The organism is Pseudomonas sp. RW409, assembly GCF_003184125.1.
Classification (GTDB): domain Bacteria; phylum Pseudomonadota; class Gammaproteobacteria; order Pseudomonadales; family Pseudomonadaceae; genus Aquipseudomonas; species Aquipseudomonas chlororaphis_I.
Map to the genome: position 1 here is coordinate 55,927 of NZ_QHHP01000002.1, position 41,739 is coordinate 97,665.

A 41,739-nucleotide genomic window follows, 5' to 3' on the forward strand; every position below is an offset into this window, starting at 1 on the left:
GACCAGCTGGCGCAGGCGCTCGGGGGTGATCCGGGCGTGCAGCTCGCCGTCCAGTTCCAGGGCCGGCGAACAGGCGCAGGCCCCCAGGCAATAGACGGGACGCAGGTTGATACTGCCGTCGGCGGTGGTGCCATGGTCGTCCAGCAGCAGTTGTTCGCGCAGCTGCGCAGCCAGGTGTTCGGCGCCCCGGCTCTGACAGGACTCGGCCCGGCACAGGCGCAGGGTATGGCGCGCGGGCGGCGTGGTACGGAAATCGTGGTAGAAGCTGATCACGCCGTGCACTTCAGCCAGGCTGAGGTTGAGGGCATGGGCGATCTCGGGGATGGCGGTGTCGGGGATGTACCCACAACCGTCCTGAATGGCGTGGAGAATGGGCAGCAAGGCACCGGGAGTGTCCTTTTCGCGCTCCAATACGCTGTGAATCAAAGGCAGGTGAAGCGTGTCATCAGACATAAACGTACCTCGGCATCTCGAACGCCACCGCCGCATAGCGGCAGCCGTCCGGAGTCTTCGGCTGCAGCGCCCGAGCACGTCACGGAGGCGTGGATCCTCGGTCGCCATTCTTGCTCTCCGGCCAAGTGTCTTGGCGCACCGGGTCCGGGGCATCCTGGAAGCTTGCCCATCACCATAGCCCGGCGATTGCACCCAGGCGACCCATCGTGTCCTGAAAGCGACCTGCTGGTCAGGAGCGCTGACCCGCATCCGCTCAAGACACTCAAGCAAGCTCAGCGTAGCCCACGGGGCCCTTCGATTACCCGCCCGCCCGGCTCGCTGATGCAGCGCTGCAAAAAGCGGCACCAGGCCTTCGGCGCCTTCGCCCGACGGCTGAAAACCGCCAATGCCCGGACACTCAAACCAGCATCCCCTCGGATTGACAGCGCGCGAACCTCGGCCCCATGATCGGCGCCATGAATCTTTTCCCGCGCCACCTCACCCGTACTACCACCACGACCGCTTCCGGCGGGTCGTGTGGTCGCTGCATGAGCTGACAACAGCGCAGTCGAACCCAAGGCCCCGCCAGCAATGGACGGGGCCTTTTGTTTCTCCGTCCAGCTGGCTCACAAGGAGAAACACCATGCCGTCACCCCAGGCCCAGCGCCCCGCCCTGCTGATCGTCGACATGCAGGTCGGCCTGTTTCACGGACCAGAGCAGCCCTTCGAGGGGCAGCGCGTGCTCGACAACATCAACCAGTTGATCCACCGCGCCCGGCAGGCCGGCGCGCCGGTGATCGCCGTGCGCCATACCGGCCCGCAAGGTTCCCCCATCGCCGCCGGCAGCGCGCCGTGGCAACTGCTGCCGCAATTGCAGCTCGAAGCCAGCGACCTGCGGCTGGACAAAACCCGCCCCAATTGTTTTGTCGGCACCGGGCTGGCCGAACAGCTGCGGGCGGCGCAGGTCGATGAGCTGGTGATCGTCGGCATGAAGACCCAGTACTGCATCGACGCCACCTGCCGCGCCGTCCTGGACCTGGGGTTCGCCGCCGTGCTGGTGGAGGATGCCCATACCTGCATGGACACCCCGGCGCTGCCGGCCCGGGCGATCATCGAGCACCACAACGCGACCCTGGACGGCGCCTTTGTCCGGCGAGTGAAAACTGCTGATATTCGCTTCTGAGCATTCACCCTGAAGGAGTGGTGCCCTCCAGTCCGTTATCGCGGGCAAGCCTCGCTCCTACAGAAGCCATGTCAGGCGCGAGACCGTGATCGCCGCTGCTTCTGTAGGAGCCAGGCTTGCCGGCGATCAGGCCCTTGAGGACGGCGATGCATTCCAGGCCGCAGCCGCGGGAAAAACCCGCGACTGCGCCTTGCCAAAGTGCCCTGCAATCCGCAATCTTGAGCGCTTGAGTGGTTTATCACGGTACAGCAGCTCCAGGAGCTGTACGCCGGTTGTCGTCGATGTGCCGTACGCCGTCCGTCCCTCTTCAGTCCTTCAGGAGACACGCATGCCCGCCACCGTTCTGGTCCTCGTCGAAACCATCAATGACTACCTGTGGATCCTGGAAAACCAGGGCTTCCACCTGATCCTCGCGCCGACGCCCAGCGAACGGGCGGCCGCCATCAAGGCCCATGCCGGGCAGATCAACGCCGTGCTCACCCGCGGCCCGCTGGGCCTGACCGCCGAAGAAATCGCCGCCCTGCCGCACCTGGAAATCATCTGCGTGATCGGCGCCGGCTACGAGCAGGTCGACCTGCAAGCGGCGAGCAACCGCGGGATCGCGGTGAGCAACGGCGCCGGGGTCAACGCCTCGTCGGTGGCCGACCACGCCATGGCCCTGTTGCTGTCCCTGGTGCGTGACATTCCCCGCGCCGATGCCGCCGTGCGGCGCGGCGAATGGCCGAAAGTCATGCGCCCTTCCCTGGCCGGCAAGCGCCTGGGCATCCTGGGCCTTGGCGCCGTCGGCCTGGCCATCGCCAAACGCTGCGCCAACGGCTTCGACATGAGCGTCAGCTACCACAACCGGCAGATCCGCAGCGACGTGCCCTACAGTTTCTGCCCGACCCCGACCGAACTGGCGCGGCATTCGGACTTCCTGGTGGTCGCCACACCCGGCGGCCTGGGCACTCGCCAACTGATCGACAAAGCCGTGCTCCAGGCCTTGGGCCCGGAGGGGTTCCTGGTGAACATCGCCCGCGCCAGCGTGGTCAATACCGCCGACCTGCTGCAGGCCCTGGAGCAACGCAGCATCGCCGGCGCGGCCCTGGACGTGTTCGACGACGAGCCGCGGGTGCCGGATGCCTTGAAGACCCTGAACAATGTGGTGCTGACGCCGCACGTCGCCGGGCTGTCGCCGGAAGCGACCCAGGCCACGGTGGAGCTGGTGGGCAAGAACCTCGTCGCCCATTTCAGCGGCCAGCCGCTGTTGACCCCCATCGCCCTGCCTGCCCCGAACTGAACCAGGCTCGGTACGAAAGGCGCCCGCCGCGCTGTGCAGGTCATGCCGCAGCGCAGCAACCGGCTGCCGATGCACGAGCCCGGTCGGAATGCTCATTCAGGCCCCGCGATCTGGACTAGAGTGAAGCCGGGCACATTCAAACGCTTGTATCAAAAGCAATGATTGTCCGGCAACACGCTCACCTATAAAGCCCTTCGGCGATTGTGGCGCTCAGGTGGGCGCATTAGATTAGTCAATAATCTCTGGCCTCCAGAATAAGCAGAAGGGATAAGCATGGCGCTTACTGACCAGTCCACCCGTACTCGCTCCGGCGAGGAACTCGATGCCAACCTGATCGATCCGTACCTCAAGGCACATATTCCGGGCCTGACCGGCACCCCGCAGATCAGCCAGTTTCCGGGCGGCGCTTCGAACCTGACCTACCTGCTGGAATACCCGGAGCAGGAATTCGTCCTGCGCCGCCCGCCCTTTGGCCACAAGGCCAAGTCGGCCCACGACATGGGCCGCGAATACCGCATCCTCAACCAGCTCAAGGACGGCTTTCCGTATTGCCCGAAAGCCTATGTGCACTGCACCGACGAATCGGTGATCGGCGCCGAGTTCTATGTGATGGAGCGGGTCAAGGGCATCATCCTGCGCTCCGACCTGCCGCCGGAGCTGGGTTTCGACGCGGCCAGGACCGAAGCCCTGTGCAAGAGCTTCATCGACAAGTTCGTCGAGCTGCACCGCGTCGACTACAAGGCTTGCGGCCTGAGCGACCTGGGCAAGCCCGAAGGTTATGTGCAACGCCAGATCAAGGGCTGGAGCGACCGCTACGAGAAAGCCCTGACCCCCGACGCGCCCAAGTGGGAAGCGGTCAAGGCCTGGCTCAACGACAAGATGCCGGCCGATCACCCGACCTCCAGCATCGTGCACAACGACTACCGCTTCGACAACGTGATCCTCGACCCGGCCAACCCGATGCAGATCATCGGCGTGCTGGACTGGGAGCTGACCACCCTGGGCGACCCGCTGATGGACCTGGGCAACACCCTGGCCTACTGGATCGAAGCCAGCGACCCGGCGCCGGTGCAACTGATGCGCCGCCAGCCGAGCAACGCCCCGGGCATGCTGACCCGCCAGCAGTTCGTCGACTATTACGCCGAGCGCGCCGGCATCCAGATCGGCAATTTCGACTTCTACTACACCTACGGCCTGTTCCGCCTGGCCGGCATCGTGCAGCAGATCTACTACCGCTTCTTCCATGGCCAGACCCAGGACAAACGCTTCGCGCAGTTCATCCACATGAACAAGCTGCTGGAGCAGATGAGCCTGCAGGTCATCCAAAAATCCAGCCTCTGATCGTCCCGGCGCCAGGCACACAATAAGGAAAAACCATGTCCAAGACTCAGTTGTTCGACCTCGACGGCAAGATCGCTTTCGTCTCCGGCGCCAGCCGCGGCATCGGTGAAGCCATCGCCAAGCTGCTGGCCCAGCAAGGCGCCCATGTGATCGTCTCGAGCCGCAAGCTCGAAGGCTGCCAGCATGTGGCCGACGCCATCATCGCCGCTGGCGGCAAGGCCACCGCCATCGCCTGCCATATCGGCGAGATGGAGCAGATCAGCCAGGTGTTCGCCGGCATCCGCGAACAGTTCGGGCGCCTGGACATCCTGGTCAACAACGCCGCCACCAACCCGCAGTTCTGCAACGTGCTGGACACCGACCTCGGCGCCTTCCAGAAGACCGTCGACGTCAACATCCGCGGCTACTTCTTCATGTCGGTGGAAGCCGGCAAGCTGATGCGCGACAACGGCGGCGGCAGCATCATCAACGTGGCCTCGATCAACGGCGTATCCCCCGGCATCTTCCAGGGCATCTACTCGGTGACCAAGGCGGCGGTGATCAACATGACCAAGGTCTTCGCCAAGGAATGCGCGCAGTTCGGCATCCGCTGCAATGCCCTGCTGCCGGGCCTGACCGACACCAAGTTCGCCTCGGCGCTGGTGAAGAACGACGCCATCCTCAAGACCGCCCTGGCGCAGATCCCCCTCAAGCGCGTGGCCGACCCGAGCGAAATGGCCGGCGCCGTGCTCTACCTGGCCAGCGATGCCTCGAGCTACACCACGGGCGTATCGCTGAATGTGGACGGCGGTTTCCTGTCCTGAGCGATCCTCGCCGTACAACTAAAGGCAGCCTGCGGGCTGCCTTTTTAGTGCCCGGCACCCACACCTCGCCCCAACCTTTCTCAAACAGAAAACCAAACCTGTCACAGTTCTGGTATCAAGTTCGTAGCACTCTATAAATATTTTGTTACAAGCTCATTTGTCATGCTATAACCCTCTCGCAGTTAGTTTTCTGCAACACCACTCATGTGAAAGACCATTGTTTGAAAACAGCGGAGGCCGATGTGCGCCTTAAAGAAAAACAACTTGAGGATCAACAACTGACAACTCGTTGATTGTCGACTTCTTAATATGTACCACCTAGTGAGTATCAAGCGAACAGTAACGATAACCGCGACTGAATTCCCTATTGCTCAGTAAAAACAATAAACACACCACGTGCTTCCAAGCAGCACCTTTGTTTCAGCCCATCATTTAAACCCTGCCTATTACAAGAGATCGAAACATCAGTTTCGACCAAGGACATATCTCAAGGAAAAGGAACATGGACGTAGCAGGTATCGATTCAGGCAAACGCAGCAACCGTTTAAAACCGGCTTCCCTGAGCCCTGTCGCAATGGCCATCGCCTTGTGGCTGGGTCAGGGCCAGATGGCTCTGGCAGATAATCCGCCCACCGGCTCGCCCTATACACCCCAGGTATTGGAGGCTGCGTTCAGGAACGCCGCTGCGTCATTCGCGCCGGGCAGCGCCGTGTATACCAACTTGCGTTTTGGTGTAGGCAATACCCTGGACCAGGCAGCCAAAGAGTTTGCCGCGCAATCGACAAAGTTCGACTCGTTGCTCCAGCAGAACTACGAGTTGCAGGCGGAAAACCTGTCGATCAGTGCAATGCTCGGCGATACGAGCAAGCCACTTGATTACAACAACAATCTGGATCGCTATAAAAGCCGCCTGTTCAGCAACTCTGGCCGTTATACCCAGAACATATTCGACTTCGCCCAAGCGATTATTACCAACCTGCCGGCTGCCCAACCTTATACCTATATAGAGCCGGGTGTGGCCACGGACCTGCATAAACAACTCAATACCGGACAGTCATGGTCCGCCGCGACCGGCAACTGGAGCAATAACGCGCAAACCTGGAAGACTCCGGAAGCCCAGGTCAACTCCGGCCTGGACCGGACCAACGCCTATTACGCCTATGCCCTGGGTATCACCGGGAAAGGGGTAAACGTCGGCGTGCTGGACTCGGGCATCCTCAGTGAACATTCGGAATTCCAGGGCAAGAACGCCGCAGGCGAAAACCGTGTGCAGGCGGTCACCTCGACCGGCGAATACTACGCAACCCATCCGCGCTATCGGCTGGAGGTGCCTGCCGGCGAGTTCCACAAAGGTGAGCACTTCAGTATCCCGGGTGAGTACGACCCGAGCTTCAACGACGGCCACGGCACGGAAATGTCCGGAGTACTGGCGGCCAGTCGCAATGGTACCGGCATGCACGGTATCGCCTTCGACGCCAATCTGTTCGTGGCCAACACCGGCGGCAGCGATAACGACCGTTATCAAGGCTCCAACGACCTCGACTACAACGCCTTCATGGCCAGCTACGACGCGCTGGCGGCGAAAAAAGTGTCGATCGTCAACCAGAGCTGGGGGCAGAACTCGCGTAATGACGTAGAGAACCACTTCGGCACGGTCGGCGACAGCCCGCAGGCTATCCTCAGGGACATGACCGCCGCCTACCGGCCGTTCTGGGACAAGGCCCACGCGGGCCAGAAGACCTGGATGGATGCCATGGCCGACGCCGGCCGGCAGTACTCGTTCATCCAGATCATATCCGCCGGCAACGACAGCCATGGCGCCAACCCGGACACCAACGCCAACCTCCCCTACTTCAAGCCGGACCTGGAATCCAAGTGGCTGTCCATCACCGGTTATGACGAGAGCGGCGCCCAGGTCTACAACCGCTGCGGCACCTCCAAGTGGTGGTGCGTCATGGGGGTTTCCGGCATTCCGTCCGCAGGACCGGAAGGCGAGATCATCCCCAACGCCAACGGCACCTCGGCGGCCGCCCCCAGCGTTTCCGGCGCCCTGGCCCTGGTGATCCAGCGCTTTCCCTACATGACCGCGAGCCAGGCCCGCGATGTCTTGCTGACCACCTCCACCCTGCAAACCCCGGACGGCCCGGACACCCCGGTCGGCGACCGGACGGGCGGACGCACCTACGACAACCTGCAACCGGTGCACGACGCCGCTCCCGGCACCCCGCAGGTGCCAGGCGTGGTCAACGGCTGGGGCCTGCCCAACCTGAAAAAGGCCATGCAGGGCCCGGGACAGTTCGTCGGTGCACTGGCCGTGGCGCTGCCCGCCGGCACCCGCGATATCTGGGCCAACGACATCTCCGACGAAGCGATCCGTGCCCGACGCAGCGAAGACGCTGCCGAACAGGCCACCTGGAGCGCGATCAAGCAGCAAAAAGGTTGGGTCAACGGTCTGCCGGCCGGGGCCTCGGCGGACGATCAATTCCAGTACGAGATCGGCATGGCCCGGGAACAGGCAACGCTGACCCGCGGCCTGGACCCGCTGACCGGCCAGACCTATGTCGGCAGCCTGACAAAGTCCGGGGATGGGGAACTGGTACTCGACGGTCAGAGCCGCTATTCGGGCAGTACCTGGGTCCGTGGCGGCAAGCTCTCGGTGGACGGCAGCTTGACCTCCAGCGTGACGGTCGATGGCAGCGCCGTGGGCAGCGTCGATGCCAATAACCAGGTGGTCACCCGTATCGGCGGCACCCTGGCGGGTAACGGCAGCATCGGCACCCTGCTGGTGAACAACGGCGGTACCGTGGCCCCCGGCCATTCGGTCGGCACCCTGCACACCGGCGACGTCACGTTCAACCCGGGTTCGGTGTACGCGGTGGAAATCGCCGCCAACGGGCAGACCGACACCCTCCAGAGCACAGGCGTGGCGACTCTCAACGGCGGACAGGTCACCCTCTCGATGGAAAACAGCCCCAACCTGCTGTCTGCGGCCCAGGCCAGCAGCTACCTGGGCCAGCAGTTCAACATCCTCAGCGCCAGCCAGGGTATCAACGGCCAGTTCGCTGCCGTCGCCCCCGGCTTCTTGTTCCTCGACACCCGCCTGGACTACCAGCCGAACCAGTTGAACCTGGGCATCTACCGCAACCAGACCGCGTTCGCCAGCGTAGCCTTGACCCGTAACGAGCGTGCCGTCGCCAGCGCCATCGACACATTGAGCGCAGGTAATCCGGTGTACGAGAGCATCCTGGCCTCCGACTCGGCGGAACTGGCGCGACAAGCCTTCAACCAGCTCGATGGCCAGGTGCACGCCGACATCGCCGCTGCGCAGATCGCTGACAGCCGTTACCTGCGTGACGCAGTCAACGGCCGCCTGCAACAGGCTCAGGCCCTGGATATCGATAGGGATATCCAGGCCAGCAGCAATGGTGGCTGGGTGCAATTGCTCGGCGGCCACAGGCAAGTCGACGCCGATCACAACGCCACGCGCTACAGCACTTCCACCACCGGCGTCCTGCTCGGCCTGGACACCGACGTCGGCGATGGCTGGCGCGTCGGGGCGGCAACCGGCTACACCCGAACCGATCTGAACGGAGCCTCCAGGACTTCCGCCGACAGCGACAACTATCACCTGTCGATCTATGGCGGCAAACGTTTCGACAGCATCGCCCTGCGCCTCGGCGGAGCCACCACCTGGCACCGCTTCGACACTTCCCGTGACGTGACGTACGGCAACCAGTCGAGCCATGAAAAAGCCAACTACAACGCGCGTACCGATCAGGTGTTCGGCGAAATCGGCTACACCCGGTGGGCGGCTTTCGAACCCTTCGCCAACCTCAGCTACATCAACTTCCAGAACGACTCGTTCAAGGAACGCGGCGGTGCAGCAGCCTTGCATGGCAGCAAGCAAAGCCAGGACGCCACGCTCTCGACCCTTGGCCTGCGAGGTCATACGCAATTGCCGGTGAGCGCCACCCGCTCGGTGACCTTGCGTGGCGAGCTGGGCTGGGAACACCAGTACGGCGACCTGGATCGTGAAACCTCATTGAAATTTGCCGGCAGTGCGGCGGCCTTTGCGGTGAACGGCGTGCCGGTGTCTCGCGATGGCGCGGTGGTCAAGGCCGCTGCGGAAATGGCCATGAGCAAAGACACCCTGGTGTCGCTGAACTACACCGGGCTGGTGTCCGGCCATGGCGGTGGCAGCGCGGTCAACCTGGGGTTCACCTTCCAGTTCTGACCCTGCTCGGGTGATCGGCCCATGGGTGCAATGACTGTTCATTGCACCCTTTTTATTGGCGATGTCTCAATAGCCTGTTGCAAGAACCAGTTTGAAAGGTAGGCATCCACCCAGGAGGTCTACCGATCATGGATACGCAGCCTTTCACCACTGGCTGGCTCAATTGAGCCAACTCAACACCCGGCAGAGAACCACTCAACCAAGCCCTGCAGAGTTCGCGGCCGTCAGCAGCGCTGGATGGCTTGCCGGCCTTGCAGCTCTGCCCGCATTGCCAAGCCAAAGCTGAGCGTCTTGGGGATGGTCGCGGGGCCTGCTCGACCAGCGCGTGCCGCGCCAGGACGAAGCCGGCAAGCTCAGCCAGCACCCGCAGCTCGGCGAGCTGGCCGAAGGCGCCGCCAAGCGCGTGCTGTCGGCGCAGATCCGCCTGCCGATCCGCCAGGTGGCCATGGACAGGCGCGAGGAGCCGGCATAAGCCGGCGCGCTCACAGCCCGCTGCGGAGCAGTTCCAGGAACCGCGGGCTCGCGTCTATCGAATTATGCCCCGCGTCCGGGACGACCTCGAGCCTGGCCACGCCGGGGGCGAAATGCGCATAGAGCGTCTCGGTGCTCGAACGCGGGATGACTTCGTCGTGTTCGGCGGCGATCAGCAACGTCGGCACGGCGATGCGCGGTGCGTATTTCCAGGATTCGAACTTGTCCCGCAGCAGCCACCTCACCGGAAGAAAGGGAAACTGGCCGGCGGCGAACTCCTGCAGGCTGTGGAACGGCGTGATCAGCACCAGGCGCGATGCCGGGCGCTGGCTGGCCAGGCGCACGGCGACAGCCGCGCCGAGGCTGCGCCCGACCACCACGATACGCGGGTGGGCGGCTTGCACCTTGTCGAACAAGGCCATGGCATCGCCCGCGATGGCCGCCTCGGAGGGCGATCCGGAACTGCCGCCATAGCCTCGGTAGTGCAGCAGGTAGAGTGCATGCTCGGGAAAGGCCCGGGCAAACTCCGGCAGGTTGAGGGACACGTCCTCGGCGTTGCCGCCGAAGTAGAGCAACGCCTTCGGACCGTCGTGGGGCCTCACGGAAACCAGCACCTCGGCGTCGGCGACCGGCAGCCTGAGCAGCGTGGCGGGGCTGGAGATGGCGCGGGGCTGGGGGAAGTAGATGAGCGAACGCTGCAACCCCCACGCCGCGACACAGAGCGCCAGGTACAAGGCGCCGAGCAACGCCAGGAGCGAAACCATTCGTGACATGTGGCTCACCTCCGTGGGCTACGAAGCGCCGCTGAACGACCGCCGGCGGTCGCTTGCAGCGCCCCAGGATAGGCTCATATGCCGGCATTGCGCACTCGACCCGGCGCCCGGGGGCTTGCCCAGCCAGGCGCAGCGCGAAACGCCAGGACGGCGGCAGACGGCGAGCCGGGAACTATCGGAAAAGTTCCCCGCTCTTATCAATTAGAGCCCCGACGGGTGACATTCGGCCCGACAGGCCGGGGTTCTGCCCAGCCAGGCGCAGCGCGAAACGCCAGGACGGCAGCAGACGGCGAGCCAGGAACTACCGGAAAAGTTCCCCGCTCTTAATTCATAGAGACCTGATCCGACGGGTGACATCCGGCCCGACAGTATCGGTGATACCTCAATCAGCGGCTGCGCACGGATTCTTTCATGGACGAACGATTACCCGAAATACCCGGCTACTGCGTGCATAGCCGGCTTGGCCAAGGCGGGATGGCCGAAGTCTACCTGGCAACCCAGGAGTCGCTGCACCGCAAGGTGGCGGTGAAGGTACTGCTCAACGCCAATGACGAGGCGTTCAGCAAGCGCTTCATCCGCGAGGGGCATATCGTCGCCTCGTTGCACCACCCCTCGATCATCACCATCCACGACATCAACAGACTGGCCGATGGCCGCTACTACCTGGCCATGGAATTCGTCGGCGGCGGCGACCTGGCCCGGCACAAGGGCGAGGTGTTCGAGCCGACGCGCGCCCTGGATATCGTCCGGCAGATCGCCACCGGCCTCGCCGTGGTGCATGAGCAGGGCCTGATCCACCGCGATATCAAGCCGGCGAACATCCTCTTTCGCAGCGACGGCACGGTGGTGATCACCGATTTCGGCATCGCCAAGGCGCTGGAGATGGACAGCGAGCTCACCGGGCTCGGGATCGCGGTCGGCAGCCCGGCCTACAGCAGCCCGGAACAGACGCAGTGCCAGCCGCTGGATATCCGCACCGACATCTACAGCCTGGGCGTGATCTTCCTGGAGATGCTCATCGGCACCAATCCGTTCCGCGGCGCCAGCTATACCCAGACCGTGATGAACCACGTGCAGATGCCGGCGCCGAGCTTGCCGGCGCACATCAGCCCGTACAAGGCGGTGCTCGAGCGGATGCTGGCGAAGGACCCCAACCAGCGCTTCGCCGACTGCCGGGCGCTGCTGCAGGCACTCGATGAGCTGGACCAGCCAGAGCAACCGGACGAGCCCAGCGAGGTGGCGCTGGAATCTACCCGCTTCGCGCCGGCCCTGGTCGATCCTGCGCCGCCCCAGGCGGAGCCCGAGCCCGCCCGCCGGCGCAGCCCGAACAGGCGCCTGGCGCTGTGGGCACTCGGCGGCCTGCTGCTGCTCGGCGCTGCCAGCGGCACCGGCCTGTACCTGCAGCAGCGGTTCGAGATCGGCGAGCTGCTGGCACGTGGCGAACAGCGCCTGGCGGCGGGCCAGCTGGTCGAGCCGGCGCAGGACAATGCCGAGTATTTCTTCAACCAGGCCTTGCAGCTCGACGAAGCCAGCGCGCAGGCCCGGCAAGGACTGCAACGGGTAGCCGCGGCGCGGATCGCCGGCTACCGGCAACTGGCCGAGCAGCGCATCGCCGAAGAACACCTGCTGGAACCCGAGGATGACAGCGCGGTGTTCTATTACCGGCAGATGCTCGGCCTGGAGCCGGGGAACGCCCAGGCGCTGGCCGGGTTGAACCAGGTGGCGCTGCTCTACGCCGAGATGAGCGAAAGCGCGTATGCCAAGGGTGATCGCGACCTGGCGCGGGCCTATATCAAGCATGGCCTGGAAGCCCGTCCGGACAGCCCCGAACTACTCGCACTCCGGGACCAGCATGAGCAGCACAAACGCAGTGCCCAGGCGCCGCGCCCGTCCGCTGCGCGGCCTTCACCGCCGCCCTCGGCACCTCAATCGACCGGCGAGCGGGCGGAACAGCCGAATGCGGCCAAACGCCTGTGGAACAGGCTCTTTTGATGTGACCAGGGCATGCGGAGCCGAGGCCGAGACATAAAAAACTATGCCTCAATAGCCTGTTGCCAGAACACGTCTGAAAGGTAGGCATCCACCCAGGAGGTCTACCGATCATGCATACGCAAGCCTTTCACCACTGGCTGGCTCAATTGAGCCCACTCAGCACCCAGCAGAGAACCACACTCAACCAAGCCCCGGCCGTCAGCGGCGCGTCACTGAAAATTTATTCCACAGATTGCAATTACCGAATTTTTATTCCATAAATAACACTCCCTACAATAAGAATTCTGAAAGGTCCGGCTATGGGTGAACTTGGAATAGGCTTGATCGGCACCGGCTTCATGGGGCGGGCCCATGCGCTGGCGTTTCGTAATGTCAGTGCGGTATTCGAATTGCCGGTGCGCCTGCACCTGGCGGCGCTGGCCGATGCCGACAGCCAGCGCGCCGAACACTGCGCCGCGGCCTGGGGATTTGCCCGGGCCCACAGCGACTGGCAACGGCTGATCGACGACCCCAGGGTCGATCTGGTGGCGATCACCACGCCCAATCACCTGCACTTCCCCATGGCCATGGCCGCGCTGAAGGCCGGCAAGGCGGTGTACTGCGAAAAACCCCTGGCGGTCAGCGTCGAGCAGGCGCAGCAGATGCAGCAGGCGGCCCAAGCCGCCGGGGTGGTCACCCGGGTCGGCTACAACTATCAGCACAACCCGATGATCGTGCAGGCCAAGGCGCTGATCGACAGCGGCGAACTGGGGCAGATCGTCAACTTCCAGGGCGAGTTCAGCGAAGACTTCATGGCCGACCCGGCCTCGCCCTTCTCCTGGCGCTGCGAGCCACAACACGCCGGCGGCGCCCTGGCCGACCTGGGCAGCCATCTGCTGGCCATGGCGCGTTATCTGCTGGGTGAGGTCGAGGCGGTCTGCGCCGACAGCCAGACCGTGCACCACCAGCGCCCGGCCAGCGCCGGCAGCCAGGAACAGCGCCCGATCGCCGTGGACGACCAGGCCCACGCCCTGCTGCGTTTCGCCAGCGGCGCCCGCGGGACCTTCAGCAGCAGCTGGCTCAAGCACGGCTACAAGAACCACCTGAGTTTCGAGATCAGCGGCACCCGCGGCACCCTGGCCTTCGACCAGGAGCGCCTCAACGAACTGCGCCTGTACCGTATCGGCGATAGCGGCTTCCAGCGTCTGCTGGCCGGGCCCGCCCTGCCCGGCTACGCCGCCTTCAGCCCGGCCCCGGGGCATCAGCTGGGCTACAACGAGCTGAAGACCCTGGAGGTGCATGAACTGATCATGGCGCTTGGCGGCCAGGGGCAAGGCGGGACGGATTTCGCGGAAGCCTGGCAGGTGGAGCGGCTGGCGGCGGCGATCCGGGTCGCGGCGCGGGAGCAGCGTTGGGTGAGTGTCGAGCCCCTTTAAAACCCCACCGCCATGCCTGTAGGAGCGAGCTTGCTCGCGATAGAAACAACGCGGTGTGTCTGACCCAACGCTTCGCGAGCAAGCTCGCTCCTACAGGGGGTTGGCGTTGTTATGCCAATGCAACCAACCGCGCCGCCAACGCCTTGGCCTGGCTGGCCACATCGGTCACCGCGGTGCTTTCCCACCACATGCCGCGCAACGGCGGGCCCATGGCGAACAGCCGACTGGCCACCTGCCCTTCGGCATCCACCACCGCGCCACCGGCGTCGGCGCGGATCCCCAGGGCCAGCGGTCCCGGCTGGATCAGGCCACGGGCCAGCAGCTGCTGCGGCAACGGTCGGGCCACCCGGCGCCAGTCGTATTCGATGCCGCTGGAGTTGATCAACGCATCCCCCGCGACCCAAGTGGTTTGCGTCTCGCCGCGACGGCGGATGCCAATCGCCAGGCGCCCATCCGCCGAAGGCTCCAAGCCCTTGAACGAGGCGGCATGGATGCGCAGCCGCCCTTCCCCGTGCAAACGCGCCACCAGCTCGGCGCTCAGCGGCGGCGAACGGTGGTGATGGCTTTCCCACCACGGCCGCACATGGCGCACGAACTGCCGGCGCTGCCCATCCGTGGCCTGGCTCCACAAGCGCCCGATATGCGCGCGCACCGTGTCCAGCGGCGCCTGCCAGTCCACGCCGTCCGCCAGCGCCTGGCGGCACTGGCGACGCAGCTCGTGCAACAGCTGGCGCGGCGTGCGGATGCTCGGGTCCTCGGCGAGAAAATCGACCCAGGCCGGTGGCTGGCGCCGCACATGGGGCAGCAGGCCGTGGCGCGAGAACACCTCGATCGGCCCGCGATGCCCAGCCTGCTCCAGGGACACCACGGCGTCGACCATGGTCAGCCCGGAGCCGATGATCAGCACCGTTGCCTGCGGGTCGAGCCGGCTCATGGCCGAGACATCCCAGGGGTCCAGCGCGGCGGCGTTGAGGCCGCTGGATTCGGTCTGCGGCGTGCGCGCCGCCGGGAACATGCCGGTGGCCAGCACGGCAAAGGCGCCGCGTAGTCGCTGGCCGTCGTCGAGGGTCAACCAGGCACCCTCGGCGTCGGCCTGCAAATCCACCGCCTCGGCGCGCACATGCGTCACCGTCGAGCCCTGCAAGGCGCCGATCGCCTGGGCTTCGGCCAGCCGTTGCTGCACATAGAGGCCGAAGATCCCGCGAGGCGGGAACAGCTCGCTGACCGGCACCGGCTGCTGCTCCGACTCGGGCCAGCCGCCGCCGGCGAGGTAGTCGCTCAGCCACTGGGTCAGGTCGTCGGAGTTGTCCGGGTCGACGCTCATGCGCGCGGCGTTGCCGTTCAGGGTGTGGCCCAGCTCGACGGCGCTGTAGGCTTCGCCGCGCCCCAGCTCGCTGCGCGGCTCGATCACCCGCACCTGGCGGCGGCCCGGCAGGCGCAGCAGTTGGGCGGCGAGCAAGGCGCCGCTCAGGCCGCCGCCGACGATCAATACATCGGCATCACGGGTGGCGCCGCTCGCCTGTCCGTTGGGTGTTTGGCTCATGGGGTTCTCACGGGTCAGTGCCTGCCTAGGTAGAAGTCCTGCAGATCGCCCCGGGCCAGCAGTTCATCGGCCGTTCCCGACCAGGCCACGCGCCCGGTGTCGAGTACGTAGGCCCTGGAGGCGTACTTGAGCGCCACATTAATGTTTTGTTCGGCGATCAGGAAGCTCACCCGCGCCTCGCGATTGAGTTGCGCGACGATTTCGAAAATCTCCTGGACGATGATCGGCGCCAGGCCCATGGACGGCTCGTCCAGCAGCACCAGGCGCGGCCGGGTCATCAGCGCGCGGCCGAGGGCGACCATCTGCTGCTCGCCGCCCGAGGTCAGCCCGGCGCGGGTGCCGCGCTTGGTTTTCAGGCGCGGGAACCAGGCGTAGATGCGCTCCAGGTCGGCGGCCAGTTCCCGGCGGCTCAAGCCACGGACAAAACCGCCGCTGCGCAGGTTGTCCTCCACCGTCAACTGCGGGAACACATGGCGCCCCTCCAGCACATGGACCATGCCCTGGCGCACCCGCTGGCTCGGGTCGACACCGGCGCTGTCCTGGCCGAGAAAGGCGATCGAGCCGCGGCTGACCTCGGCCCGCTCGGCGCGCAGCAGCCCGGAGATGGCCTTGAGGGTGGTGCTCTTGCCGGCACCGTTGGCCCCCAGCAAAGTGACGATGCCGCCCTCGGGCACGCCCAGGGAAACCCCGGCCACCGCGAGGATCGCCCCGTCGTAGATCACCTCGATATCGCGCACCTGCAACAGGTCGTCGGCCGTGGCGGCCGGGGCGGTCTGGCTCATGCGTCATTCATCCCCGGTGCAAGTGCGTGGCGTGAGGTTCTTCTCCTTGGCGAAGGCCGCCGACTTCTCGTCGATCAGTGGCCGCAGCAAGGCGCGGTCGGCGGCGATCCAGTCGCTGATCAGGGTCCAGTGGGCGCCGTCCCACTGCTGCACCCGCGCCGAACCGCCGCCCTCGTGATCGCGGCAGGACAGCTTGAGGTTCTGCATCAACCCCAGGTAACCCATGGCCTTGAGCCGGGCGTCGTCGATGTTCAGGTGCTCCAGGCCCCAGCGCCCTTCTTCGCCATTGAGCGGGCGCTTGCCGAACTTGCCCTGGGCGGTGCGGATCGCTTCGACCGCCACCGCAGCGTTCACCAGCCCGGAGTTGTAGTACACGCTGCCGAAGTTCTTCAGGTCCTTGAGGTCGCTCTTGCCCTGGTCGAGGATGTGTTGCTTGAGGCGTCGGTGGATGTCGAAATCGCTTCCCGCCGGATACGGTGTCAGCGCCAGATAGCCCTTGGCCGCGGCGCCGGCCGGCAATACGTCTTCGCTGGAGCTGGCCCAGATGTCGCCGATGATGTGGTCCACCGGGAAGCCGAAGCGCGCGGCGGTCTTCACCGCCACCGGGGTCGAGACGCCCCAGGTGCGCAGGAACACCCAGTCGGGGTTCTGCTGGCGCACCTGGCGCCATTGCGCCGACTGCTCGTTACCCGGATCGGCCACCGGGATCTGGATGTTCTCGAAGCCGTATTTCTCCGCCAGCAGCTTCAGCGGGCCGAGGGTTTCCCGGCCATAGGCCGAGTCGTGGTAGACCGTGGCGATCTTCTTGCCTTTGAGCTTGTCGAAGCCGCCCTCGCGCTCGGCGATGTAGTTCACCAGGGTCGAAGCCTCGCTGTAGAAGGTCAGCATCACCGGAAAGTTATAGGGAAACACCGTGCCGTCGGTGGCCTCGGTACGGCCGTAGCCCAGGGTGATCAGCGGGATCTTGTCGACCTCGGCGCGCTCGCTCAGGGCATAGGCCGCCGGGGCGCCGTTGGGCTGGTAGACCGCCACCGGCGCGCCATCCAGGCCGTTCTTGAAGCGCTCGTAGCACTCGATGCCCTTCTCCGCCGTCCACTCGGTCTCGCACTCCTGCCAGACCAGCTTGACCCCGTTGATCCCGCCTTCCACCTGATTGATGTAGTTCAGGTAGTCGATCATGCCGGCCCACACCTGCACCCCGCTGGAGGCATAGGCACCGACCCGGTAGGTGGCCAGCGGAAAGAACTGCTGGTCCGCCGCGGCCTGCGCCACGGGCGCCGCACCGCCGAGGATCGCCAGCGCCACCACGGCGCCGGCCAGGGAACGTTTCAAGGATGCACGCATATTTTCTCTCTACTCAGCAGTGGAATTCAGAAACGCAGCGGCCAGTGGCCCAGCCGTTGCCGGAGATTGCCCAGCAGGCGGATCAGCCCCTCCGGTTCCTTGATCAGGAACAGGATGATCAGCACGCCGAAGATGATTTTCTGCAGGTTCTGCAACTGCCCGGCATCCACCGCACCGCCCGACAGCGCTTGCCCGACGTGGCTGAGCAGGATCGGCAGCAGGCTGATAAAGGCCGCGCCGACGAAGTTGCCGGCCACGCTGCCCATGCCGCCGATAATGATGATGAACAGGATCTGGAACGAACGATTGATATCGAAGCTGCTGGCGCTGGCCGTGCCCAGGTAGGCGAACGCCCACAGGGCGCCGGCGATGCCCAGGTAGAAGGAGCTGACGGCAAATGCCAGGCGCTTGTAGCGTGCCACCGGAATGCCGATCACCGCCGCCGCGGTGTCCATGTCGCGGATCGCCATCCAGTTGCGCCCGACCTGGCTGCGCACCAGGTTCAACGCGACCCAGGTCAACAGCAGCACGCTGGCCAGGGTCAGCAGGTAACGCCCGACCGGGGTATTGAGGTCGTGGCCGAACAGGCTCAGCCGGGGCGCCGAGATGGTCCCCGAGGAGCCGTAGTTGTAGAACCAGGGAAACTTGACGAACAGCCACTCCAGGAAGAACTGCGCCGCCAGGGTGGTGACCATCAGGTAGAAGCCCTTGATCCGCGAACTGGGCAGGCCGAACAGCCAGCCCACCGCCGCGCTGACCAACCCGCCGCCGAGCAAGGCCAGGGGCAGCCCCAGCTCCGGCAGGCGCAGCAGGAAGCCGTAGGTGGCGAAGGCGCCGACCGCCATGAAGCCGGCGGCGCCGACCGAGGTCTGGCCGGTGTAGCCGGTGAGCAGGTTGAGGCCGAGCCCGGCCAGGGACAGCACCAGGAACGGAATCAAAATGGCGTTGAGCCAATAGTCGTTACCCACCAGCGGCACGCCGACCAAGGCCAGGAGCAACAGGCCGCCCAGGCCCCAGGGCAGGCGGCGCGGGACCAACAGCACAGGCGCGGTGGCCTGGGTCAAGGGAATGGACATGGATTCAGACTCGCTCGATGGCGCGCTCGCCGAACAGGCCGGCGGGACGGATATAAAGGAAGGCCAGGGCCAGCACATAGGCGAACCACGGGGTGATGCCGCCGCCGATCAGCGGGCCGATATAGACCTCGGCCAGGTTCTCGGCGGCGCCGACGATCAGCCCGCCGACAATCGCCCCGCCGATCGAGGTGAAGCCGCCGATGATCAGCACCGGCAAAGCCTTGAGCACCACCAGCGACAGCGAGAACTGCACACCCTGGCGCGCGCCCCAGAGCAGCCCGGCCACCAGCCCGACGATGCCGGCCACGGCCCAGACGATCTGCCAGATGCGGTTGAGGTTGATGCCGATCGACAGCGCGGCCGTGGTGTCGTCGGCCACCGCGCGCAGCGACACGCCGATGCGGGTCTTGTTGAACAGCAGCGCCAGCACTGTCACCAGCACCACGGCGGTGGCCGCGGCGATCAGGTCGAACTGGCTGAGCATCAACGGCCCGAGCAACAGCGGCACGTCGTCGATGCCCAGGTCCAGCGCCCTGACCTGGGAGCCCATCAACCCCTGGGCCAGGCCCTCGATGATGAACGACAGGCCCAGGGTGGCCATGAACAGGGTGATCTGCGAACGATTGACCAGCGGCCGCAGCACCAGCCGCTCGATCAGCCAGGCGCCGGCGATCATCACCAGCACCGTCGCCAGCAGCGCCAGGACAAAGGGCACGCCCTGGTCGTGCAGGCTGACGAAGGTCAGCGCGGCGAACAGCAGCATCGCGCCCTGGGCGAAATTGAACACGCCGCTGGCCTTGTAGATCAGCACGAAGCCGATGGCCACCAGCGAATACATAGTGCCGGCCAACAGGCCGCCGAGCAGGGTTTCGAAGAAAAAGCCCATCAGTGCACCACCCCCAGGTAGGCGGCGATCACCTCGGGGTCGGCCTGCACTTCGGCCGGGGTGCCGTCGCCGACCTTGCGCCCGTAGTCCAGCACCACCACATGGTCGGACAGCTCCATGACCACGCTCATATCGTGCTCGATCAGCACCACCGTGGTGCCGAGGTCGCGGTTGATATCGGCGATGAAGCGCGCCATGTCCTGCTTTTCCTCGGCGTTCATCCCGGCCATGGGCTCGTCCAGCAGCAACAGGCTGGGCCCGGCGATCAAGGCCCGGCCCAGCTCGACGCGCTTTTGCAGGCCGTAGGACAGGTTGCCCACCGGCACGTCGCGCTGGGCCTGCAAGTCGAGGAATTCGAGAACGCCCTGGGCCAGCTGCCGATGGGCCTCGGCCTCGCGCCGTGCCCGGGGCAACCCCAGGGCCTGCTCGATAAAGCTGGCGCGGGTATGCCGCGACAGGCCGCTGAGCAGGTTGTCGATCACGCTCATCTTCTTGAACAGCGCGTTGTTCTGGAAGGTGCGGCCGATGCCCCGGCGCGCGGCCCGCAAGGGGTCGATGCGCTGGAACGCCTCGCGGTCGAAGACAATCGAGCCGGCGTCGAAGCGATAGACGCCATTGAGGATATTGAGCAAGGAACTCTTGCCGGCGCCGTTGGGCCCGATCAGCGCGCAGATCTCGCCGCGCGCAACGGCGAAGGACAGTTGGTTGATCGCCTTCACCCCCTTGAACGACAGGGAGATGGCATTGACTTGCAGGATGGGGTCGGCGGCGCTCATGCGATATTCCGTTTGAATTCGGCCAGCCACACCGGCGCCGAAGGTTTCGAGGGCGTGCCGGGGGCCTGCCAGATGTAATCCAGGCGCTGGAACCCCAGGAGCCGGCGCACCCGGTTCTTCAGCAGCCGTTGCAGGGGGCGGTGCGGCTGGGCAATGGCCCAGTCGCACAGGCGGCGGCGCCAGCTGCCGGGGGGTGCCAGGCGACTTTCGATGTCGTCGGCCAGGCGTTGCAGGCAAGGGCCCGAGAGCAGCAGGCCGCTGGGAGCGACATCGCGGCGGTCGCGGCTGGCCGAACCGCGGCTTTCCGGAAAGGCCAGGCTATGGCCGCTGTGCAGCCACTGGTGCAGCAAGACCCTCAGGCCTTCCGGCCAGTGCGTGCCCTCCTCGCTCCACAGCTGCGCGGCATGGGCCGGATGCCGCCAGTGGTTCTGGCGCTGGGGCTTTTCCCGGCTGCCCAGCAGGTCGCTGAAGGCCAGCACCGGCTGGCGCGAACCCTCTGGCAGGCGCGGAACCGCCTGGTGGGCGATCAATACCTGCGGGGCAACGCTGTTTTCGCCCGCCGCGACCCAGCGCAGCAGTTGCTGGCGCGAATGCACGAAGGCATGGCTGGGGCGCAGGTTCCACAGGGCCTGGCGCAGGGCTTGCGGGTCGAGCTCGTCGCTCAGGGTCAGCACCTGGCCGCCCACCCGTTGCGCGGCCAGGGCCAGAAGCAGCAGGTTGGGCTCGAACAGGCCGCTCAACGCCAGTCGCGAGCCTTCGTCGAAACCCTGTTGCCGCAGGCCGTCGGCCAGGCGCTCGACATCCCGCGCGGCATCGATCCAGCGCCAGTTGTACCAATGGCCGTGGCGCTTGTGGCGCAACGCACTGGCCAGCGGGCTGACCTGCGCCCAGTGCTGCAACAGCTCCAGGGCCGCGGGCAGCAGCACGCTGTTTTCCGGTGTTCGTGCATCCGCCGGGGGCGAACGCTTGAGTTCATGCACGCTCATGGACTGACCTCGTTCCTTGGGCAAAAGCGTGCGGTGGTCCGCTGGCTGGTTTTTTGGTTTGCACTGCACCTGTAGCCGCTGCCGCAGGCTGCGATCGACCGGAACGGTCGCGGCGATTGCACTCACGCCGGAGGTCCTCCGGACCTATCGCAGCCTTCGGCAGCGGCTACAGGGACGGTATCCGGATGGAGGCCACCTGCTGCTCCTGGCGATGCAAGGCCGCCAGGTCGCGATAAGCGCTGCCCGGATGACTCTCCGGCAAGCGCGGCCCGGCGCCGAACAGCTTCTCGCGCAAGGTGCCGGGGGCGTATTCGGTCTTGTACACGCCGCGCTTCTGCAGCTCGGGGACCAGCAGTTCGACGGCGTCGACAAAGGTTTCGTGGGTCAGCGCATAGGCCAGGTTGAAGCCGTCCACATCGGTGTCCTCGACCCACTCCTGGAGCAGGTCGGCCACGGTTTCCGGGCTGCCGACGAACAGCGGGCCGAAGCCGCCGATGCCGACCCAGTCCGCCAGCTCATGGGGCGTCCAGACCTTGTTCGGGTCGGCCGTAGAGAAGGCTTCCACCGCCGACTGGATGGCGTTGGTGTGCACATGCTTGAGCGGCTCATCGGGCTTGAACTGGCTGAAGTCGATGCCGGTCCAGCCGGAAATCAGCGCCATGGCGCCCTCGTAGCTGACCCAGGACTTGTACTCCTCGAACTTGGCCCTGGCCTTGGCGTCGGTCTCGCCGAGGATCACCGTCTGCAGGTTGAAGATCAGGATCTTCGCCGGATCGCGCCCGGCCTCGGCGGCGCGGCGACGGATATCGGCCACGGTCTTTTTCAGCAGCACCTTGGATGGCGCGGCGACAAACACGCACTCGGCCTGCTCGGCAGCGAACTGCTTGCCACGGCTCGACGCGCCGGCCTGGTAAAGCACCGGGGTGCGTTGCGGCGAAGGCTCGCAGAGGTGGATGCCCGGCACCTGGAAGTGTTGGCCGAAGTGCTGGATCTCATGGATCTTGCTCGGGTCGCTGAAGATCCGTCGTTCCCGGTCGCGCAGCACCGCGCCCTCTTCCCAGCTGCCTTCCCAGAGCTTGTAGCAAACCTCCAGATATTCCTCGGCGTAGTCGTAGCGGGCGTCGTGCTCGGTCTGGGCTTTCTGCCCGAGGTTCTTCGCCCCGCTTTCCAGGTAGGAAGTGACGATGTTCCAGCCGGCCCGGCCCTTGGTCAGGTGATCGAGGGTCGATAGGCGCCGGGCGAAGGGATAGGGATGCTCGAACGACAAGGAGGCGGTCAGGCCGAAGCCCAGGTGTTCGGTGACCAGGGCCATGGGCGGGATCAGTTGCAGCGGGTCGTTCACCGGCACCTGGGCCGCCTGGCGGATCGCCGTCTCACCGTTGCCCTGGTAGACGTCATAGATGCCCAGCACATCGGCAATGAACAGGCCGTCGAACTTGCCGCGCTCGAGGATCCGCGCCAGGTCGGTCCAGTATTCGAGGTCCTTGTACTGCCAGGAGCGGTCCCGGGGGTGGGCCCACAGGCCCGGCGACTGGTGGCCGACACAGTTCATGTCGAAGGCGTTGAGACGGATTTCACGGGACATCAAACCGCACTCCTGAAACTGGGCGGCACCACGCCGTTGAGGCGGTAGTTGCCGATCAACGGGTATTTCCAGCGCAACGGCTCATCCAGCGCGGCGGGCAGCGGACTGCGCTGGCCGGTCAACTCGAACTCGGCGTGGCTCACCGCGAGCAAGGCCTCGCGGCTGGCGATGGCCGCCTCGGCCTGGGCCACCCCGACCTCGGCGACATCCTGTTCCCTGGCGAGCAAGGCCTGCGCCCGCTCCTGCAAGGCGGCGGCGACTTCGATCCGGATCAGCAGGTCGCCAAAGCGGCTGATCACATAAGGGTCGTCGCTGGCCCTGGCCAGGCCGCTGCCGGGCCAGGGCCTGGCCTGTTCACGGACAAAGGTGAGGGTCGATTGCAGCAGTTCGCGGGCGCGACTCAGGTCGCCATGGCTTGGCTCATGCTCTGCATCGGAGTGTTTTTGCTGGGTGGTGGCTTGGCTCAATGCGTTCATGGGCGATTCCTCAGTTCCAGGCGTGGCGTGCCGGCTTGACGCCGTTGAGCAGGAAGTTGCCGATCAGGTGGTATTTCCAGCGCGCCGGGTCATGCAGGGTGTGGGTCCGCGCGTTGCGCCAGTAGCGGTCGAGGTTGTACTTGCCGAGCACCGAGCGGGTGCCGGCCAGCTCGAACAGCTTGCTGCTGGCGAGCAAGGCGCTTTCCGTCGACAGCACCTTGGCTTGCGCCACCACCACCGAGGCCTGGGCCACGGTGTCTTCGTTGGGCTCGCGCAAGGCCTGGTCGATGGCCAGGCCGGCTTTTTCCAGGATCGCTTCGCTGCCGTGGACCCGCCATTCCAGGTCGCCAATGGCGGCGATAGTGAACGGGTCCTGCCAGCCATGGTCCTGGCCGCTGTCGATCCAGGGCCGCGACTGGCGGGCGTGGCGCTTGGCCTCTTCCAGGGCGCCGACTGCCAGGCCGGTGTCCACCGCCGCCTGGATGATCTGCGAGATCGGCCCGTCGGCGGTGGGCTGGTCGAACGCGCGATGGGCCGGGATCACCGCGCTCAGCGGCACCTGCACCGCCTCGAGGGTGACGCCGCCGCTGGCGGTGGTGCGCTGGCCGAAACCGTCCCAGCTGTCGATCACCGTCAGGCCGGGGTTATCCCGTTCGATAAAAGCGATGAACGCCTTGTTCTCTTCGTCGACCGCCACCGCCGGCACGATATGGGCGAACAAGGCACCGGTGCAGTAGAACTTCTCGCCGTCGATCCGCGCGCCGTCGGCGTTGAAGCGGATGCGGGTCTCGAAGGCGCCTGCGTGCTTGCTGCCGGCTTCGGAGAACGCGTTGCCGAAGCGATACCCCTGCAGCACCTTGGCGAAGTAGTAGCGCTTCTGCGCTTCGCTGGCGGTCTGCAGCAGGATGTCGAGCACGCCCAGGTGGTTCTGCGGCAGCTGGCCGAGGGACGAGTCGGCGGCGGAAATGATCTTGATCACCTCCGCCACCGTCACGTAGGACACCCCGGCGCCGCCGTAGGCCTTGGGAATGGTGATGCCCCACAGGCCGCTGGCGGAGAACTCGTCGAGCTCGGCGAACGGCAGGCGCCGCTCGCGATCGCGCACGCTGGCCTCGACGGCGAAACGTTCGGCCAGGGTCCGGGCGACGGCGATTGCCTCGGCATCGGAGCGGATGATGTGGGCGGTTCGGGTGGGTTGAGCGGTGGCTGTCATGGCCGACTCCAGGTCCTGTCGAATGCGGAAGATCCGTTCTGACCGGGAGATTGCAGGAGTCGTGCCGAAGCCTATAAAGCTTATGAATCAGTAAGTTGAATCGAACTCATAAGAAATAGAATCAACTTAAAACAGGCAAAATGTTCAAGCACTGTTGCCCAGGCAACAGTGCTCAGATCACCACGTTGCGCACGAAACGCACCGCCACCGTCCCATCGTTGCGATAGGCATGTGGCAGGTTGCTGGCGAACATGAAGAACTCGCCGCTGTCCAGGCGCCGCTCCTGCTCGCCCAGGACCAGGGTCAGGCAGCCCTCGCAGACATACAGCTGCTCGCTCCAGCCTTCGGCGTCCGGCTCCGACAGGTATTGCTCACCCGGTTCCAGGCGCCACTCCCACAGCTCCACTTCGCGGCAGGCGTTGGCCTTGGCCAGCAGCACCGCCTTGCTCCCGGGAAGCAGCCCGGCCCAGGCCAGCTCGTTGATGCGGCTCGGGTCGCGGGCATCGGGGGCCTGGATCAGGTCGCTGAAGGCCACGTCCAGGGCCTCGGCCACCCGGTCCAGGGTGCTGAGGCTGACATTCTTCTCACCGGCCTCGATGGCCACCAGCATCCGTCGGCTGACCCCGGACCTTTCCGCCAGGGCGCTCTGGCTCAGCTCGGCGGCGTGGCGCAGGCGCCGGACGTTGTGACTGACATGCTGCAGCACGGATGCGCGCTGCCCAGGATCTTTGTGCACTATATTGCTCACTGTATGGATTTGCGCAGTATACTGCCCAACTTCGCGGCGCATTGTGCGGCCGCCCCGGGTAGCGCGCAAGGGCATGACGTCGGTGAACTCCTCCAAACCTTCCTCCTTCTTCCTCAAACTGAGCAAAGCCGAGTGCGTGCTGGTGCTGATCACCATGGTCTGGGGCGGGACCTTTCTCACCGTGCAGCACGCCATGACCGTCAGCGGCCCGATGTTCTTCGTCGGCCTGCGGTTCGCCGCGGCGGCCTGCATCGTCGGGCTGTTCTCCCTGCGCAGCCTGCGCGGGCTGACCCTGTTCGAACTCAAGGCCGGGGTCTTCATCGGCACCGCCATCATGCTCGGCTACGGCCTGCAGACCGTGGGCCTGCAAAGCATTCCCAGCAGCCAGTCGGCCTTTATCACCGCGCTGTACGTGCCCTTCGTGCCGCTGCTGCAATGGCTGTTCATGGGCAAGCGCCCGGGGCTGATGCCGAGCATCGGCATCATGCTGGCCTTCACCGGCCTGATGCTGCTCTCAGGGCCGAGCGGCGCCGCGCTGGACTTCAGCCCGGGCGAAATCGCCACCCTGATCAGCACCGTGGCCATCGCCGCGGAAATCATCCTGATCAGCACCTACGCCGGCCAGGTCGATGTGCGCCGGGTCACCGTAGTACAACTGGCTGCCACCTCGGTGCTGTCGTTCCTGATGGTGGTGCCGACCCAGGAAGCCATCCCGGACTTTTCCTGGCTGCTGCTGGCCAGTGCCCTGGGCCTGGGCGCCGCCAGCGCGGCGATCCAGGTGGCGATGAACTGGGCGCAGAAAAGCGTCTCGCCGACCCGCGCCACCCTGATCTACGCCGGCGAACCGGTGTGGGCCGGGCTGGTCGGGCGCATCGCCGGCGAGCGCCTGCCGGCCCTGGCCCTGCTGGGCGGCGCGCTGATCGTCGCGGCGGTGATCGTCAGCGAGTTGAAGACCAAGGGTAAGAGTAGCGAGGTGGTCGAGGCGGATCGGCTGGATGAGACGGCGGATTCGCAACGCTGAGTCAGCGCGGCAACGACTCGACAATGGCCGCCAGTTCCTGCCGGGACAGCTGGCCAGCCTTTACGGCAGCAACAATGTCTTCTCGCGTCATGGTTTGAGCCGGGGCCTGCTCGGCATCGACATTCCATAACCACAGGGGGCTGATCCGCTCCTGCCCCGGCCAGAAGGCCTTGGGCAAGGCTTCCTGAGCGATGACGCCCTTGTGATAGAAGTACGCCAGGTAGCGGCTATGGCCCTCGGCAAAGCCGGTGTCGTAATAGAGCACCGTGCCGGCGGGCAAGGCCGCCGCCGCTGGCCCTTCGATCGACAAGGGCTCCAGGGTCTTGAAGCGGCTCATGCCGGCAGTGGGCCCGGCCAGGGTCAGCCACAGCCAGACAATCCAGCCGCCGAAGGCCATCAGCAGCAGGCTGGCGAGGGTTTTGCGGGTAAAGGTTCCGAGGGTCATAAAGGGCCTGTCTGCTTCCGTTCAAGCGGGTCCGTTGCCAAGGGGCGCGACCATAGCACCGCGCGCAGCGCTTTGTTGTCATTCATGCTGGGCAAACTGCCATGACTTTGGTGCCGGCTGGCTTTTCGTTCCCTGTCTTGAACGCCGTTCGAAGGGGTTTTGTAGGATCCTGCCACAGCTTCAAGGTTGGTGATCACAGAGTCGGCACGTATGATGCATCACAATTTCCCGCAGATTAGAAGCCTATGTCCCTGATAGTTCTACTGCTTCTGCCTTTTATCGGCAGCTGTCTGGCGGCCCTGCTGCCGCACAACGCGCGTAACACCGAGTCCCTGCTGGCCGGCCTGGTCGCCTTGGCCGGTACCGTGGCGGTGGCCTCGATGTACCCGCAGATCGCCCATGGCGGCGTGATCCGTGAAGAATTCAACTGGCTGCCCAGCCTCGGCCTGAACTTCGTCCTGCGCATGGACGGCTTCGCCTGGCTATTCTCCATGCTGGTGCTGGCCATCGGCACCCTGGTGTCGCTCTACGCGCGCTACTACATGTCGCCGGAAGACCCGGTGCCGCGCTTCTTCGCGTTTTTCCTGGCCTTCATGGGCGCCATGCTCGGCCTGGTGATTTCCGGCAACCTGATCCAGATCGTGTTCTTCTGGGAACTGACCAGCCTGTTCTCCTTCCTGTTGATCGGCTACTGGCACCACCGCTCCGATGCCCGGCGCGGCGCCTACATGGCGCTGATGGTCACCGGCGCGGGGGGCTTGTGCCTGCTGGCGGGGGTCATGCTGCTCGGCCATGTGGTCGGCAGCTACGACCTGGACCAGGTCCTGGCTGCCGGAGATCTCATCCGAGCCCACGCCCTCTACCCCATCCTCCTGCCCCTGATCCTGATCGGCGCCCTCAGCAAAAGCGCGCAGTTCCCCTTCCACTTCTGGCTACCCCACGCCATGGCCGCGCCGACACCGGTCTCGGCCTACCTGCACTCGGCGACCATGGTCAAGGCCGGGGTCTTCCTCCTTGCCCGCCTCTGGCCGTCGCTGTCCGGCAGCGAAGAATGGTTCTGGATCGTCGGCGGCGCCGGTGCCGCGACCCTGGTGCTGGGCGCCTACTGCGCGATGTTCCAGAACGACCTCAAGGGCCTGCTGGCCTACTCGACCATCAGCCACCTGGGCCTGATCACCCTGCTGCTGGGCCTGAACAGCCCGCTGGCCGCGGTGGCCGCGGTGTTCCATATCCTCAACCACGCCACCTTCAAGGCCTCGCTGTTCATGGCCGCCGGCATCATCGACCACGAAAGCGGCACCCGCGACATCCGCAAGCTCAACGGCCTGATCAAGCTGATGCCGTTCACCGCGACCCTGGCCATGGTCGCCAGCGCCTCCATGGCCGGCGTGCCGCTGCTCAACGGTTTCCTGTCAAAAGAGATGTTCTTCGCCGAGACGGTGTTCATCAATTCCACCGCCTGGGTCGAGGCCGCCCTGCCGGTGATCGCCACCATCGCCGGGACCTTCAGCGTCGCCTACTCCCTGCGCTTCACCGTGGATGTGTTCTTCGGTAAACCGGCCGAAGACCTGCCGCATACGCCCCACGAGCCACCGCGCTGGATGCGCGCGCCGGTGGAGCTGCTGGTGTTCACCTGCCTGCTGGTGGGGATCTTCCCGGCGCAGATGGTCGGCCCGCTGCTGGCCGCGGCCGCCCAGCCAGTGGTCGGCGGCACCCTGCCGGAGTACAGCCTGGCGATCTGGCACGGCCTGAATGCGCCGATCATCATGAGCCTGATCGCCATGTCCGCTGGCATCGTGCTCTACCTGCTGCTGCGCGCCCCGCTGGTGCGCGGCCACTTCGCCTACCCACCGCTCATTGGCCGCTTCAACGGCAAGCGCCTGTTCGAGCGCAGCCTGGTGAGCATGATGCGCCTGGCCCGGCGCCTGGAGCGGCACATCAGCACCAAGCGCCTGCAGACCCAGCTGTTCCTGCTGGTGCTGGTGGCGGTGCTGGCCGGCCTGATCCCGATGCTCTACAGCAGCCTGAGCTGGGGCGACCGGCCGAAGATCCCGGGCTCCATCGTCTTCGTCACCCTCTGGCTGCTGGCCATCGCCTGCGCCCTGGGCGCCGCCTGGCAAGCCAAGTACCACCGCCTGGCGGCCCTGACCATGGTCAGCGTCTGCGGCCTGATGACCTGCGTGACCTTCGTCTGGTTCTCCGCGCCGGACCTGGCCCTAACCCAGCTGGTGGTGGAAGTGGTGACCACAGTGCTGATCCTGCTCGGCCTGCGCTGGCTGCCACGGCGGATCGAGGACGTCTCGCCACTGCCGAGCAGCGTGCCCAAGGCCCGTGCCCGCCGCCTGCGCGACCTGCTGCTGTCGATCGCCGTCGGCCTGGGCATGGCCGTGCTGTCCTACGCCATGCTGACCCGCCAGACCCCCAACGACATTTCTTCGTTCTACCTCAGCCGCGCCCTGCCGGAAGGCGGTGGCAGCAATGTGGTAAACGTGATGCTGGTGGACTTCCGCGGCTTCGACACCCTGGGCGAGATCACCGTGCTGGCGGCCGTGGCCCTGACCGTATTCGCCCTGCTGCGACGCTTCCGCCCACCGAAGGAAAGCATGCAGCTGCCAGCCCAGCAGCGCCTGCTGGCGCCCGACGTGGTCACCGACCTGGTCAACCCGCGCCAGGCCAGCGACACCGCCCTGGGCTTCATGATGGTGCCGGCGGTGCTGGTGCGCCTGCTGCTGCCGATCGCCCTGGTGGTGTCGTTCTACCTGTTCATGCGCGGCCACAACCTGCCGGGCGGCGGTTTCGTCGCCGGCCTGGTGATGTCGGTGGCGTTCATCCTGCAATACATGGTCGCCGGCACCCAGTGGGTCGAGGCCCAGATGAGCCTGCGACCGCTGCGCTGGATGGGCACCGGCCTGCTGTTCGCCACCCTGACCGGGCTCGGCGCCCTGGCGTTCGGCTACCCGTTCCTGACCACCCACACCCTGCACCTGGACCTGCCGCTGCTCGGTGATATCCATATCGCCAGCGCGCTGTTCTTCGACATCGGCGTGTATGCCGTGGTGGTCGGCTCGACCCTGCTGATCCTCACCGCGCTGGCGCACCAGTCGGTGCGGGCGCACAAGCCGAGCCCGTCCAAATCCCTTGCCAAGACAGGAGCCACTGCCTGATGGAAGAAGTCATTGCAATTGCCATTGGTGTGCTGGCGGCCTCCGGCGTCTGGCTGGTGCTGCGGCCACGGACCTTCCAGGTGGTGATGGGCCTGTGCCTGCTGTCCTACGGGGTCAACCTGTTCATCTTCAGCATGGGCAGCCTGTTCATCGGCAAGGAGCCGATCATCAAGGACGGCGTGCCCCAGGACCTGCTGCACTACACCGACCCGCTGCCCCAGGCGCTGGTGCTCACGGCGATCGTCATCAGCTTCGCCATGACCGCGCTGTTCCTGGTGGTGCTGCTGGCGTCCAGGGGCCTGACCGGCACCGACCATGTGGATGGCCGGGAGCCCAAGGAATGAGCCTGATGCCGCACCTGATCGTCGCGCCTATCCTGCTGCCGCTGCTGACCGCCGCGGTGATGCTGATGCTCGGCGAGAAACATCGCCCGCTCAAAGCCAAGATCAACCTGTTCTCCAGCATGCTCGGCCTGGGCATCTCCGTGTTGTTGCTGGTCTGGACCCAGCAGACCGGCGTGCCCGGCTCCGTCGGCGTGTACCTGCCGGGCAACTGGCAGGTGCCGTTCGGCATCGTGCTGGTGGTCGATCGCCTGTCGGCGCTGATGCTGGTACTCACCGGGATCATCGGCGTCAGCGCCCTGCTGTTCGCCATGGCTCGCTGGGACCGCGCCGGGGCCAGCTTCCACGCGTTGTTCCAGATCCAGCTGATGGGCCTGTACGGCGCCTTCCTGACCGCCGACCTGTTCAACCTGTTCGTGTTCTTCGAAGTGCTGCTGGCCGCCTCCTACGGCCTGATGCTCCACGGCTCCGGCCGCGCGCGGGTGTCCGCCGGCCTGCACTACGTGGCGATCAACCTGCTGGCCTCGTCGCTGTTCCTGATCGGCGCGGCGCTGATCTACGGCGTCACCGGCACCCTGAACATGGCCGACCTGGCGCTGAAGATCCCGCTGGTGCCGGAAGCCGACCGCGGCCTGCTGCACGCCGGCGCGGCGATCCTCGCCACCGCGTTCCTGGCCAAGGCCGGCATCTGGCCGCTGAACTTCTGGCTGGTGCCGGCCTACTCCGCGGCCAGCGCGCCGGTGGCGGCGATGTTCGCGATCATGACCAAGGTCGGCGTCTACACCCTGCTGCGCCTGTGGACCCTGCTGTTCTCCGGGCAGGCCGGGGCCTCGGCCTACTTCGGTGGCGACTGGCTGATCTACGGCGGCATGGCGACCATCGCCTGCGCGGCCCTGGCGATCCTCGCCGCGCAGCGCCTGGAACGCATGGCCAGCCTGAGCATCCTGGTCTCGGCCGGGATCCTCCTGGCAGCGATTGGCTTCGCCCAGCCCAGGCTGATCGCCGGCGCGCTGTTCTACCTGGTCAGCTCGACCCTGGCCCTGAGCGCGCTGTTCCTCCTGGCGGAGCTGATCGAGCGCTCGCGCTCGGCCAACGAAATCCCCCTGGACGACGAGACCGAAGCCCTGCCCCGGCCCCTGGAGTCGCTGCAACCGCCACCGGGCACCAACCTCGACGACGAGCGCAAAGCCGTGGTCGGCCAGGTGATTCCCTGGACCATGGCCTTCCTCGGCCTGAGCTTCATTGCCTGTGCGCTGCTGATCATCGGCATGCCGCCGCTGTCGGGTTTCATCGGCAAGCTGAGCCTGATCGGCGCCCTGCTCAACCCCGCCGGGCTGGGCCAGGCCAGCGATGCGCCGCTGTCCGGCGCCGCCTGGGGCCTGCTGGCCTTGCTGATCCTCTCCGGCCTGGCGTCGCTGATCGCCTTTTCGCGCCTGGGCATCCAGCGCTTCTGGAGCCCGGAAGAACGGCCGTCGCCGCTGCTGCGGCGCTTCGAGTGCGTTCCGATCATCGCCCTGCTAGGGCTGTGCATGCTGCTGACCGTCAAGGCCGAGCCGCTGCTGCGCTTTACCCAGGCCGCCGCCGACAGCCTCAACGACCCGCAGCAATATGTGATGGCCGTGCTCGGCACCCGGGCGGTCCCCAGCCCCGAGGCCCAGGCGGCGTTGCAGGAGGTGCAGCCATGAAGCGCCTGTTCCCCGCGCCCTGGTTGTCCCTGGCGCTGTGGCTGCTGTGGCTGGTGCTGAACCTGTCCGTCAGCCCCGGCAACCTGCTGCTCGGCGCGCTCCTGGGCTTCTGCGCGCCGTTGATGATGCGGCCGTTGCGCCCGCTGCCGATCCGTATCCGCCGCCCCGCGACCATCCTGCGCCTGTTCCTGCTGGTCGGCCGCGATGTGCTGCTGTCGAACCTGGCCGTGGCCTGGGGCGTGCTCAACGCCGGACGCCGCCCGCCGCGCTCGCGCTTCGTCAAGATCCCCCTGGACCTGCGCGACGCCAACGGCCTGGCCGCGCTCTCGACCATCACCACGGTGGTGCCGGGCACGGTGTGGTCCGAGCTGTCCCTGGACCGCAGCATCCTGCTGCTGCATGTGTTCGACCTGGACGACGAAGCGGCTTTCATCCAGCACTTCAAGACGACCTACGAGCGTCCGTTGATGGAGATCTTCGAATGAGTGCCCTGCTCACGAACGCGATCCTGCTCAGCCTGTTCCTGTTTTCCGTGGCCATGGTCCTGACCCTGGTCCGGCTGTTCAAGGGCCCCTCGGCCCAGGACCGGGTCCTGGCCCTGGACTACCTGTACATCCTGGCGATGCTGATGATGCTGGTGCTGGGCATCCGTTATGCCAGCGACACCTACTTCGAGGCGGCGCTGCTGATCGCCCTGTTCGGCTTCGTCGGCTCCTTCGCCCTGGCCAAATTCCTCCTGCGTGGCGAGGTGATCGAATGAATGCCGTCAGTGAACTGTCGTGGTGGATCGAGGTACCGGTGGCGATCCTGCTGGTGCTCAGCAGCGCCTTCGCCCTGATCGGTGCGATCGGCATCGTGCGCATGAAGAGTTACTTCCAGCGCATGCACCCGCCGGCCCTGGCCTCGACCCTGGGCGCCTGGTGCGTGGCCCTGGCGTCGATCCTGTATTTCTCAGGGATGAAATCCGCGCCGGTGCTGCACGCCTGGCTGATTCCGATCCTGCTGTCGATCACCGTGCCGGTGACCACCCTGCTGCTGGCGCGGGCGGCGCTGTTCCGCAAGCGCATGGCCGGCGACGATGTGCCGGCGGAGGTCAGCAGCCGGCGTCGCGAAAGCGGCAGTTGAGGGATGCCCGCCACACGCGCCCTTTGTAGGAGCGAGCTTGCTCGCGATGAACGTCAACGATGACGCGGACCATCTGCGGGAATCCGTTGAACCGGCTTTTTTCGCGAGCAAGCTCGCTCCTACAATAGGGAGGCACTCAGTTCCAGGCCACCACCAGCAACCCCGCCCCCAGCACCACGCACAGCGGCGAATAGAACAAGGTGTCCAGCCGGGCGAACCTGGACTCGCTGACTTCCTTGAAGAACCCCACCAGGTTCGAATCGCCAATGGCCCGGGCGAACATCAGCAAGGCCATCGCGCTGATCACCCATTGCAGCGCCGGGTGGCTCACCGTCGGCAGGTACAGGCCCACCCGCAGGCACACCAGCATCGCGATCAGCAGCAGGCCCACCGCCACCAGCAAGGTGGCGAACCCCGAGGGTTTGAACGCCGGCTCCAGCTCGCCCGACGTCCTGCCCGGCACCTGGGGGATCGCCGCCTCGCTGCCGCGCTTGCCACCGGCGGCCCAGTACAGGTGGATCAGGCTGATCAGCAGGAAGGCTCCTGCCATCCATTGCGCGATCAAAACATTCATATGCAAACGTCCATGGCAAAAAATGTTGCTGAAGAATGGACCCGCTCGCGCGTTTTTGTAAGTACGTTCGTCGCCTGCGATGGTAAAGTGCCGCCCCATGAAATTCGCCCGAACCGATCGCTCGCTCATTGCCTGGATGCTCTATTGCTGCGTCCTGTTCAATGTATTCGCCTGTAGCATCGGCCACGGGCAAATGGTCGGCCAGCAGCTCAACGGGATCGGCGGCCAGTTCTGTACGGTGGACCCGCGCACCCAGGCGCCGGCCTCCTCCAACCCGGTCGACGAAACGCTGCCGACCCTGTCCAAGGCCTTCGGTTGCCCGCTGTGTTCCACCGGCGGCATGGGCCCGGCGTTCAACTCCAGCCTGACCCTGGCGATCCTGCCGCAACACCACAGCCCGCCGCTGGCGCCCCGCGCCACCGCTGACATTCCCACCCGCTTCACCTGGCCCGCGGCCCACCCGCGCGCGCCGCCCGCCTTCGCCTGAGTCTTCTGCCCCTGTCATCAGCCCGCCCCGTGCCAATGCACGGCGTCAGGGTCTGTCCGGAAAGTCACTGTGCGCTAAGCGCCTTCGCGCTATGCAGGCCATGCTGTGTTAAAAGCAGGCTCGCCTGACCTTCGCTCGCCGACTTTTCGTACGGACCCTGAACCCCGGGCTGCTTCCTAGCCAAGAATTCAGGATCTACCGATGAAACACATTCCCCTGCTGGCCAGCCTGTGCGGCTGCCTGTCCGTCAGCGCCTGGGCGCAATCCAGCGTCGACCTGGCACCGATCACCATCGACGGCGACCAGCCCGTCGAACCCGGCCTGGCCCTCGACCAGTCCAGCGGCATGGCCTCGCGCCTGGGCCTGAGCCTGCGCGAAACCCCGGCTTCGGTGGCGGTGGCCAACCGCAACGATATCGAGCGGCGCGGCGCGCAGAACTTCCAGGACGCCGCCAACAGCCTGCCCGGGGTCAATGCCAGCGCCCCACCGGGGTTCGGCGGCTTCGTCTCGTACCGGGGTTTCAGCAACAGCCAGATCACCCAGATGTTCAACGGCATCAACGTGTCCAGCGGTCTGGCACGGCCGGTGGATTCGTGGATCTATGACCGAGTCGAGTTGCTCGGCGGCCCCTCCTCGCTGGTCAACGGCGCCGGCTCCGTGGGCGGTTCGCTGAACTACGTGACCAAGCTGGCCGACCGCCAGGAACGGGCCATCGAAGGCCGGGTCAGCTACGGCAGCTACGACACCACGCAAACCGCCTTCGGCCTCAACCACGCCCTCAGCGAAGCCGGCGACGAGGTGCAGCACTACGCCCGCCTCGACGTCAGCCACAACACCAGCAATGGCTACATCGACCGCCAGGAACGCGATGCCTGGAGCCTGGCGTTTTCCCTGCTCAGCGACCTGACGCCGGACCTGTCCCACACCCTGGCCGTGGAATACCAGGACGAACACGAGGACAGCCCGTACTGGGGCACCCCGGTGCTCAACCCCAAGGCCGGCGAGCTGAAGATCGACAAGCACAACCGCTTCAACAACTACAACGTCGAGGACGGCCGCTACGAGCAGCGCACGATCTGGATGCGCTCGATCCTCGACTACCGGATCAACGACAGCACCAGCCTGCGCAACACCCTCTATCACCTGGACAGCCAGCGCGACTACCGCAACCTGGAAACCTACCAGTACAACGCCGACAACAGCGCGGTGAACCGCTCCACGGCCTATCAGGTGCGGCACCAGGGCGAGCAGAACGGCAACCAGTTCGAGCTGCGCCACGACACCTCGATCTTCGGCCTGGACAGCACCTGGTCCGGCGGCTTCGAGTACAAGGTCAACCGCACCACCAACTCGCCGCTGAACGTCAAGGCGGCCAACAGCGTCGACCCGAACGACTACCAGCCGGGGCATTTCTACGACCTGCCGGGCACCCGCCAGGGCTTTGTCGCCGACAAGACCAACGAGGTCACCACCCAGGCGCTGTTCATCGAGAATCGCCTGGCCCTGACCGACCAGCTGGCGCTGCTCACCGGCCTGCGCTACGACGACATCGACCTGGACGTGACCAACCATCGCCAGGTGACCGCGAGCAATCCACGACACCTCAAGCGCCGTTGGGAACCGGTCACCGGCCGGGTCGGCCTGAGCTATCAGTTTCTCCCGAGTGCCAATGTCTATGTGCAGTACAGCACCGCCGCCGAGCAGCCCAACAACAGCACCCAGGACTTCGATGTCTCCACGGGCAAGCAATGGGAAGTGGGCAGCAAGTTCGATTACCTGGACGGCCGCGGCTCGGCGACCCTGGCGGCCTACCGCATCGAGCGCAAGGACTTCGCGGTGACCGACCCGCTGGACCCGACCCTGAGCATCCCGGTGGGCCAGCAGACCTCCAAGGGCATCGAGGTGGCCAGCTCGCTGCGGGTCACCCCGAAGCTGCTGCTCGAGGGCAACTTCGCCTGGGTCGATGCGCAGTACGACGAGTTCACCGAGAAGAACGCCGCGGGCGTGGTGGTGTCACGCAAGGGCAATACCCCGACCAACGTGCCGGACCGGGTCGGCAACCTGTGGCTGACCTATGACCTGGCGCCACAGTGGCAGACCGGGCTCGACGCGCGTTATGTGGCGTCGGTGTACGCCGACACGGCCAACACCCTGACCGTGCCCTCCTACACCCTGTACGGCACCTTCCTCACCTACAAGCTCGACAGCCACACTGCAATCACCGGGCGGGTGCGCAACCTGACCGACGAGGTCTACGCCAGGTTCGCCCATGTCTCGCCGGCTTACTACCTGGGCACGCCACGGACCTTCGAACTGGCGGTGCAGAGCCGCTTCTAAAAGCATCGCGGGCAAGCCTCGCTCCTACAGGGTTACGCAAACTTCTGTAGGAGCGAGGCTTGCCCGCGATAGCGATCTCACTCTCACCGCAATCTCTCAATCGAGACTGGCACTGACCTTATCCGCCACATCCCCGGGCAACCACGCCCGCCATACCTGCGGATGCGCCTTGAGAAACGCCCGCGCCGCCTCCCGGGGTGGCGTGTGCTTTTCGCTCATCTCCGCCAGGGCCTTGTTCAGCGCCTCGATCGGCAAATCGACCTTGCTGAAGAACTCGGCGATCTGCGGGTACTGCTTCTGGAACGGCGTGGACACGCCAATCGACAGCTTCGAAGCCAGCGAACGCGTGGGGCGTGGGTTGGGGTGCTCGGGATCGGTCAGGGTTTTCCAGGCCTCGGCATCGAACGGCGGCTCTTCCAGCTGGATCAGCTTGAAGCGGCCGAGCAACGGGGTCGGCGACCAGTAGTAGAACAGGACCGGCTGGCCGCGACGGATCGATGAAGTGATCTCGGCGTCCAGCGCCGCGCCGGAACCGCTGCGGAAATTCACATAGCTGTCGGTCAGGCCATAGGCCTTGAGCTTCTGCTTGTTCACCACTTCCGAGGTCCAGCCGATGGGGCTATTGAGAAAACGCCCCTTGCCCGGGCTTTCCGGGTCCTTGAACACATCCTTGTAGCGCGCAAGGTCCGTGACGCTGCGCAGGCCCGGCGCCAGTGGCTTGATGCCCTTGGCCGGGTCGCCCTTGACCACGTATTCCGGCACCCACCAGCCTTCGGTCGCGCCCTTCACCGTGTCGCCCAGGGCCGCTACCTTGCCCTCGGCCTCGGCTTTGACCCACACCGGGCTGCGTCCGGCCCACTCTTCGCCGATGACCTGGATATCGTTGTTGGCCAGCGCGGTTTCCAGGGTGATGGTGGTGCCCGGCAAGGTGTCGGTCGGCAGGTCGTAACCCTTCTCGACGATGGTGCGCAGGATATCGGTGATCAGGCTGCCGCTTTCCCAGTTCAGGTCGGCGAAGTGAATCGGCGCCGGTGCCGCCCAAGCGCCGGCGGGCGCCAGCAAAATACCCAGGCCGAGCAGCGCGCCGCCCAGCAGTGTCCGCAGTCCTTTCATGCCTGTGCCCCTTGTGCCGTTCACAGCGTTGCAGGATGGTCTCGCGGTTTGGGACCGCAAGCCTCTGACTAATTGAGTCATCTGACTGTAGTAGAGGTTCCTGCTTTCGACGGGGACTTCAGTTTTCGCCCTGCTCCTGCAGGCGCTGCAACTCGCGGCGCACCATGCTGGCGTATGCCGCAGGCTTCAGGACATACAGCTGCGAAGCCACCCAGGCCAGCCAGGCGCCTTGCAACACGGCTTTCTGTTCGAACAGGCGCTGGGCCTCGGCGCGGGCGCGCGCAAGATGCTGCTGATGGAATTCGGCGCGGCTCACTCGCTGGCCTTGAAGCTCACCAGTTCACCCTTGCGCCACTTGGCGGCCTTGCCGGTCACGGCTTTCAGGGTCTTGGTCAGGCCTTCCTGCAACTGCTGGTTGGCGGCGAACACCGTCACCACGCTGTGGCCTTCCTTGAACAGGATGGCGTGGCCGTCGGCGGTGCTGACAAAGGCGTATTCGCCCAGGCCGTAGACGGTCAGCTTGATCTCGCGAAAACGGATTTCGAACTTGCCGCCTTCACGGCTGGGCAGGACCGCCGCGCGGAAATGATCGCCGACCTTGAGCTCCAGGCGTGGCTTGTCGTCCACGACCAGGGCCGTCTCGGTATCGATTTCGGCGACGTAAATGCCTTCCGGCGTCTGTTCGGTGATGTAGACGAAACGTGACTGGAACTGTTTGACCAACTTTGCGCGCAAATCGCCCAGGACGAACAACGCGTGCATATCAAGATTACTGACTGCCAAGGAAAGATCCCCGAAACTGAAAATGACTCTGCCCGCGTAAACGACGGACAGCAGAAAAAGGCGGCCGAACCGGCGCCGTGACTCCACATGAAAACAATCCGAAAAAGCACCACTCGCCAACGCGTAGGCGCAAACACCGGTGCGCCCCTCCCCAGGACAACCGGAAGGACTACCGGACCGTTTGGCCCGCATCAAGCGCAGAAGAAGTGGTTCCGACCCGCCGAGAAAGCTGCGCACTCACTGTCGATCGGAAAACCTCACGATCCTTTCGTCACCCTTAATGGGACGGGAGTGCTGCAGGTAAACATCAATCTCTGACTGCCGGGGCAATTCTAGAGCAACTTTATGTATTCAGAGCAACCCATGCGTGAGCAAATCGCTGAAAAAACCTCTTTTATCCTGCCGGTCAGCCACTTGCGTGACTTAACTCAGCCATCGACGGGCAACAACTGCCATACTGCCGCGACCTTGAAGCCAGCCACCGGCCAGGCTTCACCAGCATATTTTCCAGGGGAAAGTCGGACGTGACGGAATTCGATATAGGCGAGTTTTTCATTCATGGCGAAGCCCGGGACGTCGAGGGCGAGTTCCAGGCCGTGATCGTGATGCGCGCCAAGCCACCGCTGCGCACCGTGCGCTACCACCAGGTGGAAAAGGACCGTTGGTTCAAGACCGCGGAACTGGCCGAAGCTGCCGCCAAGGACGCCGCCCGCGCGCTCAAGCAGGCCGTTGACCAGGGCGCCCTGAACCTCTGAGCCCGCGGTAAAGGATTGCCGCGCCCGACCGACATATTGGCGAGCCTTCCTGTAAAGAGCGCCATGATGATCGACCTCAACCCACCTGCCCGCCTCCCGTCCCTGGCCGAGTTCGCCCTGCCAGGCGCGGCGGGCAGCGAAAGCCCGGCGAGCGATCCGTTTGACCTGCGCACCGCGATCACCCGGGCGACCAACGCTGCTCCCGACGGCGTGCTCGAAGCGAAAAAGAAACGCATCAGGCTGCTGCGCAAACAGATCGAGCAATTGCAGCAACGGCTGCGCAAGGCCAACGAGCGCCTGGCGATGGTGCAAAGCGCCGCCCGGCATCGCACAACCGACGCGCACATGCAGGCCTTGTCCGCCGCCCGGGCCCAGGCGCAGGCCGCCAGCAGCGCCTTGTCGATGGCCCAGGTGGCACTGTTCCAGGCCGAAAGCGCGGTGATCGGCAGCGAGGTCTGAAGGCGCGGATGCCTGCGCCCTCAGGCCGAACGACTGAACAGCGGGTGTCCGGCCTTGTCCCGCGCCAGCTGGGCCAGCCAGGACGCCTGGCATTCCACGGCTTCCTCCCGGCTGGCGAACGGTGCGCCGCGGCGCTCGCCATTGACCAGCACGACCCAGCACACATTCAGCCCGACCGCGCGAAAGGTGGCCGGTACACCGCTACCAATCATCACTGCGACATCGACTTTGCTTTGCATGAGGACTTCTCCTGGCAACTAGTTAGCTAGCTAACAATGTCGCCATACTAATGAGTTCCCATGCTGGGAAAAAGCCATCTCTTGCACAGCTTCGTTGCAGGGCCGGTAACAATGGCCGGCCCTGCCCGGCTTCAGCCGCGCGCGGCCTCGACAGCCTGCTCCGGCTTGTAGCCCAGGCGCAGGCCGCCCCAATGCCGGCCCTTGACCCTGATCGGCACCGACAAATCGTGCATCAGCTCGCCGGTATCGCGAGTATAGGTTTGCAGCAACAGTGGCTGCTGGTGGCTGCCGCAGCGGATGCCGGTGCGGTCCTCGAACTTGCGCTTGGTGCGGTTGTGCAGGGTATCCACCTGCGGATCGCCGGTCAGCGGCTGCGAGAACACCTGGTTGTGGGTCGGCACGTAGCCCTGGGGCGTGCAGGCGATGGCGAACACCAGGCCTTCGTGACGCGCCAGCAACGGCTCCTGGATCGCCGGCAGCACCTGATCGGCGTAGCGGTCGAAGCGGGTCTGGTATTTCACCGGCTGGGTATTGGCGATCGGCTGGTAGCTGCGGTCGAACAGGTCGTCGAGGCTGATGCGGCTGGCGTCCAGGTCCGCCTCGAACTGCTCGGCGATGCGCCGCGCGCCTTCCTGGGCCAGGTCGTAGATGCGTTGGTGATAGTCATCCAGGCCGACCTCGGCCAGGCGTTCGCTGATGATTTCCGCCTGCCCTTCCATCTGCACCGCCGCCTCGGCCAGGCTGCGGGTCTGCTGGTCGCTCACCGCCAGGTCGCCGCGCACCTGCTCCACGGCATGGAACAAGCTGTCCAGTTGCTGGCGATTGGTCTCGGCGCCTCTAGCGATCTCGCCGACCTGGCTTTCCACCCCGGCCGCCAGCCGGGCGATGTTCTGCAAATGCTGGCCGGTGGACTCGACCTGCTCCACCCCGGTGTTCAGGTCGCTGGACAGCTGGCGGATCTGCTCCACCACCTGGGCGGTGCGCTGCTGGATATCGCCGACCATCACCCCGACCTCGTCGGTGGCGGTGGCCGTGCGCCCGGCCAGGCCGCGCACTTCATCGGCCACCACGGCGAACCCGCGCCCGTGCTCCCCGGCCCGCGCCGCCTCGATGGCGGCATTCAGCGCCAGCAGGTTGGTCTGGCTGGCGATCGACTGGATCACCAGCGCCACCCGCTGGATGTCTTCGCTGCGCTGGCTCAAGGCTTCGATCAGTTCACGGCTGTCGTTGGCGCTTTGGCTGAGGCGGTGCATGCGGGTGATCGACTCGCCCAGCACCACGCTGCCTTCGGCGCTGCTGCGATGGGCTTCGCTGGCGGCGCTCAGGGCCTGCTGGCTGAGCTGCGCGGCCAGTTGCTCGGTGTGGATCATCGCCTCGGCGCTGCTGACGATGCGCGCCGCCGAGTCCAGTTGCGACTGCACCCGCCCGGCCAGTTGCCGGACCGAATAGGCCACGCCGGCGGCCGACAGTGCGTTATGGCTGGTGCTGTAGGACAGGTCGCGAGTCAGCGCGGCGATCTCGCCGTTGTCGACGCTGCTCGCCGGCGCTGCGGCCTTGGGCCTGGCCAGGCGCGGCAGCCAGACGATCAGCAGCATCAGCGGCACGGCAAGATAGAAGGAAAGCAGCCCTTGGGACAGGGCATACAACACCAGCAGCAAGGCGCCGCTTTGCAGGGCTGGACCCCACCAGCGCCGGGTGGCTTGGGCTGTTGGCAGCGGTTGCGCAGTGGCAGCCGACAAAGATCCGTCTTGCGTCATCTGGATTACCCCACGTTTTTCTAATTATTTGCTCTGCATTGAGCGCCACTAAAAAGCCATTATCCATGGTCCATTAGTCGCAGGTTTGCAGCAGATCAATAGAAATGCGCGAGGGG

At 65.4% G+C, this 41,739-nt stretch carries 37 protein-coding genes and 3 pseudogenes (1 of these 40 only partly in view); 20 read left to right on the forward strand and 20 right to left on the reverse strand.

What is annotated here, in order from left to right; genetic code table 11:
* A protein-coding gene (locus DK261_RS00380; protein ID WP_009048511.1) for a formate dehydrogenase subunit gamma crosses the window boundary here: on the reverse strand, positions 1–453 show its 5' portion. The gene continues 30 nt to the left of window position 1, outside the view; only the first 453 of its 483 coding nucleotides appear in the window; its start codon is at positions 451–453; the stop codon falls past the left edge of the window.
* 622 nt (positions 454–1,075) lie between these two features.
* On the opposite strand from DK261_RS00380, the gene DK261_RS00385 reads away from it, so the two are divergent.
* The 6 genes and pseudogenes from DK261_RS00385 to DK261_RS33115 all read left to right on the forward strand — a co-directional run.
* A complete protein-coding gene (locus DK261_RS00385; RefSeq protein WP_110175141.1) occupies positions 1,076–1,615 on the forward strand; it encodes a cysteine hydrolase family protein in 540 nt (179 codons plus the stop codon).
* Between the two features lie 328 nt (positions 1,616–1,943).
* Positions 1,944–2,894, forward strand: a complete 951-nt coding sequence (locus DK261_RS00390) for a 2-hydroxyacid dehydrogenase (RefSeq protein WP_009048509.1) — start codon at positions 1,944–1,946, stop codon at positions 2,892–2,894.
* A gap of 273 nt (positions 2,895–3,167) precedes the next feature.
* Entirely contained in the window at positions 3,168–4,235 is a 1,068-nt protein-coding gene (locus DK261_RS00395; RefSeq protein WP_110175142.1) for a phosphotransferase family protein, read from the forward strand.
* A 35-nt stretch (positions 4,236–4,270) separates the two neighbouring features.
* The gene (locus DK261_RS00400) at positions 4,271–5,038 is read left to right on the forward strand and encodes an SDR family oxidoreductase (protein WP_009048507.1); all 768 of its coding nucleotides are present in this window, start codon (positions 4,271–4,273) and stop codon (positions 5,036–5,038) included.
* 502 nt (positions 5,039–5,540) lie between these two features.
* Positions 5,541–9,272: an autotransporter domain-containing protein gene (locus tag DK261_RS00405; protein WP_110175143.1), complete on the forward strand. Its 3,732-nt coding sequence runs from the start codon at positions 5,541–5,543 to the stop codon at positions 9,270–9,272.
* A gap of 310 nt (positions 9,273–9,582) precedes the next feature.
* A pseudogene (locus DK261_RS33115) lies at positions 9,583–9,744 on the forward strand (hypothetical protein); the annotation flags it as partial.
* A gap of 10 nt (positions 9,745–9,754) precedes the next feature.
* Here the strand turns inward: DK261_RS33115 and DK261_RS00410 are convergent.
* Positions 9,755–10,516 carry an alpha/beta hydrolase gene (locus tag DK261_RS00410; protein WP_110175144.1) on the reverse strand — a complete coding sequence of 254 codons (762 nt, stop codon included), beginning with the start codon at positions 10,514–10,516 and terminating at the stop codon, positions 9,755–9,757.
* Positions 10,517–10,927: 411 nt separating this feature from the next.
* Between DK261_RS00410 and DK261_RS00415 the strand changes: the two genes are divergently transcribed.
* From DK261_RS00415 to DK261_RS00420, 3 genes and pseudogenes are all read left to right on the forward strand, one after another.
* Entirely contained in the window at positions 10,928–12,508 is a 1,581-nt protein-coding gene (locus tag DK261_RS00415; protein ID WP_110175145.1) for a serine/threonine-protein kinase, read from the forward strand.
* Between the two features lie 110 nt (positions 12,509–12,618).
* Positions 12,619–12,717: pseudogene (locus tag DK261_RS33785) on the forward strand (IS1595 family transposase); the annotation flags it as partial.
* 90 nt (positions 12,718–12,807) lie between these two features.
* Positions 12,808–13,923 (forward strand): Gfo/Idh/MocA family protein, encoded by a 1,116-nt coding sequence (locus DK261_RS00420; protein WP_110175146.1) that lies wholly within the window; start codon positions 12,808–12,810, stop codon positions 13,921–13,923.
* A gap of 109 nt (positions 13,924–14,032) precedes the next feature.
* Here DK261_RS00420 and DK261_RS00425 read toward each other — a convergent pair whose 3' ends face one another.
* The 11 genes from DK261_RS00425 to DK261_RS00475 all read right to left on the reverse strand — a co-directional run bounded on the left by DK261_RS00425 (position 14,033) and on the right by DK261_RS00475 (position 25,326).
* Positions 14,033–15,466, reverse strand: coding sequence for an FAD/NAD(P)-binding protein (locus DK261_RS00425; RefSeq protein WP_110175147.1), 1,434 nt, complete (start codon positions 15,464–15,466; stop codon positions 14,033–14,035).
* Between the two features lie 14 nt (positions 15,467–15,480).
* Positions 15,481–16,248: an ABC transporter ATP-binding protein gene (locus tag DK261_RS00430; protein ID WP_009048500.1), complete on the reverse strand. Its 768-nt coding sequence runs from the start codon at positions 16,246–16,248 to the stop codon at positions 15,481–15,483.
* A 3-nt stretch (positions 16,249–16,251) separates the two neighbouring features.
* Positions 16,252–17,592 (reverse strand): ABC transporter substrate-binding protein, encoded by a 1,341-nt coding sequence (locus DK261_RS00435; protein ID WP_009048499.1) that lies wholly within the window; start codon positions 17,590–17,592, stop codon positions 16,252–16,254.
* 26 nt (positions 17,593–17,618) lie between these two features.
* Positions 17,619–18,668 (reverse strand): branched-chain amino acid ABC transporter permease, encoded by a 1,050-nt coding sequence (locus DK261_RS00440; protein WP_009048498.1) that lies wholly within the window; start codon positions 18,666–18,668, stop codon positions 17,619–17,621.
* 4 nt (positions 18,669–18,672) lie between these two features.
* The gene (locus tag DK261_RS00445; protein ID WP_009048497.1) at positions 18,673–19,554 is read right to left on the reverse strand and encodes a branched-chain amino acid ABC transporter permease; all 882 of its coding nucleotides are present in this window, start codon (positions 19,552–19,554) and stop codon (positions 18,673–18,675) included.
* Positions 19,554–20,330 carry an ABC transporter ATP-binding protein gene (locus tag DK261_RS00450; protein WP_009048496.1) on the reverse strand — a complete coding sequence of 259 codons (777 nt, stop codon included), beginning with the start codon at positions 20,328–20,330 and terminating at the stop codon, positions 19,554–19,556. Before DK261_RS00450 ends, DK261_RS00445 begins: the two co-directional genes overlap by 1 nt.
* Entirely contained in the window at positions 20,327–21,316 is a 990-nt protein-coding gene (locus tag DK261_RS00455; RefSeq protein WP_009048495.1) for an AMP-binding protein, read from the reverse strand. The genes DK261_RS00450 and DK261_RS00455 overlap by 4 nt, the downstream gene beginning before the upstream one ends.
* 166 nt (positions 21,317–21,482) lie before the next feature.
* Complete coding sequence (locus DK261_RS00460) at positions 21,483–22,901, reverse strand: LLM class flavin-dependent oxidoreductase (protein ID WP_009048494.1); 1,419 nt, start codon at positions 22,899–22,901, stop codon at positions 21,483–21,485.
* The gene (locus tag DK261_RS00465) at positions 22,901–23,377 is read right to left on the reverse strand and encodes an acyl-CoA dehydrogenase (RefSeq protein WP_028682683.1); all 477 of its coding nucleotides are present in this window, start codon (positions 23,375–23,377) and stop codon (positions 22,901–22,903) included. Before DK261_RS00465 ends, DK261_RS00460 begins: the two co-directional genes overlap by 1 nt.
* Positions 23,378–23,387: 10 nt before the next feature.
* Complete coding sequence (locus DK261_RS00470) at positions 23,388–24,590, reverse strand: SfnB family sulfur acquisition oxidoreductase (protein WP_110175148.1); 1,203 nt, start codon at positions 24,588–24,590, stop codon at positions 23,388–23,390.
* A gap of 172 nt (positions 24,591–24,762) precedes the next feature.
* Positions 24,763–25,326 carry a helix-turn-helix domain-containing protein gene (locus tag DK261_RS00475; RefSeq protein ID WP_103331379.1) on the reverse strand — a complete coding sequence of 188 codons (564 nt, stop codon included), beginning with the start codon at positions 25,324–25,326 and terminating at the stop codon, positions 24,763–24,765.
* 15 nt (positions 25,327–25,341) lie between these two features.
* Between DK261_RS00475 and DK261_RS00480 the strand changes: the two are divergent.
* Positions 25,342–26,359: pseudogene (locus DK261_RS00480) on the forward strand (DMT family transporter).
* Position 26,360: 1 nt separating this feature from the next.
* Here DK261_RS00480 and DK261_RS00485 read toward each other — a convergent pair.
* Entirely contained in the window at positions 26,361–26,804 is a 444-nt protein-coding gene (locus DK261_RS00485; RefSeq protein ID WP_103331374.1) for a hypothetical protein, read from the reverse strand.
* A gap of 245 nt (positions 26,805–27,049) precedes the next feature.
* Here DK261_RS00485 and DK261_RS00490 point away from each other — a divergent pair, with 245 nt between their 5' ends.
* Genes DK261_RS00490 through DK261_RS00515 form a run of 6 tightly spaced genes read left to right on the forward strand, consistent with a single transcriptional unit; the run spans position 27,050 to position 33,119 of the window.
* Positions 27,050–29,968, forward strand: a complete 2,919-nt coding sequence (locus tag DK261_RS00490; RefSeq protein WP_009048488.1) for a monovalent cation/H+ antiporter subunit A — start codon at positions 27,050–27,052, stop codon at positions 29,966–29,968.
* Positions 29,968–30,312: a Na+/H+ antiporter subunit C gene (locus DK261_RS00495; protein WP_003202835.1), complete on the forward strand. Its 345-nt coding sequence runs from the start codon at positions 29,968–29,970 to the stop codon at positions 30,310–30,312. The genes DK261_RS00490 and DK261_RS00495 overlap by 1 nt, the downstream gene beginning before the upstream one ends.
* Complete coding sequence (locus DK261_RS00500; RefSeq protein WP_110175149.1) at positions 30,309–31,994, forward strand: monovalent cation/H+ antiporter subunit D; 1,686 nt, start codon at positions 30,309–30,311, stop codon at positions 31,992–31,994. The genes DK261_RS00495 and DK261_RS00500 overlap by 4 nt, the downstream gene beginning before the upstream one ends.
* Complete coding sequence (locus tag DK261_RS00505; protein ID WP_009048486.1) at positions 31,991–32,479, forward strand: Na+/H+ antiporter subunit E; 489 nt, start codon at positions 31,991–31,993, stop codon at positions 32,477–32,479. The genes DK261_RS00500 and DK261_RS00505 overlap by 4 nt, the downstream gene beginning before the upstream one ends.
* The gene (locus DK261_RS00510; protein WP_009048485.1) at positions 32,476–32,754 is read left to right on the forward strand and encodes a K+/H+ antiporter subunit F; all 279 of its coding nucleotides are present in this window, start codon (positions 32,476–32,478) and stop codon (positions 32,752–32,754) included. Before DK261_RS00505 ends, DK261_RS00510 begins: the two co-directional genes overlap by 4 nt.
* Positions 32,751–33,119: a Na+/H+ antiporter subunit G gene (locus DK261_RS00515; RefSeq protein WP_063429946.1), complete on the forward strand. Its 369-nt coding sequence runs from the start codon at positions 32,751–32,753 to the stop codon at positions 33,117–33,119. Before DK261_RS00510 ends, DK261_RS00515 begins: the two co-directional genes overlap by 4 nt.
* A gap of 136 nt (positions 33,120–33,255) precedes the next feature.
* On the opposite strand, the gene DK261_RS00520 is transcribed toward DK261_RS00515, so the two are convergent.
* The gene (locus tag DK261_RS00520) at positions 33,256–33,693 is read right to left on the reverse strand and encodes a DUF3995 domain-containing protein (RefSeq protein WP_110175150.1); all 438 of its coding nucleotides are present in this window, start codon (positions 33,691–33,693) and stop codon (positions 33,256–33,258) included.
* Between the two features lie 97 nt (positions 33,694–33,790).
* On the opposite strand from DK261_RS00520, the gene DK261_RS00525 reads away from it, so the two are divergent.
* Both DK261_RS00525 and DK261_RS00530 read left to right on the forward strand, forming a co-directional pair.
* Positions 33,791–34,180, forward strand: coding sequence for a DUF2946 domain-containing protein (locus DK261_RS00525; protein ID WP_110175151.1), 390 nt, complete (start codon positions 33,791–33,793; stop codon positions 34,178–34,180).
* 201 nt (positions 34,181–34,381) lie between these two features.
* The gene (locus DK261_RS00530) at positions 34,382–36,517 is read left to right on the forward strand and encodes a TonB-dependent siderophore receptor (protein WP_110175152.1); all 2,136 of its coding nucleotides are present in this window, start codon (positions 34,382–34,384) and stop codon (positions 36,515–36,517) included.
* Between the two features lie 96 nt (positions 36,518–36,613).
* Here DK261_RS00530 and DK261_RS00535 read toward each other — a convergent pair whose 3' ends face one another.
* The 3 genes from DK261_RS00535 to DK261_RS00545 all read right to left on the reverse strand — a co-directional run bounded on the left by DK261_RS00535 (position 36,614) and on the right by DK261_RS00545 (position 38,392).
* Entirely contained in the window at positions 36,614–37,630 is a 1,017-nt protein-coding gene (locus DK261_RS00535; protein ID WP_063429943.1) for an ABC transporter substrate-binding protein, read from the reverse strand.
* Positions 37,631–37,748: 118 nt separating this feature from the next.
* Positions 37,749–37,946, reverse strand: a complete 198-nt coding sequence (locus tag DK261_RS00540) for a hypothetical protein (protein WP_038579802.1) — start codon at positions 37,944–37,946, stop codon at positions 37,749–37,751.
* Entirely contained in the window at positions 37,943–38,392 is a 450-nt protein-coding gene (locus DK261_RS00545) for a hypothetical protein (protein ID WP_031286381.1), read from the reverse strand. Before DK261_RS00545 ends, DK261_RS00540 begins: the two co-directional genes overlap by 4 nt.
* Before the next feature lie 545 nt (positions 38,393–38,937).
* On the opposite strand from DK261_RS00545, the gene DK261_RS00550 reads away from it, so the two are divergent.
* Together DK261_RS00550 and DK261_RS00555 are read left to right on the forward strand one after the other, a co-directional pair.
* Positions 38,938–39,168: a hypothetical protein gene (locus tag DK261_RS00550; protein ID WP_016701793.1), complete on the forward strand. Its 231-nt coding sequence runs from the start codon at positions 38,938–38,940 to the stop codon at positions 39,166–39,168.
* A gap of 66 nt (positions 39,169–39,234) precedes the next feature.
* Positions 39,235–39,627, forward strand: coding sequence for a hypothetical protein (locus DK261_RS00555; protein WP_028682674.1), 393 nt, complete (start codon positions 39,235–39,237; stop codon positions 39,625–39,627).
* 20 nt (positions 39,628–39,647) lie between these two features.
* Here DK261_RS00555 and DK261_RS00560 read toward each other — a convergent pair whose 3' ends face one another.
* A complete protein-coding gene (locus tag DK261_RS00560; RefSeq protein ID WP_009048476.1) occupies positions 39,648–39,866 on the reverse strand; it encodes a hypothetical protein in 219 nt (72 codons plus the stop codon).
* 131 nt (positions 39,867–39,997) lie between these two features.
* Entirely contained in the window at positions 39,998–41,623 is a 1,626-nt protein-coding gene (locus DK261_RS00565) for a methyl-accepting chemotaxis protein (protein WP_110175153.1), read from the reverse strand.
* Positions 41,624–41,739 lie beyond the last annotated feature (116 nt).

Coding starts and splice junctions, on each gene's coding strand:
- DK261_RS00385 (WP_110175141.1), top strand. CDS start 1,076: ATGCCGTCACCCCAGGCCCAGCGCCCCGCCCTGCTGATCGTCGACATG.
- DK261_RS00390 (WP_009048509.1), top strand. CDS start 1,944: ATGCCCGCCACCGTTCTGGTCCTCGTCGAAACCATCAATGACTACCTG.
- DK261_RS00395 (WP_110175142.1), top strand. CDS start 3,168: ATGGCGCTTACTGACCAGTCCACCCGTACTCGCTCCGGCGAGGAACTC.
- DK261_RS00400 (WP_009048507.1), top strand. CDS start 4,271: ATGTCCAAGACTCAGTTGTTCGACCTCGACGGCAAGATCGCTTTCGTC.
- DK261_RS00405 (WP_110175143.1), top strand. CDS start 5,541: ATGGACGTAGCAGGTATCGATTCAGGCAAACGCAGCAACCGTTTAAAA.
- DK261_RS00410 (WP_110175144.1), bottom strand. CDS start 10,516: ATGTCACGAATGGTTTCGCTCCTGGCGTTGCTCGGCGCCTTGTACCTG.
- DK261_RS00415 (WP_110175145.1), top strand. CDS start 10,928: ATGGACGAACGATTACCCGAAATACCCGGCTACTGCGTGCATAGCCGG.
- DK261_RS00420 (WP_110175146.1), top strand. CDS start 12,808: ATGGGTGAACTTGGAATAGGCTTGATCGGCACCGGCTTCATGGGGCGG.
- DK261_RS00425 (WP_110175147.1), bottom strand. CDS start 15,466: ATGAGCCAAACACCCAACGGACAGGCGAGCGGCGCCACCCGTGATGCC.
- DK261_RS00430 (WP_009048500.1), bottom strand. CDS start 16,248: ATGAGCCAGACCGCCCCGGCCGCCACGGCCGACGACCTGTTGCAGGTG.
- DK261_RS00435 (WP_009048499.1), bottom strand. CDS start 17,592: ATGCGTGCATCCTTGAAACGTTCCCTGGCCGGCGCCGTGGTGGCGCTG.
- DK261_RS00440 (WP_009048498.1), bottom strand. CDS start 18,668: ATGTCCATTCCCTTGACCCAGGCCACCGCGCCTGTGCTGTTGGTCCCG.
- DK261_RS00445 (WP_009048497.1), bottom strand. CDS start 19,554: ATGGGCTTTTTCTTCGAAACCCTGCTCGGCGGCCTGTTGGCCGGCACT.
- DK261_RS00450 (WP_009048496.1), bottom strand. CDS start 20,330: ATGAGCGCCGCCGACCCCATCCTGCAAGTCAATGCCATCTCCCTGTCG.
- DK261_RS00455 (WP_009048495.1), bottom strand. CDS start 21,316: ATGAGCGTGCATGAACTCAAGCGTTCGCCCCCGGCGGATGCACGAACA.
- DK261_RS00460 (WP_009048494.1), bottom strand. CDS start 22,901: ATGTCCCGTGAAATCCGTCTCAACGCCTTCGACATGAACTGTGTCGGC.
- DK261_RS00465 (WP_028682683.1), bottom strand. CDS start 23,377: ATGAACGCATTGAGCCAAGCCACCACCCAGCAAAAACACTCCGATGCA.
- DK261_RS00470 (WP_110175148.1), bottom strand. CDS start 24,590: ATGACAGCCACCGCTCAACCCACCCGAACCGCCCACATCATCCGCTCC.
- DK261_RS00485 (WP_103331374.1), bottom strand. CDS start 26,804: ATGACCCTCGGAACCTTTACCCGCAAAACCCTCGCCAGCCTGCTGCTG.
- DK261_RS00490 (WP_009048488.1), top strand. CDS start 27,050: ATGTCCCTGATAGTTCTACTGCTTCTGCCTTTTATCGGCAGCTGTCTG.
- DK261_RS00495 (WP_003202835.1), top strand. CDS start 29,968: ATGGAAGAAGTCATTGCAATTGCCATTGGTGTGCTGGCGGCCTCCGGC.
- DK261_RS00500 (WP_110175149.1), top strand. CDS start 30,309: ATGAGCCTGATGCCGCACCTGATCGTCGCGCCTATCCTGCTGCCGCTG.
- DK261_RS00505 (WP_009048486.1), top strand. CDS start 31,991: ATGAAGCGCCTGTTCCCCGCGCCCTGGTTGTCCCTGGCGCTGTGGCTG.
- DK261_RS00510 (WP_009048485.1), top strand. CDS start 32,476: ATGAGTGCCCTGCTCACGAACGCGATCCTGCTCAGCCTGTTCCTGTTT.
- DK261_RS00515 (WP_063429946.1), top strand. CDS start 32,751: ATGAATGCCGTCAGTGAACTGTCGTGGTGGATCGAGGTACCGGTGGCG.
- DK261_RS00520 (WP_110175150.1), bottom strand. CDS start 33,693: ATGAATGTTTTGATCGCGCAATGGATGGCAGGAGCCTTCCTGCTGATC.
- DK261_RS00525 (WP_110175151.1), top strand. CDS start 33,791: ATGAAATTCGCCCGAACCGATCGCTCGCTCATTGCCTGGATGCTCTAT.
- DK261_RS00530 (WP_110175152.1), top strand. CDS start 34,382: ATGAAACACATTCCCCTGCTGGCCAGCCTGTGCGGCTGCCTGTCCGTC.
- DK261_RS00535 (WP_063429943.1), bottom strand. CDS start 37,630: ATGAAAGGACTGCGGACACTGCTGGGCGGCGCGCTGCTCGGCCTGGGT.
- DK261_RS00545 (WP_031286381.1), bottom strand. CDS start 38,392: ATGCACGCGTTGTTCGTCCTGGGCGATTTGCGCGCAAAGTTGGTCAAA.
- DK261_RS00555 (WP_028682674.1), top strand. CDS start 39,235: ATGATCGACCTCAACCCACCTGCCCGCCTCCCGTCCCTGGCCGAGTTC.
- DK261_RS00560 (WP_009048476.1), bottom strand. CDS start 39,866: ATGCAAAGCAAAGTCGATGTCGCAGTGATGATTGGTAGCGGTGTACCG.
- DK261_RS00565 (WP_110175153.1), bottom strand. CDS start 41,623: ATGACGCAAGACGGATCTTTGTCGGCTGCCACTGCGCAACCGCTGCCA.